The 55,734-nt window shown below is 56.3% G+C and carries 59 protein-coding genes (2 of these 59 only partly in view); 21 read left to right on the top strand and 38 right to left on the bottom strand.

Going from position 1 to position 55,734, the window contains the following annotated elements:
- From RTX96_RS03380 to RTX96_RS03340, 9 genes are all read right to left on the bottom strand, one after another.
- Positions 1-73, bottom strand: partial view of a glyoxylate/hydroxypyruvate reductase A gene (locus RTX96_RS03380; protein ID WP_312670134.1) — the start only. The gene continues 857 nt to the left of window position 1, outside the view; 73 of the gene's 930 nt are visible here — the first part of the coding sequence; its start codon is at positions 71-73; its stop codon lies off the left edge, out of view.
- The gene (locus RTX96_RS03375; protein ID WP_103821025.1) at positions 70-519 is read right to left on the bottom strand and encodes a type II 3-dehydroquinate dehydratase; all 450 of its coding nucleotides are present in this window, start codon (positions 517-519) and stop codon (positions 70-72) included. Before RTX96_RS03375 ends, RTX96_RS03380 begins: the two co-directional genes overlap by 4 nt.
- A 12-nt stretch (positions 520-531) precedes the next feature.
- Complete coding sequence (locus RTX96_RS03370) at positions 532-1,146, bottom strand: glutathione S-transferase N-terminal domain-containing protein (RefSeq protein ID WP_312670133.1); 615 nt, start codon at positions 1,144-1,146, stop codon at positions 532-534.
- Positions 1,143-2,141 carry an NAD(P)H-quinone oxidoreductase gene (locus tag RTX96_RS03365; RefSeq protein ID WP_312670132.1) on the bottom strand — a complete coding sequence of 333 codons (999 nt, stop codon included), beginning with the start codon at positions 2,139-2,141 and terminating at the stop codon, positions 1,143-1,145. Before RTX96_RS03365 ends, RTX96_RS03370 begins: the two co-directional genes overlap by 4 nt.
- On the bottom strand, positions 2,138-3,286 hold the full coding sequence (locus RTX96_RS03360; RefSeq protein ID WP_312670131.1) for an ABC transporter ATP-binding protein: 1,149 nt from the start codon (positions 3,284-3,286) through the stop codon (positions 2,138-2,140). Before RTX96_RS03360 ends, RTX96_RS03365 begins: the two co-directional genes overlap by 4 nt.
- Before the next feature lie 123 nt (positions 3,287-3,409).
- Positions 3,410-4,567: an acetylornithine deacetylase gene (argE, locus tag RTX96_RS03355; RefSeq protein WP_312670130.1), complete on the bottom strand. Its 1,158-nt coding sequence runs from the start codon at positions 4,565-4,567 to the stop codon at positions 3,410-3,412.
- Positions 4,568-4,581: 14 nt separating this feature from the next.
- Positions 4,582-5,256, bottom strand: a complete 675-nt coding sequence (locus tag RTX96_RS03350) for a DUF1028 domain-containing protein (protein WP_312670129.1) — start codon at positions 5,254-5,256, stop codon at positions 4,582-4,584.
- 3 nt (positions 5,257-5,259) lie between these two features.
- Positions 5,260-5,694: a RidA family protein gene (locus RTX96_RS03345; protein WP_103821020.1), complete on the bottom strand. Its 435-nt coding sequence runs from the start codon at positions 5,692-5,694 to the stop codon at positions 5,260-5,262.
- 156 nt (positions 5,695-5,850) lie between these two features.
- Positions 5,851-6,402 (bottom strand): ester cyclase, encoded by a 552-nt coding sequence (locus RTX96_RS03340; protein WP_312670128.1) that lies wholly within the window; start codon positions 6,400-6,402, stop codon positions 5,851-5,853.
- Here RTX96_RS03340 and RTX96_RS03335 point away from each other — a divergent pair.
- On the top strand, positions 6,391-7,302 hold the full coding sequence (locus RTX96_RS03335; protein WP_312670127.1) for a LysR family transcriptional regulator: 912 nt from the start codon (positions 6,391-6,393) through the stop codon (positions 7,300-7,302). The two genes, RTX96_RS03340 and RTX96_RS03335, sit on opposite strands and share 12 nt — an antisense overlap.
- A 61-nt stretch (positions 7,303-7,363) precedes the next feature.
- Positions 7,364-9,907, top strand: coding sequence for an excinuclease ABC subunit UvrA (locus RTX96_RS03330; RefSeq protein WP_312670126.1), 2,544 nt, complete (start codon positions 7,364-7,366; stop codon positions 9,905-9,907).
- A 63-nt stretch (positions 9,908-9,970) separates the two neighbouring features.
- On the opposite strand, the gene RTX96_RS03325 is transcribed toward RTX96_RS03330, so the two are convergent.
- Genes RTX96_RS03325 through RTX96_RS03315 form a run of 3 tightly spaced genes read right to left on the bottom strand, consistent with a single transcriptional unit; the run spans position 9,971 to position 12,698 of the window.
- Entirely contained in the window at positions 9,971-10,966 is a 996-nt protein-coding gene (locus RTX96_RS03325) for a DUF2891 domain-containing protein (protein WP_312670125.1), read from the bottom strand.
- A 26-nt stretch (positions 10,967-10,992) separates the two neighbouring features.
- A complete protein-coding gene (locus RTX96_RS03320) occupies positions 10,993-11,979 on the bottom strand; it encodes a DUF979 domain-containing protein (RefSeq protein WP_312267901.1) in 987 nt (328 codons plus the stop codon).
- On the bottom strand, positions 11,976-12,698 hold the full coding sequence (locus tag RTX96_RS03315; protein ID WP_103821016.1) for a DUF969 domain-containing protein: 723 nt from the start codon (positions 12,696-12,698) through the stop codon (positions 11,976-11,978). Before RTX96_RS03315 ends, RTX96_RS03320 begins: the two co-directional genes overlap by 4 nt.
- 247 nt (positions 12,699-12,945) lie before the next feature.
- Here RTX96_RS03315 and RTX96_RS03310 point away from each other — a divergent pair, with 247 nt between their 5' ends.
- Together RTX96_RS03310 and RTX96_RS03305 are read left to right on the top strand one after the other, a co-directional pair.
- Complete coding sequence (locus RTX96_RS03310; RefSeq protein WP_312670124.1) at positions 12,946-13,491, top strand: winged helix DNA-binding protein; 546 nt, start codon at positions 12,946-12,948, stop codon at positions 13,489-13,491.
- 12 nt (positions 13,492-13,503) lie between these two features.
- Positions 13,504-14,025 (top strand): GNAT family N-acetyltransferase, encoded by a 522-nt coding sequence (locus RTX96_RS03305; protein ID WP_312670123.1) that lies wholly within the window; start codon positions 13,504-13,506, stop codon positions 14,023-14,025.
- Here RTX96_RS03305 and RTX96_RS03300 read toward each other — a convergent pair.
- Positions 14,022-14,417, bottom strand: a complete 396-nt coding sequence (locus RTX96_RS03300) for a DUF4440 domain-containing protein (RefSeq protein ID WP_312670122.1) — start codon at positions 14,415-14,417, stop codon at positions 14,022-14,024. The two genes, RTX96_RS03305 and RTX96_RS03300, sit on opposite strands and share 4 nt — an antisense overlap.
- Positions 14,414-15,793 (bottom strand): MFS transporter, encoded by a 1,380-nt coding sequence (locus tag RTX96_RS03295; protein ID WP_312670121.1) that lies wholly within the window; start codon positions 15,791-15,793, stop codon positions 14,414-14,416. The genes RTX96_RS03300 and RTX96_RS03295 overlap by 4 nt, the downstream gene beginning before the upstream one ends.
- Before the next feature lie 140 nt (positions 15,794-15,933).
- Between RTX96_RS03295 and RTX96_RS03290 the strand changes: the two genes are divergently transcribed.
- Positions 15,934-16,839, top strand: a complete 906-nt coding sequence (locus RTX96_RS03290) for a LysR family transcriptional regulator (protein ID WP_312670120.1) — start codon at positions 15,934-15,936, stop codon at positions 16,837-16,839.
- Between the two features lie 15 nt (positions 16,840-16,854).
- Here RTX96_RS03290 and RTX96_RS03285 read toward each other — a convergent pair whose 3' ends face one another.
- Entirely contained in the window at positions 16,855-17,925 is a 1,071-nt protein-coding gene (locus RTX96_RS03285; RefSeq protein ID WP_312670119.1) for an aldo/keto reductase, read from the bottom strand.
- 154 nt (positions 17,926-18,079) lie between these two features.
- Between RTX96_RS03285 and RTX96_RS03280 the strand changes: the two genes are divergently transcribed.
- Positions 18,080-18,964 carry an AraC family transcriptional regulator gene (locus RTX96_RS03280; protein WP_312670118.1) on the top strand — a complete coding sequence of 295 codons (885 nt, stop codon included), beginning with the start codon at positions 18,080-18,082 and terminating at the stop codon, positions 18,962-18,964.
- A 38-nt stretch (positions 18,965-19,002) separates the two neighbouring features.
- On the opposite strand, the gene RTX96_RS03275 is transcribed toward RTX96_RS03280, so the two are convergent.
- Both RTX96_RS03275 and RTX96_RS03270 read right to left on the bottom strand, forming a co-directional pair.
- Entirely contained in the window at positions 19,003-19,302 is a 300-nt protein-coding gene (locus tag RTX96_RS03275; protein WP_103821008.1) for a hypothetical protein, read from the bottom strand.
- 67 nt (positions 19,303-19,369) lie between these two features.
- Complete coding sequence (locus RTX96_RS03270) at positions 19,370-20,125, bottom strand: DeoR/GlpR family DNA-binding transcription regulator (protein WP_103821007.1); 756 nt, start codon at positions 20,123-20,125, stop codon at positions 19,370-19,372.
- An 82-nt stretch (positions 20,126-20,207) separates the two neighbouring features.
- On the opposite strand from RTX96_RS03270, the gene RTX96_RS03265 reads away from it, so the two are divergent.
- The gene (locus RTX96_RS03265; protein ID WP_312670117.1) at positions 20,208-20,792 is read left to right on the top strand and encodes a GDP-mannose pyrophosphatase; all 585 of its coding nucleotides are present in this window, start codon (positions 20,208-20,210) and stop codon (positions 20,790-20,792) included.
- An 8-nt stretch (positions 20,793-20,800) separates the two neighbouring features.
- On the opposite strand, the gene RTX96_RS03260 is transcribed toward RTX96_RS03265, so the two are convergent.
- Positions 20,801-21,259, bottom strand: coding sequence for a GNAT family N-acetyltransferase (locus RTX96_RS03260; protein ID WP_103821005.1), 459 nt, complete (start codon positions 21,257-21,259; stop codon positions 20,801-20,803).
- Positions 21,260-21,405: 146 nt separating this feature from the next.
- Here RTX96_RS03260 and RTX96_RS03255 point away from each other — a divergent pair, with 146 nt between their 5' ends.
- Positions 21,406-22,020, top strand: a complete 615-nt coding sequence (locus RTX96_RS03255; protein WP_312670116.1) for a GNAT family N-acetyltransferase — start codon at positions 21,406-21,408, stop codon at positions 22,018-22,020.
- 6 nt (positions 22,021-22,026) lie between these two features.
- Here the strand turns inward: RTX96_RS03255 and RTX96_RS03250 are convergent, their stop codons facing one another.
- Positions 22,027-22,458 carry a PACE efflux transporter gene (locus tag RTX96_RS03250; RefSeq protein ID WP_312670115.1) on the bottom strand — a complete coding sequence of 144 codons (432 nt, stop codon included), beginning with the start codon at positions 22,456-22,458 and terminating at the stop codon, positions 22,027-22,029.
- Between the two features lie 113 nt (positions 22,459-22,571).
- On the opposite strand from RTX96_RS03250, the gene RTX96_RS03245 reads away from it, so the two are divergent.
- The gene (locus RTX96_RS03245; RefSeq protein ID WP_181016646.1) at positions 22,572-23,102 is read left to right on the top strand and encodes a TetR/AcrR family transcriptional regulator; all 531 of its coding nucleotides are present in this window, start codon (positions 22,572-22,574) and stop codon (positions 23,100-23,102) included.
- 42 nt (positions 23,103-23,144) lie between these two features.
- Here the strand turns inward: RTX96_RS03245 and RTX96_RS03240 are convergent, their stop codons facing one another.
- Positions 23,145-23,555 carry an ASCH domain-containing protein gene (locus RTX96_RS03240; protein WP_312670114.1) on the bottom strand — a complete coding sequence of 137 codons (411 nt, stop codon included), beginning with the start codon at positions 23,553-23,555 and terminating at the stop codon, positions 23,145-23,147.
- Positions 23,556-23,635: 80 nt separating this feature from the next.
- On the opposite strand from RTX96_RS03240, the gene RTX96_RS03235 reads away from it, so the two are divergent.
- Positions 23,636-24,154 (top strand): phosphoribosyltransferase family protein, encoded by a 519-nt coding sequence (locus tag RTX96_RS03235; RefSeq protein ID WP_312670113.1) that lies wholly within the window; start codon positions 23,636-23,638, stop codon positions 24,152-24,154.
- Here the strand turns inward: RTX96_RS03235 and RTX96_RS03230 are convergent, their stop codons facing one another.
- The gene (locus RTX96_RS03230; protein WP_103820997.1) at positions 24,155-25,714 is read right to left on the bottom strand and encodes a sensor domain-containing diguanylate cyclase; all 1,560 of its coding nucleotides are present in this window, start codon (positions 25,712-25,714) and stop codon (positions 24,155-24,157) included.
- Between the two features lie 254 nt (positions 25,715-25,968).
- On the opposite strand from RTX96_RS03230, the gene RTX96_RS03225 reads away from it, so the two are divergent.
- Positions 25,969-27,537, top strand: a complete 1,569-nt coding sequence (locus RTX96_RS03225; RefSeq protein ID WP_312670112.1) for a methyl-accepting chemotaxis protein — start codon at positions 25,969-25,971, stop codon at positions 27,535-27,537.
- A 233-nt stretch (positions 27,538-27,770) separates the two neighbouring features.
- Here the strand turns inward: RTX96_RS03225 and RTX96_RS03220 are convergent, their stop codons facing one another.
- The 8 genes from RTX96_RS03220 to sad all read right to left on the bottom strand — a co-directional run bounded on the left by RTX96_RS03220 (position 27,771) and on the right by sad (position 38,383).
- Entirely contained in the window at positions 27,771-28,685 is a 915-nt protein-coding gene (locus RTX96_RS03220; RefSeq protein WP_103820995.1) for a bestrophin family protein, read from the bottom strand.
- Positions 28,686-28,959: 274 nt separating this feature from the next.
- Positions 28,960-30,411 carry a tagaturonate reductase gene (locus RTX96_RS03215; protein WP_312670111.1) on the bottom strand — a complete coding sequence of 484 codons (1,452 nt, stop codon included), beginning with the start codon at positions 30,409-30,411 and terminating at the stop codon, positions 28,960-28,962.
- Positions 30,412-30,586: 175 nt separating this feature from the next.
- Positions 30,587-31,561, bottom strand: coding sequence for a diguanylate cyclase (locus RTX96_RS03210; RefSeq protein ID WP_103820993.1), 975 nt, complete (start codon positions 31,559-31,561; stop codon positions 30,587-30,589).
- A 54-nt stretch (positions 31,562-31,615) separates the two neighbouring features.
- On the bottom strand, positions 31,616-32,608 hold the full coding sequence (locus tag RTX96_RS03205) for a diguanylate cyclase (RefSeq protein WP_312670351.1): 993 nt from the start codon (positions 32,606-32,608) through the stop codon (positions 31,616-31,618).
- 183 nt (positions 32,609-32,791) lie between these two features.
- The gene (locus RTX96_RS03200) at positions 32,792-34,243 is read right to left on the bottom strand and encodes a diguanylate cyclase domain-containing protein (protein ID WP_312670110.1); all 1,452 of its coding nucleotides are present in this window, start codon (positions 34,241-34,243) and stop codon (positions 32,792-32,794) included.
- A 43-nt stretch (positions 34,244-34,286) separates the two neighbouring features.
- Positions 34,287-35,213, bottom strand: coding sequence for a glutaminase B (glsB, locus tag RTX96_RS03195; RefSeq protein WP_312670109.1), 927 nt, complete (start codon positions 35,211-35,213; stop codon positions 34,287-34,289).
- 63 nt (positions 35,214-35,276) lie between these two features.
- Complete coding sequence (locus RTX96_RS03190; protein ID WP_312670108.1) at positions 35,277-36,866, bottom strand: methyl-accepting chemotaxis protein; 1,590 nt, start codon at positions 36,864-36,866, stop codon at positions 35,277-35,279.
- A 128-nt stretch (positions 36,867-36,994) separates the two neighbouring features.
- The gene (gene sad / locus RTX96_RS03185) at positions 36,995-38,383 is read right to left on the bottom strand and encodes a succinate-semialdehyde dehydrogenase (RefSeq protein ID WP_312670107.1); all 1,389 of its coding nucleotides are present in this window, start codon (positions 38,381-38,383) and stop codon (positions 36,995-36,997) included.
- A gap of 104 nt (positions 38,384-38,487) precedes the next feature.
- Between sad and ptrR the strand changes: the two genes are divergently transcribed.
- Positions 38,488-39,357, top strand: a complete 870-nt coding sequence (gene ptrR, locus RTX96_RS03180) for a putrescine utilization regulator PtrR (RefSeq protein WP_312670106.1) — start codon at positions 38,488-38,490, stop codon at positions 39,355-39,357.
- An 89-nt stretch (positions 39,358-39,446) separates the two neighbouring features.
- A complete protein-coding gene (locus RTX96_RS03175; RefSeq protein ID WP_312670105.1) occupies positions 39,447-40,391 on the top strand; it encodes an L-lactate dehydrogenase in 945 nt (314 codons plus the stop codon).
- A gap of 9 nt (positions 40,392-40,400) precedes the next feature.
- Here the strand turns inward: RTX96_RS03175 and RTX96_RS03170 are convergent, their stop codons facing one another.
- Positions 40,401-41,768 (bottom strand): PTS transporter subunit EIIC, encoded by a 1,368-nt coding sequence (locus tag RTX96_RS03170; RefSeq protein WP_312670104.1) that lies wholly within the window; start codon positions 41,766-41,768, stop codon positions 40,401-40,403.
- Between the two features lie 271 nt (positions 41,769-42,039).
- On the opposite strand from RTX96_RS03170, the gene RTX96_RS03165 reads away from it, so the two are divergent.
- Positions 42,040-43,239 carry an enolase C-terminal domain-like protein gene (locus tag RTX96_RS03165; RefSeq protein ID WP_312670103.1) on the top strand — a complete coding sequence of 400 codons (1,200 nt, stop codon included), beginning with the start codon at positions 42,040-42,042 and terminating at the stop codon, positions 43,237-43,239.
- Here the strand turns inward: RTX96_RS03165 and RTX96_RS03160 are convergent.
- A complete protein-coding gene (locus RTX96_RS03160; RefSeq protein ID WP_312670102.1) occupies positions 43,236-43,949 on the bottom strand; it encodes a GntR family transcriptional regulator in 714 nt (237 codons plus the stop codon). The two genes, RTX96_RS03165 and RTX96_RS03160, sit on opposite strands and share 4 nt — an antisense overlap.
- Positions 43,950-44,089: 140 nt before the next feature.
- Between RTX96_RS03160 and RTX96_RS03155 the strand changes: the two genes are divergently transcribed.
- Positions 44,090-45,298 (top strand): sugar transporter, encoded by a 1,209-nt coding sequence (locus RTX96_RS03155; protein WP_103820983.1) that lies wholly within the window; start codon positions 44,090-44,092, stop codon positions 45,296-45,298.
- A 92-nt stretch (positions 45,299-45,390) separates the two neighbouring features.
- Here RTX96_RS03155 and RTX96_RS03150 read toward each other — a convergent pair whose 3' ends face one another.
- Positions 45,391-46,062 (bottom strand): MarC family NAAT transporter, encoded by a 672-nt coding sequence (locus tag RTX96_RS03150; protein WP_103820982.1) that lies wholly within the window; start codon positions 46,060-46,062, stop codon positions 45,391-45,393.
- A gap of 241 nt (positions 46,063-46,303) precedes the next feature.
- On the opposite strand from RTX96_RS03150, the gene marR reads away from it, so the two are divergent.
- The 3 genes from marR to marB are packed head-to-tail and all read left to right on the top strand — an operon-like array spanning position 46,304 to position 47,373.
- The gene (marR, locus tag RTX96_RS03145) at positions 46,304-46,738 is read left to right on the top strand and encodes a multiple antibiotic resistance transcriptional regulator MarR (RefSeq protein WP_103820981.1); all 435 of its coding nucleotides are present in this window, start codon (positions 46,304-46,306) and stop codon (positions 46,736-46,738) included.
- A 17-nt stretch (positions 46,739-46,755) separates the two neighbouring features.
- Positions 46,756-47,130, top strand: a complete 375-nt coding sequence (gene marA, locus RTX96_RS03140; RefSeq protein ID WP_103821041.1) for an MDR efflux pump AcrAB transcriptional activator MarA — start codon at positions 46,756-46,758, stop codon at positions 47,128-47,130.
- Between the two features lie 39 nt (positions 47,131-47,169).
- Positions 47,170-47,373 (top strand): multiple antibiotic resistance protein MarB, encoded by a 204-nt coding sequence (marB, locus tag RTX96_RS03135; protein WP_103820980.1) that lies wholly within the window; start codon positions 47,170-47,172, stop codon positions 47,371-47,373.
- Positions 47,374-47,417: 44 nt separating this feature from the next.
- Here the strand turns inward: marB and eamA are convergent, their stop codons facing one another.
- Positions 47,418-48,314 carry an O-acetylserine/cysteine exporter gene (eamA, locus tag RTX96_RS03130; RefSeq protein ID WP_103820979.1) on the bottom strand — a complete coding sequence of 299 codons (897 nt, stop codon included), beginning with the start codon at positions 48,312-48,314 and terminating at the stop codon, positions 47,418-47,420.
- A 189-nt stretch (positions 48,315-48,503) separates the two neighbouring features.
- Here eamA and ydeE point away from each other — a divergent pair, with 189 nt between their 5' ends.
- Complete coding sequence (gene ydeE / locus RTX96_RS03125; RefSeq protein ID WP_103820978.1) at positions 48,504-49,700, top strand: efflux MFS transporter YdeE; 1,197 nt, start codon at positions 48,504-48,506, stop codon at positions 49,698-49,700.
- A 33-nt stretch (positions 49,701-49,733) separates the two neighbouring features.
- Here the strand turns inward: ydeE and RTX96_RS03120 are convergent, their stop codons facing one another.
- Positions 49,734-50,837 carry a cobalamin-independent methionine synthase II family protein gene (locus RTX96_RS03120; RefSeq protein ID WP_103820977.1) on the bottom strand — a complete coding sequence of 368 codons (1,104 nt, stop codon included), beginning with the start codon at positions 50,835-50,837 and terminating at the stop codon, positions 49,734-49,736.
- Positions 50,838-51,000: 163 nt separating this feature from the next.
- Positions 51,001-51,399, bottom strand: a complete 399-nt coding sequence (locus RTX96_RS03115) for a rhodanese-like domain-containing protein (protein ID WP_103820976.1) — start codon at positions 51,397-51,399, stop codon at positions 51,001-51,003.
- 79 nt (positions 51,400-51,478) lie between these two features.
- On the opposite strand from RTX96_RS03115, the gene ftrA reads away from it, so the two are divergent.
- Positions 51,479-52,465 carry a transcriptional regulator FtrA gene (gene ftrA / locus RTX96_RS03110; RefSeq protein ID WP_103820975.1) on the top strand — a complete coding sequence of 329 codons (987 nt, stop codon included), beginning with the start codon at positions 51,479-51,481 and terminating at the stop codon, positions 52,463-52,465.
- 143 nt (positions 52,466-52,608) lie between these two features.
- Here the strand turns inward: ftrA and RTX96_RS03105 are convergent, their stop codons facing one another.
- Both RTX96_RS03105 and RTX96_RS03100 read right to left on the bottom strand, forming a co-directional pair.
- Positions 52,609-52,965: a hypothetical protein gene (locus RTX96_RS03105; RefSeq protein ID WP_103820974.1), complete on the bottom strand. Its 357-nt coding sequence runs from the start codon at positions 52,963-52,965 to the stop codon at positions 52,609-52,611.
- Between the two features lie 195 nt (positions 52,966-53,160).
- Positions 53,161-53,337: a hypothetical protein gene (locus RTX96_RS03100; protein WP_165570675.1), complete on the bottom strand. Its 177-nt coding sequence runs from the start codon at positions 53,335-53,337 to the stop codon at positions 53,161-53,163.
- Between the two features lie 332 nt (positions 53,338-53,669).
- Here RTX96_RS03100 and RTX96_RS03095 point away from each other — a divergent pair, with 332 nt between their 5' ends.
- The gene (locus RTX96_RS03095) at positions 53,670-54,032 is read left to right on the top strand and encodes a hypothetical protein (protein WP_312670101.1); all 363 of its coding nucleotides are present in this window, start codon (positions 53,670-53,672) and stop codon (positions 54,030-54,032) included.
- Between the two features lie 62 nt (positions 54,033-54,094).
- Here the strand turns inward: RTX96_RS03095 and dcp are convergent, their stop codons facing one another.
- Positions 54,095-55,734, bottom strand: the 3' portion of a protein-coding gene (dcp, locus tag RTX96_RS03090) for a peptidyl-dipeptidase Dcp (RefSeq protein ID WP_312670100.1). Its footprint extends 406 nt past the window's final position; 1,640 of the gene's 2,046 nt are visible here — the last part of the coding sequence; its start codon lies off the right edge, out of view; the stop codon is at positions 54,095-54,097.

The raw sequence follows: 55,734 nt of genomic DNA, 5'->3' as shown, positions 1-55,734 counted from the left end.
GCAAATAGGGTGCAAGTAAAGCTGACCACTCGTCGAAGCTGTCGAATTCGCTGTAAAATACAAGGCTGCTCATGCGATGCGCGCCTCCATCAGGTTGACTACCGCATCAATCGCCAGTTCGTAACCCAACGCGCCAAGCCCGGCGATCACGCCGGTTGCCGCTTTCGATACCAGGGAGCGGTGACGGAACGGTTCGCGCTTCCAGATGTTGCTCATATGCGCTTCGACGATCGGGCCGTCAAACGTCAGCAGTGCATCAAGGATCGGCACGGACGTATAGGTCAACCCCGCCGCGTTGATAATCAATCCCGCCGCGTTCTGTCGCGCCTCCTGAATCCAGTCGACCAGCACGCCTTCATGGTTGCTCTGGCGAAAATGCACTATGACCCCGTGCGATTCGGCGCGACGCTGACAGCGCTCGCCAATGCTGACAAAACTTTCGCTGCCGTAGGTGCCGTTTTTATCCAGCCCATACAAATTGGCGTTCGGCCCGTTGAGAAAATAGATCTGCTGTGACATGCAAACTCCTGATTAAACGTACGGACGTGTAGCGACCATAGCCGGATGCGCATCGAAAACGGCGAACCATGCGGCAGTCAGTGGGTGACCGGCGCGCCAGTTAAGTTCGGCAAAGCGGAAGTCGAGATAACCCAGCGCACAACCGATGGCAATCAGCCCGATATCGTGGGGTTGTTCGCTAAAACCGCTGGCCTGACGTTCAATTTCCGCCAGTGCGGCGGCGACCTTTTTCAGTTGCGCGTCGGCCCAGCTCCGCCACTGTTTCTCAGGCGGGCGAGCGCTGAATTCATAGCGCGCCAGCAACGCCGCATCGATAATGCCATCGCCCAATGCCTGGTGCGCAAGGCTCCGCCAGCGCAGATCCCCCTCTTGCGGGAATAAACCGCCCTGCGCGCGCGCGTTGAGGTATTCACAAATGACCCGGCTGTCGTAGAGAGAGATCCCGCTTTCGGTACGTAGCGCCGGGACTTTCGCCAGCGGATTAAACGTGGCGATACGTTCGTCACGCTCAATGGGATGCGCAGCGGAATCCAGCCGTTGGATCTCCTCAGCAAGACCCAATACCGTCGCGCACACCATCACTTTACGGACGTAAGCGGACGTCGCGGCGAAATAGAGTTGCATCATGACGCCACCTCCAGCAGCACTTTGCCGATGTTGGCGTTGGCCTCCAGAATGCGATGCGCGTCTGCGGCCTGCGCTAACGGCACGGTGTGATAAACAACTGGCGCGATTTTGCCGGCGGCAATGAGCGGCAAGAGATGTTTGCTGATGCACTGCGCCAGCCGCGCTTTCTCAGCGGCGCTCTTTGGACGCAGCGTTGATGAGGTCAGGAGCAGCCCCTTACGCATCACCTGTTGCAGGTCGAGCTCAATCTTCGCGCCCTGCATAAACGACAGGCTGACATGGCGTCCGCCCGATGCTAACACGCTCAGGTTGCGCGCAACGTACTCGCCGCCAACGTTATCCAGCACCACATCCACGCCGCGCCCCTGGGTTTCCTCAAGGATTACCGCGACGAAATCTTCGCTATGTCGGTCAATGGCGCGCCAGACGCCGAGCTGTCGCAGCGCAGCTACCTTTTCAGCGCCGCCCGCCGTCGCCACAACCCGCGCCCCGCATGCCTGGGCGCACTGAATGGCGAACGTCCCCACCCCGCTGGCCGCGCCGTGGATCAGCACGGTTTCGCCTGGCTGCAAACGGCCCAGTTCAAACAGGTTATGCCATACGGTAAAGGCCGCTTCCGGCACGCCTGCCGCCTGGGCGAGCGGCAGGTTTTCCGGCACGGATAAACAGAGTTCGGCGCGCGCCACGCAATACCCGGCATAGCCCCCGCCGTTGAGCAGCGCCATGACCGGCGCGCCAGGCATGAGAGCGTCAACGCCCTCTCCCAGCGCCGCAACGGTGCCAGAGACTTCCAGCCCCAGCACATCGGTGACGCCCGGCGGCAACGGCATGCCGTTGCGCTGTAAGATATCGGGACGGTTCACGCCCGCACTGGCGACACGAATCAATACCTCGCCTGGGCCAGGCTGCGGCACGTTACGCTCTACCTGGGCTAACACCTCAGGGCCGCCCGGCTGGCGGGGGACGATCGCGTTCATCACTTCAGGTATCATCATCCCTGTTTCTCCGCGCTAAATGCGCATACGCCTTCATCATCAACGCTCACGCCCACCAGGCTGCCGACGGGCCAGCGCGTCAGTGAATTCAACCCGGACTGGCGTGCAAACAGCGAGGCGCTGCCAAGCGCCGGGACATCGAGATGCACATCCACATGATCGCCCTGAAAGACATGAGCGATCACCGTGGCGCTGAACAGCGAATGCGGACCAAGCGGTGCCAGCTGCAGGTTTTCCGGACGCACGTAGACATCAAGGCGTTCGCCCATCGTGGCGTGCACGCGTTCCGCTGGCAGGCGCAGCCTGTTGCCGCCCATCTCCAGCATCGCCATGCCGTCGCGACCGGCATAACGCCCCGGAAGAATATTTACATCGCCCACAAAACCGGCGACAAAGGGATCCTGCGGACGACGATAGATCTCATCCGGCGTGCCAATCTGGCGCACATGTCCTGCCGACATCACCACCACGCGGTCGCTCATGCTCAGCGCTTCCCCCTGATCGTGAGTCACAAACACCGTGGTGACGCCAAGTTTGCGTTGAATCGCCTTCAGTTCAACCTGCATCGACAGACGCAGGTTTTTATCCAGCGCCGAGAAAGGCTCATCCAGCAGCAGTACTTTGGGACGAATGACCAGCGCTCGCGCCAGCGCCACACGCTGCTGCTGCCCCCCTGAGAGCTCACGCGGCTTGCGATGGCCGTAACCAGACAGCTTCACCAGCGCCAGCGCCTGCTCAACGCGCTCTGCGATGTCGGCTTTTGGCACACCGCGCATACGCAGGCCGTAGCCGACATTTTTCTCCACCGTCATATGCGGAAACAGGGCGTAGTTCTGAAACACAATGCCGATCTCTCGCTGGTACGGCGGTATCTCGGTAACCAGATCGCCATCAATAAAGATTTCGCCGCCATCCGCCTCGGCGAAACCCGCCATCAGGTTCAGCAGCGTGGTTTTGCCGCAGCCGGAGGGACCGAGCAGCGTAATAAATTCCCCTTCTTCTATCGTCAGGGAAATTTTGTGTAGGGCGATGGCGTCACCAAAGCGTTTCAGTACGCCGTCAAGCTGTACGGCGACATTGGATTTGTTGGCGACGGGATGCAGCGTTTCGGGCTGCGGGAATGTGGTGACTTCTGCGCTTACCATGAACTCTCCAGAAACGGGCTATCAAATGCGTGTCACCAGCATACGGGTAAAGCGCGCATCACGCGGTTAGTGCTTCCTGAAGCTGGCGTTTGGAAAAGGTAAAGCAGAGAAAAGGTGACAGCGTCACCTTTTTTGACACATCCATGCGGCAAGACGACGCAGCATGGCATCGCAGGCGGCTAACTGTTCAACAGTGATAAACTCATCGGGCTTATGGCCCTGCGCCATACTGCCCGGCCCGCAGATCACGCTGGGGATGCCGGCCTGATGGAACAGTCCACCTTCCGTACCGAATGCCACGGTGCTGAAGGCGTCAGAACCGGTGAGATGAGCAACCAGCCGCGCGGCGGCGCTGTGCGCTGCAGTAGACAAACCGGGATAGCCGCTGATGGGATAAAAGCGGATGGCGGCGTCGGCATTGACAGCGTGCATATGCGGCAGCAGCTCCCGTTGCGCATAACCTTCCAGCTCCTGCACCACCTGCTGCGCGTCGTCCTGCGGCAACGTGCGCACTTCGAAGTCAAACGTACAGTCGGCAGGTACAATATTTAGCGCCCGGCCGCCCTGAATCACGCCGGTTTGCACCGTCGTAAACGGCGGATCGAAACGCGGATCCTGACGTTCCGGCGCGGCCAGCCGCTGGCCTATCACCGTAAGGCGGTGAATCAGCTTTGCCGCGTATTCAATGGCATTGACCCCCTGCGGCGCATAGGCCGAATGGCAGGCCGCGCCCTGCACTTCACAACGAACGCCAAGCTTGCCTTTGTGGCCGAGCACAGGCTGTAGTTCGGTGGGTTCGCCAATGAGGCAGATGTCGGGCTTGTCCGGGCGGCTCGCCAGCGCATCCAGCAAGGTGCGAACGCCCAGGCATCCCACCTCCTCATCATAGGAGATCGCCAGATGCAGCGGCTGCGCCAGCGGCTGTGCAAGAAAATGCGGCACCGCCGCCAGCATGCAGGCGACAAAGCCTTTCATGTCCGCCGTGCCGCGGCCGTATAGCTTGCCGTCTCGCTCTGTCAGCGCAAACGGCGGGACGCTCCAGCTCTGCCCATCCACCGGCACCACATCGCTGTGGCCGGAGAGCATCACGCCGCCGCTGCCTGCCGGGCCAAGCCGCGCATAGAGATTAGCTTTGCTGCGCTCGGCATTATGAATCAGCTCACAGTGGACGCCGAGATCGGTTAAATAGCGCCAGACAAAGTCGATCAGCGCCAGGTTGGATTCGCGGCTGGTGGTGTCAAACGCCACCAGCTGCTCCAGCAGTTTGCGACTGGTTATCATCGCCTCTCCTTGCGTTATTCGTCGCCCGGCACGCCGTAGCCAGGCGCGCTGCGGGGATCGAGCGCGCGCGTTATATAGTCCTGCATCTGCGGCTTGTACGCCTGCCAGAGCTGATTGAGCTCATCTATGGGATCGGCGTCCGTCCAGTCGACACGTAAATCGACAACCGGCCAGACAGGCGCATCCACAATCGACAGTGCCGCTGAATGCACAGGCCCTGCCTCTCCGCCAGCGTTCATGCCCGCCTGCATCGCGGCGATGAGCCTGTCGGCAAGATCGCCTGAGCGTTGTTCGAAGGCGTTGACCATCGCGATAATGACATCCGAACTCGCCAGCATATTGCCCGCCGCCACGCAGTTTTCGCCGCTCAGGGCGTTGTTAACGCCGAGCGTCTTATCGCCGCTGTAAAACGCGCTTTGTCCGTCGGCCGTCAGCACCGTAACCTGTCGATAGATGGCGTAGTCATCGGTGCCGAGCCCGGCTTTTAGCGCGGTGTCGACAGCATCGCCCTGCTCCAGCCGGTCAAGAATGCGCGGCCCGAGCGCCGGTAAGGTGATGTTTTGGGTTGAGACCGCGCCGACCTGGCTGCGCAGCCAGGGACAACGCGCGCCCACCGCGATGCTGGACGAGCTAATGGCGATGCCCATCTGGCCGGTTTGCGCGCAGCGGCCAATAATCGATAAGGTCATGGTTTATTCTCCTGCCTGCGGCTGCCAGTCGTCCGGGATCACGGCGATAACATCAATCTCCATCAGCCACTGCGGCTGACCCAGCCCAGAGATAACCAGCCCGGTTGAGATGGGAAATACGCCTTTCAGCCATTTGCCGACAACCTGATAGACCGGCTCGCGATAGCGAGGGTCGATGATATAGGTGGTCGTTTTAACGATGTGCGACAGATCGCTGCCCGCTTCTTCCAGCAGCTGTTTCACGTTTTTCATCGCCTGTTCGGCCTGCGCGGCCGGGTCGCCAAGCCCCACCAGATTCCCGTCGAAGTCGGTACCAATCTGACCGCGAACGTAAACGGTATTGCCAGCGCGAACGGCCTGGCAAAGATCGTTGTCCAGCGACTGGTTCGGGTAGGTCTCTTTCGTATTGAATTTGCGAATGCGGGTATGTGTGCTCATGTTTGCCTGCTGAGAAAAGGGATTCCCAGCAAGGTATACATTCTCGGGCGTCACAGACAAAACAGCATAATCCGAGGCGTTAGTTTAAAAAATCCGAGTTAACCGAATGAATTAAACTGCTTATCGGAGCCTGTGCTGAATGTCTGTGAAAAAGGTTCAGCTCTGTGATGGGAACTGGCCAAGCTGTAGGAACAGGCCAAACCAGTCCTCCATGTGCCAGGTGGTGGTGATTAGACCGTTGGCAACTGTGTGAAACTCATGCAGTCTGAAACTCACCTTTTTACCGGTAGGTGGGATGCCAAACAGCTCACCCAAATGGGTCCCGCCGATTTCGGCACGCACGGCAACCTTGCCCGGTTCCTGAACCGTGTCATGGATGGTGATGTGCACATCCGGAAAGGCGGCGACGACCATGTTGATGATGGTCTTTATCCCTGCCGGGCCGGGAGCCTGACCTGGCGCCAGCGGAATGTCATCCCACTCAGGGGCAAGGACGGCATCCACAAGATCGGGATCCTGTTCGCTGAATGCACGATACAATGTTTCTACAGCCGCAAGTTCGGTGCGTAATTGCTGGGTCAACTCTGCCGAGGGGATGTTCATGAGAAGCGTTACTCCGTAGTTAAGGAGGTGGCAGAATAAAACTTGCGTTACAATCAATCCAACAAATAACCGATATAACCCATTATTCGAAATATGGATTTTCATGGTATCGATCTAAACCTGTTAGTGGCGTTCAATGCGCTCATGAACGAACGCAATGTTACGCGCGCCGCAATCCAGACTGGTGTAAGCCAGCCAGCGATGAGCGCAGCCCTGTCCCGGCTACGTATCCTGCTGGGCGATCCCCTCTTTCAGCGCAGCAATGCAGGTTTAATTCCCACATCACGCGCGCGGGACCTGGCATCCCCCATTGCTGCTGCTCTGCAACAGATCGAGCAGGTAATGATTACCCAGCCTGGCTTTAAGCCTGAAACGGCACAGGTCACGTTTAAACTGGGCCTGCAAGATTATCCTACCGTGGTCCTGCTTCCGACGCTTATGCAAGCGCTGGCGCAGACCTGCCCCGGCGTCTCTTTGAATGTGGTTTCATTTAATGACCGCAATGCTGCTGTCGATCTGCTCGATGCCGGTGCGATCGATGTGGCCCTCGGCGTGCCGCCGACAAATAGGGATGCGCGTATTCTGACCCAGCCGCTGCTGCGTGATGAATTTGTTACCATCGTATCGCGTGAACATCGGGCTGCAAGGGAGCCGATGGATTTGAAAACCTATCTGGATCTGCAGCATGTGCTCGTATCACCGGAAGGACAGCTGCACGGCCTCGTCGATCAGACTCTCGCCCAACAGGGCAAGCAGCGTAAGCTTGCCTTAACCGTGCCACACATTTTTGCCGTACCTGCGATCATCGCGCGTACCGATATGGCCGCCACGATCCTCAAACGTGTGGCCCTCCATTCGCAGACCAGCTATCAGCTCATGCTGTTTTCGCCACCCCTGGCGCTGCCGGAAATCGTGTTTGACCTGATATGGCATAGACGCAGCAACAACTCTCCCGCTCAGGTATGGTTCAGAGAATTTATTGCAGCGCACGCAAGTACCTTGTAGCAAGTTGTTCGATGCCCTTTCCAAGTCTACCCTTGAAGTTCTTTTATTATCAGGGAAAACCATGTCATCAGAAAGATTTTTAAAAAGCCTACGCGCTCAGTCTCCGAATATCAGCTCTGGTGTAAGCGTACACGGGGCCAGAACGCATAACCTCAAGGACGTTTCTTTTACTTTTCCCCGTGATGCTATGGTGGTGTTTACCGGCATATCCGGCTCGGGTAAATCTTCCCTGGCATTTGACACGCTCTATGCCGAGGCGCAGCAACGCTTTATGGAATCCGTCGCACCGCACGCGCGACGTCTGATTGAGCAGGCATCTGCGCCAGACGTGGATGGTATAGACGGTCTGCCGCCTGCTGTTGCCCTGCAGCAGAGCCGGGCCGGTGCGCAGGAGCGCTCAACGGTCGGCAGCCTGACACGGATCTCTGTTACCCTAAGGCTGCTATTTTCCCGCGCCGGTAGCCATCCCGCTGACGTCCCGTTCCTTGCCGCTGAATCTTTCTCGCCCAATAACCCCCAGGGCGCCTGCCCGGCCTGCCAGGGTATGGGCAGGGTACATGAAGTGAAAGCCGACGCGCTTGTTCCAGACGATTCGCTGAGCATTCGCGAAGGGGCAATAGCCTCCTGGCCTGCAGGCTGGCAGGCAAAAAACCTGCGTTCCATTCTGGAAACGCTGGGCTACGACATTGATGCGCCCTGGAAAACGCTGGCTGAGAAAGATCGAGAGTGGATCATCTTCACCGACGAACAGCCCTCGGTACCCATCTTTTTAGGACTCAATGCGGAGCAGCGCCAGGAGGCCATCGCGGCAGGCACTGAGCCCGCCTATACCGGCACCTATACCAGCGTCAGAAGATACCTGCTGCAGAGCTACTCGGGCGGTAAGGAGTCGGTGAAAAAACGCCTCTCCCGCTTCATTACCGTGGCACCGTGCACTGAATGTCACGGCAAGCGACTTAACCGGAATGCCCTGGCCTACACCTTTGCGGGCTACGATATTGCAGAAATGGCCGATCTGACGATTACTCAGCTGAAGGCGCTGCTTTTACCCTTTGCCGATGGCCGTTCGCAACAGCTACCTGGCGAGGCCGCGCTACGCGAGGCCGTTATCAGGATGGCGACCGATATCTGTAGCCGCCTCGACCAGCTCGAAAAACTGGGTCTTGGACACCTCTCTCTCAGCCGCCGGACCACCATGCTCTCGTCCGGTGAGCTGCAGCGGATCCGTCTGGCCACGCAGCTTATTTCCCGGCTCTTTGGCGTGGTTTACGTGCTCGATGAGCCTGCGGCTGGCCTGCATCCGGAAGACGTACGCGCCCTGCTCCAGTCCCTGCGTTTGCTGCTTGAGGCGGGCAACTCGCTGATCATTGTCGAACACAATCTGGATGTTATCGCCGAAGCCGACTGGCTGACGGAAGTGGGCCCAGGCCCAGGACGTTTGGGCGGTGAGATCGTGTATAACGGCATCCCATCGGGTCTCAAACAGGTATCCAGTTCGCCTACCGCAGGCTACCTGTTCGACAGCCATCGTCCGGGCCTGCGTCGGCGTCGCCTTCCCGAACGCTGGCTGACGCTTGAGCAGATCATCTGCAATAACATTCACGGGCTGGATGTCCGCATCCCCCTGGAACGGATGACCGCCATCACCGGCGTGTCTGGCTCGGGTAAATCCACGCTTCTGGCCCGGGTGCTCCCCGCGCTGCTTCAACGACTCGACAAAACGCCGGAAGAGGAAGGTGCTGAGGAGGACGGCGTGGTTCCCGATGTACAGGGTAAAATCACGGCGGGCGGGACGTCTCTTAATCGTCTGGTTCGTATCGATCAACGGCCCATCGGGCGGACGCCGCGATCCAACCTGGCGACCTATACCGGCTTTTTCGACACCGTACGCAAGCTCTTTGCTGAAACGGACGAGGCGAAAAAGCGCGGCTTTAACGCCAGCCGGTTTTCCTTCAACCTCCCCGCCGGGCGCTGCCCAGCCTGCGAGGGCCAGGGGCAGATCACCATAGAGCTGCTGTTCATGCCCGAGGCAAGCGCGCCGTGCTCCGCCTGCGGCGGGCGTCGCTACAATGATGAAACCCTTGAGGTGCGGTGGCATAACAGAACGATAGCGGACGTGCTGGATCTTACCGTCGACGAAGCCATTTCAGCGTTCAGGAACAATGACACTATCCAGCGTTCTCTCGCCGCGCTTGCCGCGCTCGGTCTCGGCTACCTGACGCTAGGCCAGCCAGCGACCGAACTGTCCGGCGGTGAATGTCAGCGCATTAAGCTTGCCTGGGAACTACAGCGGGTGCAGCGGGGTAAAACGCTCTATCTGCTGGACGAGCCCTCCACGGGGCTGCATCCGGCGGATATGGATAAGCTGATGCGGGTCCTTGACCGGCTGGTACAGCGCGGCGATACGGTGGTCATGGCGGAGCACGATATGCGCATCGCCGCCGAAGCCGACTGGATCCTCGATCTTGGACCTGGCTCTGGCGAAAACGGCGGACAACTCGTTGCGGCCGGTACGCCGGAAGAGGTAAGCCGCTCGCAGGACAGCCTCACCGCGCCCTATCTGTCAGCCAGGTTGAAAAAGAGGAGCAGCGATCCTGACGCATAGCGACGAACAGCGTTGTGAACGTGAGAGTCAGGGGAGTGCCACATGGCACTCTCCCTTTTTTGATTACTCCAGCGCCAGCAGTGCGAAACTGGCCAGCCAGTGTCCGCCGCTGTAGTGGCTTCCCACTACATGCTCTACGCTGGCCGCAAGATGACGCTCCACCGCCTCGCTCAGCGCCTGCTGCCCCGCGTGCTGTGTCGGCAACGCTTGCGCAATATGCTTCATGCACCAGGCGCGGCTGAGGTTTAAACCATCCAGGTGGGCAATTTTGGGATCGGTACGATCGCTCACTTCTGCCGGGTTCATCAGCGCCCACACCGCGCCCACGTCAGGAAGAAACGCATCGAACCAGGCCGGAAAACGATCCGTCACCTTGCTCATTAGCAGTGCTTCCGTAAGCGCCCCGGAGATATACTCGTCCCCGCCTGGCTCATAGTGAGCCGGATAGCGCGTGTCAGCGAGATAGAAGCGGTTCGCCGCCGTCACAATCGATTGCTCAAGCGCGTCATCCTGCACGGCGCGAGCATAGTCCAGACCCAGCGCCAACGCAAAGGCGGTGTTGTAATGGGTACCCACCCGGATCGGGTAGGTTAACTTACTGAGATAATCCATCAGCCGGCCGCGAATATCCTGCGTTAATGGCTGAAGGGTCTGATACCAGCCCGCGGCCTGGGGTAACGCGGATTGCTTCAGCTCCTGAGCCAGCGCCAGCAACCAGCCGTATCCGTAAGGCCGCTCAAAAGAGGCCCGAAACGGCGCGTTGAAATAGGCCAACTCCTGCGCAACCTTCTCTTCCGTCATGTGCTCATCAAATAGCGCGACAATCTCATCCCGGCACGGCAGCTCAGGATAGTGGCGCACGCAACGCAGCAGCAGCCAGTAACCATGCACTGCCGAGTGCCAGTCGAAACAGCCGTAAAAAATAGGATGCAGTTCGCGGGGCGGCAGTACGTCACCATCGTCATTAAGCAGATGCATAATGTGGTTAGGGTATTCTTGACGCAAATAGGTCAATGGCATTCTGGCAAACGCATCAGCCTGATGTTGAGTGAGTTCCATAACAGCTCCTTAAGTCATTGCTACGCTTAGCGAAATACGAGGAAATACATTAAGAACACGTTAACAACCAGCAGGGTTAGCGCGGTCGGGATCTGGATTTTGATCACCTGGTACTTATCTTTAAGCTCTAACAGAGCCGCAGGAACGATATTGAAATTGGCGGCCATCGGCGTCATCAGGGTGCCGCAATAGCCCGCGTACATGCCAATTGCCAGCAGCGGAGCCGGGTTACCGTGGTGTACGTTGATCAGGAATGGCAAGGCGATACCTGCACTCAGCACCGGGAAAGCCGCAAAGGCGTTGCCCATGATCATGGTAAAGAGCGCCATACCTACGCAATAAATCACCACCAGCATGAAACGGTTATCCGGGTTCACAAACAGGCTAACCACCTTTTGCACCGATTCACCGGTATTCGCCACCACAAACACACCGCCCAGCATGGCAAGCATCTGTGGCAGGATCACTGCCCAGCCGATGGTATCAACAAGGCGACGAGACTGGCGGACCGCATGCAGCGGCGTCCCCTTTGTCAGCCACCAGCCCGTGAGGATCGCGGCAACGCACGCCACGCACAGGGCCGCGAGCGTGAGCTGTTTCTGGTCAAGCAGGTAGACCCCACCCACAGATACGCCTTTCAGGAACAAGGTGCCGATCACGGTAACCACCGGGATCATCAGCGCCGGAAGGAACAGCCAGTTTTTCAGTCGATTTGATGAGGCGACGCGCTCGGACTCGGTGGACATTTTATAATGGCCTTTACCCACCAGCCCGAACCCTGCCAGCAAGGCAATGAGGATGACGCAGCCACCAATGATCCGGTACGCCAGAGACTTGCCCAACTCCTGCACCATCAGATCGCCAAACAGGAAGATCCCGCCGAACAAAAACCAGAACAGCGCGGTGGTAAAGCGCTTAGGATTGGCGCGATCGCGCAGGGTCATCACCACCAGCAGCATCACAACGAAGCCAATCAGGTAGTACACGCGGTTAATAGTGATAAGCGTCATCATGGTGCGATCTCCTGTGTACCCTGCTCTGCTCGCCAGGCCATTACGTCGCGACGAATGCTCGCATCCAGGCGCAGCAGACGCGTCATATGAATAATCAATGCCGCGATGGCGGTTGGAATGGCCCACAGGCCGATATGCAGCGGTTCTATCCCCTCGATACCGCTCTCTTTCAGGAAGGCATCAATCAGCAGGACGGCGCCAAAGGCGATAAAGATATCCTCGCCAAAGAAGACCGCAATATTGTCGCACGCGGCGGCATGCGCTTTGATTTTGTCGCGGATATGTTGCGGCAGCTCGCCATATTCATTCAGTGCCGCCCCTTCGGCCATCGGCGCAAGCAGCGGACGTACCGTCTGGGCATGACCGCCAAGCGACATCAGCCCCAGCGCCGCCGTCCCTTCACGCGCCACAAAGTAGAGCATCAGAATACGTGCCGAGGTGGCACTGGCGATCTTAGCCACCCAGGCCTGGGCCCGCTCTTTGAGCCCGTAGTATTCCAGCAGGCCAATAACCGGCAGGATCAAGATAAAGGTTGCCAGCGATCGGCTATTAACGAACTTTTCGCCAAATGTCTCCAGCAACAGACCAAAGTCCATGCCCACCAGCAGACCCGTCGTCAGCCCGGCCACCACCACCACCAGCAGCGGGTTGAAGCGCAGTGCAAAGCCGATAACCACGATGGGTATCCCAATCAGCGGCAATAATGTCGAACCGTCCATAAACGTTTACCCTATCCAAAGTGAGTGTTGCGCGCCGAGGGCTATTTTTTTAATACTTCGTGTCAGGACGAAGCGTGATGCATTACGGCGAGCGATGTTGTGTTTTGCGCCTGGCTCCACAGAACCAGCACTAAAAAGCTATATCTGAACCACAAAAACATGTAAACAATTTATCAATAAAATGTTCTTATTTTATCGGTTCGAGTTTACATTTTTGGCTAAGAGTCACACTCCAGTAAGGAACGTCATGACCTTAAAAAAACGTGCTTCATCAAACCACGACGATATAACGGATGGCCGGATCGTCTCTTCCCGCCATCTGGTGTCTGAGCGCTGTGCAGAGTTATCGGAGCTGGAATACGCGCTGATCATGACCAGCAACGCGTTCAATAAATGGATGGTGCGCTGCATGACCGCCGCCGGTGAGCCTGATATGGGCGCCTTTGACGTCTCGCTTCTGCATCATGTGAACCATCGCAACCGTAAGAAAAAGCTGGCCGATATCTGTTTTGTTCTTAACGTCGAAGATACCCATGTGGTGACCTACGCGTTGAAAAAGCTGGTCAAAGCGAGCTACGTGACAAGTGAAAAAGTCGGTAAAGAGCTCTATTTCTCAACGACAGAGGACGGCAAAGCGCTATGCATGAAATACCGCGATGTGCGTGAAGCCTGCCTTATCAATATTCATGCAGAAAGCGGCATCTCGGGGGCGTCAATCGGTGAGACCGCGCAGCTGCTCCGCGCCATCTCTTCTCTGTATGACACAGCCGCCCGGGCGGCGGCATCACTGTGAGACAAAAAAATAATGATTGATTATAAACAGCTTAGCGCACTACAGGCCCAGCAGGTTTCAGCAGAGTTAGGGGATGTTCTTCAGGCCTGCGTAGCCGACGGCGCAAGCGTGGGTTTTACCGACCCGGCAGACCGCGCTGCAATAGACCGTTTCTGGCAGAGCCAGGTTGACAGCCTTGCCAGCCAGGAGTGCGACCTGCTGGTTGCGCGTGAGCACGACACTGTCGTCGCCACCGTGATGATCGACTACTGCGGTAAGCCTAATGGCCGCCATCGTGCCGAAATCTGTAAGCTGCTGGTGCACCCTGCCGCCCGGCAGCGGGGCATTGCCCGCCAGCTGATGAAGCTGGCTGAGCAACACGCATGGGATAAAGGCATTACCCTGCTGGTTCTGGATACGCGCAGCGGCGATGTGGCAAGCCAGCTGTATCTCTCCTTAGGCTGGCAGGTTGCCGGTGAGATCCCCGCCTATGCAGAGTCCATTGAAGGACGCCTGGATGCCACAACCTATATGTATAAACTGAATCGTCATTAAGAGGTCGGAAGAAACGTTTCGTGAAGATGCCGCCAGCGGACCGTGCCATCCTGCTCGGATTCGAGTACCACGGTTGAGAAACGTAACGTCGCGCTTTGGCCGGGCAACTGCTGACGCTCCTCATAGGTTACGGTTGCGCCACCCGCACTCTCTGCAACCAGCTGCATATTCTCAATATCGATGTGCAGCCCCCTCTTCGCACCGCGCTGGGTACGAAAGAAAGAGGCGAGCGCGGTGAAATCAAGCATGGCTCCCCCGGGCGTAACCATTGAGTACGCCGGACTGAAACGCGCTAACAGCGTTTCGCCTACCTCGGTTGCAGCGGTTTCATTGCCCAGCCAGAGGCTAATCAGCTCATGGGCATCAATAACTTCTTGAAAATAGCGATTCATTTCTTCTCCTTATTGATCGTTAAGACAAGGCTGCGGTTCGGCAGCCGCAGGCAGTAGCGCACCGGAATAATCACGCTGCCTGCAGCCAATAAAAAACAGAGATGGAAAGCCTGGCTCGCTGGCAGTCCTGCGCTGAGCATGAGGTTCAACAGCAAACCCATCACGGCGACGCCTAAACAAAAACTCAGCTGGCGATTAATGTTCCAAAGCGCGCTGGCATCAGCTAATTCACGCTCCGCAATGCCAATAAATGCCGAGCTTTGCGCCGTACTGCTGCACAAGCTGCTGCCAAACCCCATTAAAAGGTAAGCCAGTACGGTAATGGTGATGTCTTCGACATGGCCAATAAGCGTCAGCAACGTAATGCCTACTCCCTGCCCGAGGCAGCCGATAATAAACAGCGGACGTGGGCCGACATAATTGAATATTTTCCCGGTGAGCGTGATAGCCACGCAGGAAGCCAGCGCCCAGGGGATCATCATTGACCCCACGAGCGTTGCACTCATACCCATTTGAGCCTGAAGATAGATCATGGCAATAAGACTTACGCCGGTAAATATGCCAGGAATAAAGTGATACACCAGCATTGCGGTTTGCAGCAGCGGCGCGTTCAGAAGTCGCAGGTTAAGCAACGGCGTCGCATTTCTTAGAGCGTGCCGGACGAAAAAAACCATCAGCAGAATGCCGATCGCCAGCAATAGCCCGCCTTGCCCGCTATGTCCCGCCTCTCCCAGATACGTTAGCCCCAGCAGAATCAACGTGAGCGCCGAACAGGCTATGGTTAGCCCCGATAGATCAAGGGGTTCTGGCGATGTCGTGCGCGCGTCTGGCTTAAGCCAGAGAGCAGAGAGGATCAGCGTTACGCCCGCGAGCGGCAAGCTTGCTAAAAAGACATAGCGCCAGCTGATGTTATCAACAATCAGCCCGCCAAGGGTGGGTGATAATGCCGGGGCCAGTAACGCCACCAGCATAATCGCTGAAGAGAGCCTGGCACGCTCGTGACTGCGATAGAGCGCATAGGTCATCGTCTGCCCAACGGGAATCAACAACCCTCCGCCTACCCCCTGTAGCCATCGCCAGGCGATAAGCTGAGATAGCGAAGGGGCAAGACCCGCGCCGGTGGTACCTGCCATAAAAACAATCAGAGATAGCATCAGCAGGCGCTTAGTGCCGATACGCTGGGATAACCAGCGGCTTAGCGGTATCACCAGGGTGAGGCCAAGGATATACCCGTTGCTCACCCAGGCTAACAGGCTCACAGAGGCAGCAAAGCGTCGGGCAATATCGGGATACGCTACGTTGGCGATAAACATGTTAACCAGATCGATAAAGAACCCCAGCAGATAGATAGTGGCTACGCGCATTCGATAGTTCATTAACACTCATTTTCTCTTAAAATTTATTTCTTAAACAACAGGGTACGCGCAGTATAGGCAGGGAATGAGGTGGGATAAACGCCACGCCAGGCGTTATACTGTCAAATTCATTTTGACAATAAATGGGCTGAGGAGCGCAAATGCTCAACATGCAGCGGCTTGAGATTTTTGTTGCGGTAGTGGAGGCCGGTAGCTTTACAGGCGCAGCGCAAACGCTGGGGCTGACCAAGGCAGTGGTCAGCTTTAACATCAAAAAGCTGGAAGAGAAGCTTGGCGTATCGTTACTCACCCGCAGTACCCGACAGGTTGCCGTCACCGATTCTGGAGAACGCTTCTATCATCGGTGCCAGCGGCTGCTGCAGGAGGCTGAAAGCGTGTTCAATGACGTGCGTAGCGATCATTCCGGCTTAGGCGGCTTGCTACGTATCACGACCACGCCGGAATACGGCGCACGTGTCGTTGTTCCCGCGCTTGCGGCTTTCTCAGTTGAACATCCCCAGCTGAGAATTCAGCATGTCTCCTCTTCGAAAAACGACGATCTGATTGCCGGGCGATTTGACGTTGCTATCCGGCTTGGTCAGCTCACGGACTCAAGCCATCATGCCAAATTAATCGATCGGTTCGAGATCCTCCCCGTCGCGTCACCTGCTTACCTGAAACGCTACGGAGGATCGCACTCCCTCACTCTGGAGCGGCTTGCCGAGGGGAGCTGGCTGGCCCACACCCGACTTGCTACCCCACTTAACTGGCAGATTCTGACTCCAGAGGGCGAAAGCGTACTCTTTCGGGCCCATCTCCCTCCGGTCATCATGGCAGACAGCGCGGCCTCACTTCTGGCGTTTGCCAGATGCGGGGCCGGAGTTGCGCTACTGCCGGGCTGGCTGGTGCAGGACGATGTGGATAATGGCCAGCTCGTCCATTTGCTTCCCGATCACCGCTTTCCTCGTCAGGGGATCTATGCGCTCTATCCCAATACGCGCCATGTTCCGGAAAAAGTGCGAATGTTCATCGACTTTCTACAAAACTGGGTGACACATGCCGAGTAAGCTTCGCCTTGGATCCTACTCACGCCCCCTGATGGCCGCCCCGCCAGTGATCAGCTGCTGCGCCATTGGTCGGGAGATAAAGCGCGCCGGGAAGATAGGATCAATGGCACTGGCTTCCTCCAGACGCTGGAGCTGCTCATCGGTGAGCACGATCTCAAGCGCAGCAAAATTGTCCTCGGCCTGCGCAACGGTACGAGCCCCTATAATGGTGGAGGCGACAGCAGAATTACGTAGCGTCCACGCCAGCGCAATGTGTGACGATGACGCCCCACTCTCATGGGCGATGCTGCTCACCACCTCCGCGATGGCCAGCGCACGCTCGTTAAGGTGGCCGGTCGAGGCGATGATCCCCTTACGCGTAGAGGCCACGTCGGCACCGTTCTCATCCGAGAGATCGGCCCGGCTGTATTTCCCGGTGAGGATCCCGCCGCCAAGGGGCGACCACGGCAGGACCCCGAGGCCCATCGCCTGCGCCATCGGGATCAGTTCGTGCTCTACCGTTCGCTCAACCAGACTATATTCAATCTGCAATGCGACAAACGGCGACCAGCTGCGCAGGTCAGCAAGCGTCTGCATCTGAGCAATACGCCATGCGGGTGTGTTACAGATCCCCAGGTAGAGAATTTTGCCATCGCGAACCAGATCGTCGAGCGCGCGCATCACCTCTTCCGGCGAGGTGGTGAAATCCCATGCGTGCAGATAGAGCAGATCGATGCGGTCCGTATCAAGCTGACGCAGGCTGGTCTCAACAGAACGTACCAGGTTGTAACGATGGTTTCCCCCAGCATTGGGGTTACCCGCCTCCCGGGACATGGTGAACTTGGTGGCCAGCACGATGCGGTCGCGCTTCGCCTTGATCATCCGTCCAAGGATCTTCTCTGCGCTGCCGTTGGTATAGTTGACCGAAGTGTCGATAAAGTTGCCGCCGCGTTCAACATAGGCATCAAAAATGCGTTGCGCCTCAGCGTCATCCGCGCCCCATCCCCAGTCAGAGCCAAAGGTCATGGTACCTAGCGAAAGCGGTGAAACACGTAATCCAGAACGGCCCAGCAGGCGATAGTGGTCAAGAGCAGATGATGTAGTCATGATGTCCGATCTCCTAAAAGTGTTGGTTCGGCTATCATGCTCTAACAGAACGCGCTTTACGGGATAGAGAGGACGTCCGCGATGATTGCACGATCGTCCAGCCCGGGCGAAGCTCTCTTTTCGGAAATCATGTTCAGGGATACTATGCCTGCCTATGAACAGACTTAATGCGCTCGTGGATATAATTGGACGCCATGCCCCGGAGGATGGGACATATTGCTGCGCCCTGCCTGGCGTGACGCTGATACGGGCGTCGTCGCCAACCATGCCGATGCCGGTGATCTATACTCCAACGCTCTGCCTTGTTGCGCAGGGTACCAAAGAGGCGCGCCTCGGGAAGACAGCATACTGTTATGATGCAGCGAACTACCTGATTGCCTCTGTTGAACTCCCTGTCATGGGGTCGGTTATTGAGGCCACGGCGGAACGGCCCTACCTCTGCCTGCAGCTTGATTTCGATATGACCGAGCTGTCAGAGTTGGCCATTCGCTATCCCTCCCCATTAACCGATACGCAGGCCTCCCCCTCAGGGATTATGTTAAATAAGAACACCCCAGAACTGCTCGACGCAGCAGTACGCCTTGCCAGCCTGCTGGACACGCCGCAGGATATTGGCGCTCTTGCTCCGCTAATTCTTCGCGAAATTCTTTATCGCCTGCTCACGGGGCCGCAAGGCGATATCATTCGGCATATGGCCCAGGCCGAGAGCCGGCTTAATCAGATTGCCCGATCTATTATCTGGATCAGAACCCACTTTCGGGAAGCGTGCCGGATTGAACAGGCGGCCAGCGTTGCCGGGATGAGCCGCTCGGCGTTTCATCACCATTTCAAAGCCATTACGACCATGAGCCCTATTGCGTTCCGCACCCATCTGCGTATGCAGGAGGCACGCAGGCTGATGGTGAGCGATGCGATTGACGCCGCCAGCGCGGGGTTTCATGTCGGGTATGAGAGTCCGTCTCAATTCAGCCGTGACTATGTGCGCATCTTCGGGATCTCCCCTGCCAGACACGCCAGCCAGTTACGTAAGCTGTCCTGAAAAAAATCACGCCGGGGATCATCCCGGCGCTGTGGTAATTAACTGCGGGGGGTGTTGTGCCAGTGTTGCTCGCAGCGCTCTTTAGCCTCATTAACCAGGTCGCGCAGGTCCGGGAGCGGATCGCCAGAGCCATAGTCCAGCGTATTCGTTGCCTCTTCCTGCTCCTCTTTCGCGGCGAAGCTCAACGTATCATCCAGCTTTTGCCAGCTGCCGTCCCGCTGTTGGTATATCAACGCATAGGTGGGCGTCTTTTCGTCATCGCCATAGATCTCATATTTTTGCGTTGGTGCATCTTCGGGGCCAAACTGCAGCGTATCGATCAGGGTTGAATCAGCCATCGTTTTCTCCTCTTCGTTAAGGAGTAAGGTTAGCTTATAAATGGCGAGGCTGCGGGAACGGCACGACTCAGGCTTTCACCACGGATACGCCCTGCTCTTCTACCGCCCGGATCCACGCTTCGTCGGTCCCTTCCTCTACTACCAGCGTGTTGATAAGCGACAGGCTGCCGATGACAAAGGGCGATGCGGTGTTAATTTTCTCCGGCGACGCCAGCACGACCGTCTCAGCGGCTCTGCCGGAAAATGCACGTTTGATGCAGGCTTCTTCATAGTCGCCTGTCGTTAAACCCGCCTCTGGATGGATACCGGTCACACCCATAAAGAACAGATCGGCATGAATATTTCCGATACTCTCTATCGCCGTAGCGCCAACGGCGACAATAGAGTGCTTATAAAGGCGACCACCGATTAAGATCACCTCTATCGTCGGATGGTCGACCAGGCCAAGGGCTATGCTCGGGCTGTGCGTGACAACGGTAATGCATAGATCTGCAGGCAGCCGCGTAATTAGCTCCGACGTCGTCGTTCCACCATCGATAATCACCACCTGCCCTGAGGAGATCAGCTCGACGCCTTTTCGGGCAACGCGCTGTTTGGCATCCATTTTTAGTGATTTTCGCTCGGAAAAGGTAGCGGTGGCCGATGACGACGGCAGCGCGCCGCCGTGCACTCGTTGCAGGTGCCCTTCTGCCGCCAGCTCGCGTAGGTCACGGCGAATGGTATCTTCCGAGACCTCAAACCAGGCGCTTAAATCCTTTGACAGAACCTGGCCCTCGGCGGCTAGCTTTTCACATATCAGCTGTTTGCGGTGACTGGTAAGCATCGTTTCCTCATCTGCACGATTTATCTTGTAACTGCACGAATATGCTGTTTAAGATGGCTACTCTACCTATTGGGGTCCTATCATGCCATCAAAACATGCAGAAGTACGTATCATCAATGAGCACACGCTTTCTGACGACTGGTACACGTTAAAAAAATATACCTTTGATTTGCAGCGCCAGAATGGCGAGTGGCAGCAGCAAACTCGAGAAGTGTATGACCGGGGCAACGGCGCCACTATCCTGCTTTATAACCGTCAACGACGAACCGTGATCCTGACGCGTCAGTTCCGTTTTCCCGTCTATGTGAACGGGCACGACGGCATGCTGATCGAAACGGCCGCAGGCCTGCTGGATAAAATGGATCCGGAAAGCCGCATTAAAGCCGAGGCGGAAGAAGAGACAGGGTTTAGCGTTTCGCACGTTGAGAAGGTGTTCGAAGCCTATATGAGTCCTGGCTCGGTGACAGAGAAACTCTATTTCTATATCGCTGAGTACCAGCCCGGGGATCGAATCAGCGCTGGTGGCGGTATCGAAGCTGAAGGCGAGGATATTGAGGTACTGGAGATCACGCTGGATGAGGCATTAGCCGCTATTGCAAGCGGCCTTATTGTTGATGGTAAAACCATTATGCTGCTGTATCACGTTGCCCTGAAGGGCATTTTATAATGCTCGTCCTATAACAAAGACTTATACATAAATACGCTCAGGGGATCTTCTTTATACGGCGGGAACGGGTCGCACAGCTGATATCCGCAGCGTTGATAAAGCGTGATAGCTGGCTGCTGACGGATGCCCGTTTCAAGCCGAAGGACCCGGCAGGCGGATTGAACCGCAAGCTGCTCCAGACGGGAGACGATCCGCTCGCCTATTTTGTTGCCACGGTATTGCGGGCGAATATAGACGCGCTTGATCTCCGCGGCGCTATCCCCCTGAAGAAAAATGGCTCCGCAGCCGATCGCTTCACCTTTATCGTCACGCACAACAATGCAACGAATATCCTCTTCTTCAACCGTGGAAAAATCGAGGCAGTGGTTACTCTCGGCGGGATAAAGCGTGCTCTGAAATGCGTCCAGCTCGCCGACTAATATAGCTAATTCCTCTGAATCCTTTTTAATTTCCACTACATCAAACATTTTTCTTATGTCCCTCTTTTTCTTTACGGTTCATAAACTTATATCACTCTTCTTTCTTAAAAATAAAGCGAATAATCACTTTGAAAGTGACACGCTGGTCTGGGATGATGTCGTTGACAATTATTCAAATACGCTCAGGAGAAAGGATGAAAAACAGCGCGCAAACTGTCCCCGCCGGATACTCGGACGTTGCCCCCGGCAGCATCGCCTCGGTCGTTACCTGCCTTGAAATGCATGCGAAGCCAACTGAGGCCCCGCTTCCTCTACCGGAGGGGTTTTCGTTACGGCCATTTAGCGAGCGCGATCCTGACCTTTACCGGACACTATTCCGCAAGGTGGGCGCCAACTGGCTCTGGTTTTCACGTCTCGTCATGAGTGATGAAACGCTCATTAGCGTGCTGCAAAGTCCTGACCGGGAGATCTATTGTGTCCACTATAACGGCCAGGACGTTGGGCTGGTGGAGCTGGACTTCAGCGAACCCGGTGAGGCCGAGCTGGCTTTTCTTGGCTTAACGCAGGACGTCACCGGTAAGGGCATAGGCCGGGCGGTGATGAGCGCGGCCACAGAGCTGGCATGGGCTAAGCCTGTCCAGCGCTTCTGGGTACATACCTGTACTTTCGATCACCCTTCCGCGCTTGGGTTCTACATCCGCTCTGGCTTTAAACCCTATGCACGGCGGGTAGAGGTGCAGGCCGATCCGCGCCTAAGCGGTCATCTGCCGCTGGACGCCGCGCCGCATGTGCCACTCCTTCCCGCCTGATGGCGTTTAGGTGGCGGGTATCGGTTCGCGCACAAAGACGCGGTCGAAAAGCCAGGTAAAGACAAAGGCATAAACAAAGAAGAAGGTCAGCAGGCCAACTTCCATCATAAAGGCTTTCACGAGGCCGACGTTATAGAACCACATAAAGAACGGCACGATCAGAATAATAAACATCGCTTCGAACAGCGTGGTATGCACGATCCTGATGAGAAGCGTTCGTTTCTGGATGTTGTTCTTCCTTTCCCAGCGCTCAAACAGGGTGTTGTAGATGTAGTTCCAGACGACGGCCACAACCGAGGTGGTGACGGCCACCGGCAGAGAGCTTGCCACGTCACCGTCGCTCATGCCTGACAGGAGCAGCGAGGAGAAAAAGATGGCGATCAGCTCAAAAAGAGCGACATAGGTGAGCCGGCGGGGAACCTGTTTGAGATAGAACATAGTAAACCTCATGTGCGATGATATGGCTGAAATTGCGTTGATTTCAGACTTGTGATTAACTGGCTGGCAAATTAACATACGACCGTATTTAAATCAATGTTGAGGAGATGCACGTGGCACGACCAAAAACCATAGACCGGGAAAGCCTGCTGGATGCAGCGGAGAACGTGCTGGGCCGCGAGGGGGCAGCCGCCCTGTCGTTTGGCGCAATTGCGACGGAATCGGGCATCTCGAAGGCCAGCGTGCAGTCGGTTTTTGGCACGCGGGAAAAGGTGCTGGATGCCCTGCTCGATCGCTGGCTTAATAAAGAGCAGGAGCGCTACCGCGCACTGCTTCCTGCCAACGCCGATGCCAAAGCACGACTGCTGACCCACATTAGCGCGACACAGGATGAGACTTCGGAAGCCGGGATTAGAACCTTAACCCTGCTGGCTGCCCAGGCCGGGACGCAAAGCGACAGCATGATCGGCTGGTATAGAGAGCGGTTCGGCGACCTGACCGCAAATGATGAAGGATCCAGAAAGCGCAGAATTGCCTATCTGGCTACCGAGGGCGCATTCCTGATGCGGAACATGGTCGGTTTTGAAAGCGGATCGGCATTCTGGGATGAGGTATTTAACGACCTGAAGGCGTTTGCTAAATAACATGCCGGGCGGCGCTACGCGTGCCCAGCCGACAAAATGTGCCTACACAACCTCAACCACTTCAAACTCTTCGGCGACCAGCTCCATCTCTTCTGAGAAGCTTCCTGCCTGCGTGAAGAAGCGCTGATGCTCCATGCGCCAGTACGTCAGGCTCAGATCGCCTTCCCCCTCTTTATGCGCAAAAGCTTCATCGACGTCGCAGAACCTGACCAGGCGCAGCGACGTAATGCGAATGACGCACACCGGATCCTGCTGGCCGTTAAGAATAATATGGTAGCTGCCTACCGTCGGTGACGCGCTGTCCGCCTGGTATGACGCTAACGAGCCGCACGACGCCGTCTTTTTTCCCTTCACAACCAGGTCGGCCAGCACGTTTGCCAGCTCGGCACTGTCGCCAATGGCCCACGCCGGTGCATTAGGATATTTTACCTGTAAACTTTCGACTGAAGTCACACTTTGTCCTTAATTATTAATTAGATAGTTTGAACTCTGCGATAAAGTGTATCAATAACATACAAGACGGAGGAAGCACAATGGATAACCGTTACATAGGTGAGCTTATACTTGATGAAGCCGCCATCGCCGCAGGCGTAGAGCGCGTCGCGGCGTTGCTTAACGAGCGCTATCAGGATGCCGTGGTGATTACCGTGGTGCCGGGCGGCATGCTGTTTACTGCCGATCTGGTCAGAAAGCTGGCATTTACGGTGGCGATGGATACGATATCCTGCCCGCATACTCCCGGCGATCGCAGCAATCAGTCAGCCATTGTTTTTCACCACAATATCGATATTAACGGTAGAGATGTAATTGTTGTCGATGATGCGATTGAATCCGGCGGCACGATGAAGCGGCTGGTGGCGTATCTCAGCACAACCTATGCACCGAAATCGTTAGCCATTGCCACGCTGTTCGTTAAGCCCGGCAGAATCGCTATTCCCTTTAAGCAGTTTTATGCCTATGAGATGGAGAGTGACGATCTGCTTATTGGCTATGGCCTGCCGTGGGAGAACAGATTCCGCAATATCCCGTTTATCTCAAAACTAAAGCGTTAACTATTTTTGAATATCAGAAATAACGGCGCGGTCGCGCCCGGCCATTTTCGCACTATAGAGTGCGGCATCGGAGCCCTCCTTCAGCATGCGCGCATCATCGTCGCTGCCGCGAGGGATCAGGCTGTAGCAACCCGCACTGAGCGTCACCACTTTTGTTCCGGTCAGTGATTCGCTATGCGGCAGCTGGATGGCGCGTACGGCGGCGACCGCACGCTGAGCGATATTAAACGCCGCGTCGCGGTCGGTATCGGGAAGAATAATTGCGAACTCCTCTCCGCCGTAGCGGGCGATAAGGTCGGACTGCCGCAGGTTGAGCTTCTGTAACGCCTCACCGACGTGACGAAGGCAGTTATCCCCTGCCACGTGACCGTAGGCATCGTTGTAACGCTTGAAGTAGTCAATGTCCAACATAATAAGCGACACGGGCCTGCCGGTCAGCGAGGCCGTTTTCAGCGCCTGAGAGAGGAAAAGATCGAACTGCCGCCGGTTTGCCAGCCCCGTCAGGCCATCAGCGAGCGCCATCGTCTGTAGCGTATGGTTAATACTGGTTAACTCATCCCGCAGCATGGTTAATTCAGTTTGATCCCTGACGTTTACCCTCACCACCCGAAAAATGAGCGCGCCCATTATTAGGGTGCCTAACAGCAGCATGGCGTTGAGAACGATATCCGGCAGGCTCTCACGCAGCCAGTTATGCCACAAGGCAGGTTTGTCATACCCCGCAGCCACCACCAGCGGGTAGCGCTCAAGACGAGCAAAACCAAATATGCGCTCGACGCGATCGATACCCGATTTCCAGGTCGCATTGCCACGATCCTGGCGGATCAGCTCCTGGGTAAATAGCGGGCTGCGTGAGAGGTTACGGTTGATAACATCATCATTAAACGGGCGCGCATAGAGGACCGTCGCATCGGTGCTCAAAATCGCCAGCAGATCGCGGCTGCCCAGCTCAAAGTAGTTATAGAAGTGGCGGAAATAGTCAATCTTCACCGTCGCCAGTGCTACGCCATCGAAGCCGCCGGCGGCATCATTCAGGCGCAGCGAGACGGGAATAATCAGGTCGCCGGTAGAACGGCTGCGGATCACATGCCCAATATGGACGCTGCCGTGGCCGTTTTTACGGTGGTAAACGAAGTATTCCCGATCAACATTATTCGCGATGGCAGGCTGACGGCCAAACGACGTAGATTTCATATTACCCTGTGCGTCGTAGACAAACAGGCCATGCAGCTGCGGCAGGCGCTCTTTGATCTCTGTAAGGTACAGGTTGAATTTGGTCTCATCGATGGCCGATACGCCCTCCTGCGGCACGTTCCGGCGGATATCTCGTAGCGCCAGTTCAGACTGCAGAAAGGTATCTTCTGCCTGGCGAGCCTGGGAAACGGACAGGTTGATGGCGTTGCGCTCGCTCTCTTCAACGGTGCGCTCCCAGGATCGATTTAGCGTCCAGGCGCTGGTGGCCACGCCCGCAATGAGCAGACCCGCCATAAAGAGGGAGATACTGCGTCCAAGAGAGGAGTTTAACGCCAGCGCGTTGGATATACGTTTCCCGACTTTCATTGTCACCCCTCCCAGATTCCTTTCCTTCAGTAAAGCACACAATGCAGTAGTCAATGAGCAGATTAAGACGGATGCCCTATTGCAAATTGTTTACGCCAATTCAACACCGCATTCATAACAATGCAAAACAAAATTAAAAAAGTATTTCAAAAAATGGAAAACATCCATTTATGTGATATCGATCAACTATTTAGATCAATACTTTTTCGATATCTGCCGTTATTAGTCATACCTTTCTCTTCTAAGTCTTCACTATGAAAAAATTTGCGCAGTCTACGGTTTTAACCAAACTCTTAACCGGTTTCTCTATTCTCATCGCCATGATGCTGCTGCTGGGCGTGGTAGCTATCTATCAGCTCAATGCCAGCAACCAGCACATCGATAAATATCGGGAAAATCGTCTTCCCGGCGTGCGCTACTCGCTGGAGATGCGCGGCGTTCTTTCCGAGATGCGCTTGCAGCAGATTCAGTACATTAACTCGCCGACCATGCCGGAGCGTGAAAAGCACCGTCTGGAGCTGTTGCAAAATCAGGATATTTTCCTTAATGCGCAGAAGCACTACGCCGCCATTGCCGGTGACCTGCCAGCAGATATGCGGGCGCTGTTTGGTCAGGTGGTTGAGAACTTTACCCACTTTGTCGACGTCAACGGCAAACTGGTTGAGGCAGTGAACGACGAGCGGCTCGACGAGGCTGCTCAAATCAGCGGCGCCGTCTCTGCGAAATATCGCACGCAGCTGATGAAGGATCTCGCTACGCTGGTGGATATGGAGGTCGCTATCGGTAACACAGCCGGGGAAGCCTCCGCTCAGGGATATCAGCGCGCACTGTATCTGCTCTCGGGTCTGCTGCTGCTGGCCCTGATAGCGACCGGGATCATCGCGCTGCTTATTTCACGTAATCTCTCCCGTCAGCTGGGGGGCGAGCCAGCCTATGCGGTGGATATTATGCAGCAGATTGCCGCCGGGAAGCTCAATACGGACATTACGCTTAACGCCAACGACCATAACAGCCTGCTGGCCACCATCAAGTTTATGAATGGCAGGCTGGCGGAAATTATCAACGGCATTATTCATGGCAGCGAGTCTATCTCGCTGGCAGCCAGCGAAATTGCGATGGGCAACAGCGACCTCTCTCAGCGAACCGAAGAGCAGGCAGCTTCGCTGGTGCAGACCTCGGCCAACATGCAGCAGATCACTGAGAACGTGAAGAGCAACGCTGAGAATGCGCACAAGGCCAGCGAGCTGGCGCGCCAGACCTCACAAACCGCGGTCAAAGGCGGTAAAGAGGTACAGGATATGCTTATGCGCATGCATGAGATCGCCGACAGTTCGCAAAAAATTGTCGATATCATTTCGGTCATTGAAGGTATCGCCTTCCAGACCAATATCCTGGCGCTGAACGCGGCGGTGGAAGCAGCCCGTGCCGGAGAACAGGGCAAAGGCTTCGCCGTCGTGGCGGGTGAAGTACGTAACCTGGCACAGAAAAGCGCCGATGCGGCGAAAGAGATTAAAACGCTGATTGACGGCACGGTGAATAAAATCACCGAAGGTTCCCGCTATGCCGATACCGCCAGCCGGGCGATGGAGGAGATTGTGAACTCGGTAAATAAGGTAACCGGCATCGTGGCGGAGATCTCCACCGCATCCAACGAGCAGCACCAGGGCATCCGGGAGATCGGCGTCGCCATTGAGCAGATGGACCAGGTTACTCAGCAGAACGCGGCGCTGGTAGAACAGGCCGCGGTTGCGGCGAACTCGATGACCGAGCAGAGTGAGCACCTGCGCGAATCGGTCAGTTTCTTTCAGCTACGGTTGAGTTAACGGCGGTAAAGCGCGAACCCTCAGGGGCGATAGTGCCCCTGAGAACGCTCTGGTTTGCGACAGGCAGTAGTTACAAATAGTGGTTACGGAATCTCGCTCACAAACGAGAGATCGTAGGCGGTTGCAAACAGCGCAACGCAGGCAATCAGCACAACAACCATCTGAATTACTCTTTCCATCGGGTTTCCCTCCTGGCGGTTTAACCAACCTGTAACGGGCGCATCCGGCTTTCGTTACGTAAGCTGGTAATACTTATCAGGCAGTATCTTCGCGGGCACAACGTTTTCATCATTCATCTGCAGCAGATCGATCTCAAGCGCGTTGCAGATGGCATCCAGCGGTAAATCGTTATCTTCCACGCCAAACGGATCTTCCAGCTCTTCGGCTAAGGTATCGAGAGCTATAAAAGTATAGGAGATAAGTACTGAGACGAAAGGCGTCATGTAATGCAAATCTACAACTAGCGCAAAGGGCAGCATAATACAGAACATGTATACCGTGCGGTGCAAAATGAGTGAATAGGCAAAAGGCACCGGCGTAAAGGCGATACGTTCGCAGCCGGAGAGTACCGCCGAGATATCATTTAGCCGGTTGTTCATGCTGTGGTAGAGAATGTCTGACAGCCCGTTAGGGCCACGCTGGGCCGCCAGCCACTCGCCCATCATTAATAGAAGCTGGTTAGCTGGCGAATGCGCTTTCATCACCCGCGCCAGTTCGCTGGGTGAGAGGTAGTTACCCAGCGTCCCCTCCAGCGGTTTACGCCGCAGGGTCAGACGCAGGCAGTGCGCGAAGGCAATCAGCAGCAGCACGAAATGGTGCCGCCCTTCCCCCGCTGGCAGCGTGGTTTTGACCTCACGCAGCAGCGAGCGGGAAGCAATCATCAGCTGCCCCCAGAGCACCCGCGCTTCGGTATAGCGGCTGTAGCAGGCGTTATTACGAAAGCCGAGGAAGATAGCCACGGCGATACCGAGGATGCTAAACGGCGCCACGGTGAGCTTAAAGCCCAGCGAGCTATACCAGGGCAGCATCAGGATCACTGCGACCGACAGAATAAAGTTAAGCAGCAGACGGGAGTAGATCTTGGGCAGCACCGAGCCATGCCAGACGAAGATACGCGCAAGCCAGTGCTGATGAGGACGAACAATCATGGTTATATTCAGACATAGAGAGAAGTCGCGATTATTAAACGTGATCGCCCTCACGGTTGCAAGTTTGCTGCAAAAATGTAGTGGAAATTCTTTGCTGCTTGACGAGTTGGGCGCAGGAGCCGATGTGTTATAATTTCGTATTATATATGTATGTTGTAACTATTGATGGCGTAAATTAATGCCGGGCGGCGCGATGCTTGCCCGGCCTACGGTCTAATGCGATCTGTAGGCCGGGCAAGCGCAGCGCCGCCCAGCGTTTACACAGAGAGACGAGTTAGCAGAGCGGCTTCACGGCCTCGCGCATGCCACGCAGCAGAATAGCATCCAGATCCAGCGAGACCTGCTCTACCAGACCGCTAACCTGGGTCAAATCCTGCTCCCAGTGATCGCTTACAGAGAGCACGGCTTTTACCAGCTCGCTGGTGCTAATCTGGCGATCGCCATGCTGGCGCCACAGCTGCTGGAAGCGTTCGATCCAGTGGGCGTCATCCTGTACCGGGACGCTCTCGCCGTTACGTTCGCCACGATAGAACGCGATCAGGGCGGCAAGCGCGAAAGTCAGGCGCGCTGGCAGCTTGCCGGTCGCCTTCTGCCCTGCCAGCAGCTGCGGCAGGATACGCGTGCGGAACTTGGTCATGCCGTTCAGCGCGATGGAGAGCAGCTGATGCTTGATATAGGGGTTGCGGAAACGCCCCGTGACGGCGCTGGCAAAGGACTCCAGCTCGTCGCGCGGCAGATCCAATACCGGAATGATCTCTTCGTAGATCGCTTTCTCAACAAATGCGCAGATTTCGCTGTCGTTCATCGCCTCGCCAACGGTGTCCAGACCCGCCTGGAAGGCCACCGGGACTAACGCGGTGTGCGCCCCGTTGAGGATCGCCACCTTACGCTCTTTGTACGGCTTGATGTCATCAACAATCAGCACGTTCAGCGGATATTTATCGAGGCGCAGTTCGGAGGCCAGCGATTTGGGCCCCTGGATAACAAACAGGTAGAAGTGCTCTGCGGTATCGAGGAAGCCGTCGTGGTAGCCCAGCTCGGCTTCGATTTTTGCCACCTCATCACGCGGGTAACCGGTTACGATACGATCAACCAGGGTTGAGCAGAAGGCATTGGCTTCGTTCAGCCACTGAATGAAGGCCGCCGGCAGCGCCCACTCGGTGGCGTAGCGCAGCACCAGCTCGCGCAGCGCGTCGCCGTTGTAGTCAATCAGCTCGCACGGAATGATGATCCAGCCTTTATCCGCCGCGCCGTTGAAGTGGGTAAAGCGTTCAAACAGCAGACGCGTCAGCTTCGCCGGATAGCTAACGGCAGGCGCGTCTTCAAATTTATCACCCGCGTGGTAGCTGATGCCCGCTTCGGTAGTGTTCGAGAATACAAAGCGGATCTCAGGGTTCTGCGCCAGCTTGAGGAACTCATCGTAGTGGTCATAGACGCTGATTTCACGATTCACCGAACGGATCAGACGCGCATCGCTCACCGCTTCGCCCTGCTCGTTCAGGCCGCGAATGATGGTCGTGTAAAGGCCATCCTGGGTGCTCAGCGACGGCGGGAAATCACTCTTAATCGGGCGGACGATAACCACACCGGCGTTGAGATCGGTATGCTCGTTGAGCAGATCGATCTGCCAGTCGACAAATGCGCGCAGGAAGTTCCCTTCGCCAAACTGAATGATACGTTCCGGATAGGTGGCTCCGGGAAAATCGCGACGGTTTATCGTGTTCACAATGGGTTCCTTTTTGATTAGTCATACAACCTGGGAAGATTGGTCCAATAACTTACCAGACTTTACGACCATGAAACCCTGTTTTGATCAAAATGGGACGCCCTATTCGCTTCAATTATTAAAACGAATATAAAATTGTGGACGTCGTCACATTTCGATGGCGTGGTGCGGCAGATTACTCGCGCTTTTTCTGCTCGTTTTTCACTTTCATGGCATACATCTTTTCATCGGCGGAGGTGATCCAGCTGGTCATGTCAGGATTGCCATCATGGTCGTATTCGCTTACTCCCCAGGAGAAGTTAAGTCGCCACGGTTTCTCCGTAGTTTGGTTAAATACCTCAGCCTGCTCAACCAGGTGCTGCATCGCGACCCACGCCCCCTGCTCATCGGTATCCGAGAAGATAATGGCGAACTCATCGCCGCCGTAACGCACCAGCAGGTCGGCTTCACGAAAGCTGTCGCGCAGCAGGTTGGCCATTGCCCGCAGGGCGTTGTCGCCCTCTTCATGGCCAAAGGTATCATTGATATATTTAAACTTATCGAGATCCAGCCAGGCGAGGGTCAGTGGCTCCGCGCGGCGGCGAGCGCTGGTGATTGCATATTTACCGAGGTTATAGAAGCCGCGACGGTTGAACAGGCCGGTAAGCTCGTCGGTGGTGGCAGCGCTAATGGCGGCAAACTCATCCTCTACGATGGCGGCAAAATCCTTCAGCACCGCGACGTCGTCCGCGGTAAACTCGCGCGGCTCAGGGGCAATAAGACAAAAGGATCCCACTATCAACCCGTCCGGCAACTGCAGCGGATAGCCGGCATAAAAGCGAATATGCGGCGGACCGACCACCAGCGGGTTATCAAAAAAGCGTTCGTCCTGCTGGGCGTCCTGGACTATCAGAGGCTGGGTACTCAGGATGGCATGGCCGCAAAAGGAGATGTCACGCAGTACCTGTCCGTTAGCAATACCGTCGCAGGACTTAAAGTGCAGCATAGTGCTATCAACGAGACTAATCAGCGCAATGGGGAGATCAAACATCCGTTTTGCCAGCCGCGTGAGCCTGTCAAAACGTTCATGCGTACCGGAGTCCAACAGCCCGGACTCATGAAGCGATGCCAGACGCTGTTGCTCGTTTTCAGGAAGTTGAGGAGTCTTCATAACGGGCCTTTTTCACTAATCAAAACCTAAGCTTAGCGCATTTAGCCCGTTTGGTCAGTGGGCATAGATCCGGTTCTTACCCGTGCGTTTGGCTCGATAAAGAGCATCGTCAGCCGCTTTTAACCAGTCGGTGACGGTCTCCATGTCCTGTGTGGCATTGGCAATGCCGATGCTGAGCGTACAGCGGAACGAGGCGTCCTGAGCCACCATCATCACGGCGGTAGCATCCATTATACGTTTCGCGACAATGAATGCCTCTTCAGGTGAGGTATTCGGCAGAAGGATCACAAACTCATCACCCCCCAGCCGCGCTGGCGTGTCGGTTTTACGGCTGGCGACATGCAAAATTTTAGAAACCGTCACCAGCAGCGTATCCCCCACCTTGTGGCCAAACCTGTCGTTGACCTCTTTAAAGTTATCGATATCGATAAACATCAACGATGAACAGTGGATAGCGTCGCGCAGCTTCTCCAGCTCATTCTGAATGCGCTTCTCCAGCAGGCGGCGGTTGGCAATGTCGAGCAGCGGATCCATCATCGCGATGCGCTCCAGTTCGCGGCTTTTGTGCCTCAGCTTTTTGGCAATATTATCCGTCAGGATGCTTAGCGCCAGCACATAGATAGCGATAAGCGGCAACGTGGCAAGCAGCGTGCGTTGGGAGACAACGGGATCAAAAGCCATGCCCTGGGCCAGCCAGGCTGCGGCAAACACCGCCAGCATAGTCGCACCCGCTTTGCGCATAAGCGCAATACCGCCCGCCGCAAGACGATCGGCGAGAAGAATAGTCGCAATCACCACGGAGGGGAGCGGATTCACTGCCATCATGGCGATCCAAAATCCCCCCGCCGCCCCGTCAACGATCAGGTTATGGTGTTCACAGGTCAGCGGTTTTTGCGCCTGACGGGCTCGCAGAAAGGCAATGGTCGGCCAGACAAAGGCGTTAACAGCCAGCAGCGCGATGAGCCAGCGAGGCTGATGATGCTCCAGCAGCACAGAGAGGATTGGGAAAAAGCAGAGCAGCGTTCCCAGCATACGCATCAGATACATCCGTCTTACAAAACGCGTGCCGGTGATCTGTTCACTTCGTTTGAGCTTATTCGATCCAGTCATCGCGCAATTCTATCCGATACGTATACTCGGCTATAGTATTGGCGTTAAAAATGGGTAGCAAGCGATTTTATACGTTATTTCAATCAATTCCTTCTCATCTGAGATGCAGAAGTGACAGTGTCACATAGTCTGCTGCCCTGCATCGGGAGCTACTGCTTCAACAGGCCCCTGATACTCACGGGCACTGGAGCGATTACGCCCTGCCTTTTTCGACTGGTACAGATACTCATCCGCTTCAGCCAGCAGCTTGTTGAACCGCTCGGTTAACTCCCATGACTGGGCGGTGCCGCTGCTCAGACCAATGCTGACCGTCAGGAATAGCGTCTGCTGTCGCCAGTGGAAGGGAGTGGCTTCCACGGCGCGGCGTATGCTCTCTGCCAGCATAAATCCCTGGCGGGGATCCTGCGTCGTGGCGACAACGGCAAACTCCTCTCCTCCCATTCGCGCCACGATACCGCTATCGCCGACCACCTGCTGTATCTTCTGGGCCAACGCGGTCAGCACCCTGTCGCCACACTCGTGGCCAAAGCTGTCATTGATGGTCTTGAAATAGTCGATGTCCAGCAGCATGACCGTCAAATGTCGCGACTCGGTATTGCGTTCGCGGCCCAGCGCTTCATAGAGACCTGAGCGGGAGTAGACTCGGGTCAGAAAATCAAAATCAGCGCGCAGCGAAACCTGCTTCATCAGCGCATTAATGGCATTAACGCTGACGCAAACAATGATGGGACAGATGGCCATCGTGGCGATCCCCAATCTCGCCGAGAACATACGCGGCATCTGCAGGGGGCTGGCAACAAAGATATTGATGGTACCGTTGGCGACCAGAATGATTTCCAGCGCCCCGGTTAAAAAGGTCAACAGCGCGGTGGTTAGCAGCGAATAGCGAACCGCGCACCAGATCAGGGCCGGGAGTGGAAAGAGCAGGCTGCCCGCCCCGCCGATAACCACGGAGGCAGTCAGCGAGATCAGCAGGGCCGTCGTCGGCAGCAAGGGCTCAACACGAAGCGGCGTCACCCAGCGCGGCCACGTCAGGGTGAGTATACAGGGCAGGATCAGCACCCCGGTGGAGAACTGCTCGCTAAACCAGTCGGCAAAGAGCGGCCAGAAGGTCAGATTGTCAATGCCTACCGACGCAAACGCGCCGACCAGCGCACAGCCCAGCGCACCCAGCAGGCAGTAGTTGAATATTCGCAACGCATTAATCGGCAGAGAGCGTCTCTCTGGCCGTTGTTTATCCCGGACGATCAGCAGCGCGACGGTGAGGATAAACACCATGTTCGACAGGTTGATCACCAGCGAAGTCGCTCCCCATGTCGTCGTCAGCGCATCGTAAACCAGCATCGCTACATAGCAGAGGGCGTAGTTGTGCAGGCGGTTCAGCCACGTATAGCGCGCAAAAATACCGGCCATCACCGCGTTCAACGGCCAGAACAGGGAGAGCTCCTCTACCAGCCTGAGCATCGCGCCAATAAAGTAGAACAGCGTGGTCAGCAGAAATATCATGACCGCGTTACGCCACGGCCTCTCTTTATGGAACGGACGAAACGCGATGTTCAGTGGTGAAAGCATAGGATCCAGTCCCTGTAGATAAGGGTAACGACGCGGCAGGCCATCAGTAAACCGAACGTCCCAGCTGATGGCTGAGGGCTTCAAGCATAGCAATACCCGCCAGCGAGTTGCCTGCCTCATCAAGCTCCGGACTCCAGACGCAGATAGCCATCTCATGGGGCACGATCGCCACAATACCCCCTCCGACTCCGGACTTTGCCGGCAGGCCCACGCGCCAGGCAAACTCCCCCGCGCTCTGATACATGCCGCTGGTCGCCATCAGAGCATTAACCTGCCGCGACTGCAACGGAGAGATAACCGGTCGGGTCAGATGGGGCGCACGCCCCTCGTCCGCCAGAAAGAGGAACGTCTTAGCCAGCTCGACGCAGCTCATCTTGAGGGCGCAGTAGTGGAAATAGTTTTGCAGCACCGTCGCCACGTCGTTGTGGAAATTACCAAAGGATTTCATCAGCCAGGCGATGGCCGCGTTACGCGCCGAGTGGTCGAACTCAGACCGCGCCACGTTGCTGTCGTAGGTGATATCGCTGACGTCGCTGAGCTGGCGCACCACCTCCAGCATCCGCTGGCGCGGGGCGCTGAGACGGCTTTGCAGCATATCGCACACCACCAGCGCCCCGGCGTTGATGAAGGGATTTCGCGGCTTGCCCTGCTCAATTTCAAGCTGCAGCAGCGAATTAAAGGGGTGACCAGAGGGATCTTTGCCCACGCGCTGCCAAATCTCCTCCTCCTGGTAGTGATCCATCGCCACCACCAGGCTCAACACCTTCGAGATAGATTGAATAGAGAAACGCTCGTCGGCGTCACCGGCCTGAAAGTGGCGGCCATCAATGGTACTGACCGCGATCCCCAGCCTGTCCGCCTCCACCGATGCCAGCGCCGGAATGTAATCGGCTACTTTACCCCGACCTATAAGAGGCCGCACCTGAGTCAGAATAGACTCCAGCATGTCATTATCCATGACCGTCGCCACACTACACTCCTTGCTCACAGGCTTTAAAGGGGCTGCGAGTATATCAGAGCCGAGCGGCGAGCGTCATGCCGGAAGTCGAAAACGCGTGACCGCCTGCATAAGCTGTCGGGAGTCATCGTGCAGCTGCTGCGACGCCTCGGCGGCGGTGCTGACCAGCTCGCCTGTACGCCGGGCGACCTGATTAAGCCCCTGAAGCTGACGCGTCATTTGGTGGATGTTCTCGCCCTGGTTCAGCGTCGCCTGAGAGATATCATTGAGCAGACCGCTAAGATGCCCTACCAGCCCCGTGACCTGCTGAAGGTTATTCTCCAGCCGGTTCACCGCCTGCGAGCCCGCCTCTATCCCCTGCAGCGAATGCTGGATCAGGGTCTGAATCGTCTGCGTCGAGTGGCTGCTTTTACGTGCCAGCAGCCCCACCTCTTTCGCCACCACCGCAAAGCCGCGACCATGATTGCCGGCGTGGGCAGCCTCGATGGCCGCATTGAGGGCCAGGATATTGGTCTGGAACGCCACGTTATCGATCAGGGCTACGATGCCGCGCATCTCATCCGAGCGGGCCACAATCGCCTGCATAGATTCATTGACGGTGTCCATCATCCTGTCCCCCCCGGCGGCAGCCTGGCGGGCCTCGTCTGCGCGCTGGCTGGCAAGTTTCGCATAGCCGGTGTTGCCCTCAACGTGAGACTCCAGCTCGGCAATGTTGGCCGTCACCTCGTCCAGCTCTTTGGCCTGGCGAGCAGACTGCTGATAGAGCTTCTGGTTACCCTGCGCCAGGCTCTCGATGTTGTTTACCATCGAGGCGGTGGCGTCGCTGACCTGGGTCACCAGCTGCTGGAGCCCCCGCTGCATGGCCTCAATGCTGACGCTGAGCTGGCCGATCTCCCGGTTGAAACAGGTCACCGGCGGCGGTGACACTGAGAGATCCCCTGCTGCAAGAAGATTGATATGGGTAATCAGCCGCTTGAGCGGGGCGATCACCCAGCGCGACATGCCAAACCAGACGGCAATGGCAATCACCAGCAGCAGCGCCGGTCCCAAAATAAACAGATATTGCAGATTGGCTAGCCGGGACATCAGCGTCTGCCTGCCCTTCTCTGCACGCGCATCGCTGGCCGTGCGGAAGCGGGCAAAGTTATCGTTGAAGTCGGCCTGGAAAGCCTGGGCCGGGACGGCAAAAAAGGCGTCGATGGACTGCGTGCGGGTCAAGGCATCCGCCTGCTCCTTGATAGCGCCGTAGAAGAGCTGGTAGCTGTTTATCAGCCCCTCGTCCTGGGGTGGATTAAGCGCCCGCCACGCCTGCCAGCTCTTTTGCGACGTCGCCAGTGCCTGCTGGGCCTCGTCCATCAGGCTATGCCAGCTGCCCTCGGAGCCGGTGGCCTGATCCTGCATAAAATAGACCCCTGCGCGGTTAAGCAGATCGCTTGCCGCCAGCAGCGCCACGCGTGCTTCATCAACCTTTGACTGTTGAAGAAGCGCCTGCTGATTGAGCCGCTCATGATGCTGGGCGTCGTGGAGGGAACGAGAGAGGAGTAGAGACGAGGAGATCTGAAGCGCGGAGAACAAGCCGATAATGCACAATATCCCTGCCAGCAGGCCAAACTGCCGTGGCCTTGCCCGGTGGAATAGAGAGGGAAAAATTTTAGTTAAATTCATGATATTCTTCTGTAACTCTTCTGCTGTAACCACACACTGCGCGTGAGTCTACGAAAGAAAAATGACAGAACCATGACAGCGCGGCACCGCTGAATTAACACCGGTGCCGCGCAGATTAACAATACCTGTTACAGACGATCTTTCCACACCGTCTGCACGTTACAGAACTCATGCAGGCCGAAATGCGACAGCTCGCGACCAAAGCCGCTCTTCTTCACGCCGCCGAAGGCTACCCGGGCATCGCTGGCGCTATAGCCGTTGATAAACACGCCGCCGCACTCCAGACGCGCCGCCAGGGCGTTTGCCCGGGCCTCATCAGCGCTGAAAATCGTCGCCGAGAGGCCAAAGTCGCTGTCGTTAGCCAGGGCTAAAGCGTGTTCGGCATCCCTGGCAACGATAATCGCCGCTACTGGGCCAAACAGCTCCTGACGGAACGCGGTCATCTCCGCGGTGACGCCGGTCAACACCGTTGCCGGGTAGTAATTCCCCTTCCCGCTAATTTTCTCTCCGCCAAGGCGCAGCGTCGCCCCTTCGTTCAGGGTTGCTTCAACCTGGGCATGCAGTTCATCGCGCAGATCGTAACGCGCCATTGGCCCAAGGTAATTCTCCTCTGCGTCCGGCGCGCCCAGCTTCAGCGCCGCCGCGGCGGCAATAAACTTCTCGGTAAAGGCGTCCGCCACCCCTGCCTCAACGATAAAACGTTTCGCTGCGGCGCAGACCTGTCCGGTATTCTGATAACGTCCGGCAACCGCCGCTTTAACGGCCAGATCGAGCGAAGCGTCGTTCAGCACGATGAAGGGATCGGATCCCCCCAGCTCCAGCACGCATTTCTTCAATGCCGCCCCCGCCTGGGCACCGATGGCCGCCCCGGCACGTACGCTGCCGGTGACGGTTACGGCGGCAATGCGCGGATCGTTAATCGCCTGGCTTACGCCCTCGTTGGTGGCGTTCACCCAGCCAAAGACGCCCGCCGGTAAGCCTGCCTCGCTGAAGATATCACCCAGCAGCTCGGCGCAGCCCAGCACGTTGGGGGCATGCTTCAGCAGATAGCTGTTGCCCGCCAGCAGGATCGGCACCGCACCGCGCAGCACCTGCCAGACCGGGAAATTCCACGGCATCACCGCCAGGATCGCCCCCAGCGGACGGTACTCAATGACCGCCTGGTTATTCTCGACCTGAGTCGGCTCGCTCGCCAGCATCGCCGGGCCATGTTCGGCATACCAGTCGCAGAGGTTGGCAGACTTTGCCACCTCAGCCCGGGCCTGCAGGATAGGTTTACCCATCTCGGCGCTAATCAGCTGGGCCATCTTCTCACCGTGCTGACGCAGAACGGCACCGACGTTACGCAGCGCCTGGGCACGCTGCGCTACGCTCTGCTCCCGCCACTGGCGGAAACCCTGCTGCGCGGCGGCCAAAGAGGATTCGACCTCTGCCGGCGTTGCCCACGGCCGGGCCGCAAGCTGCTCACCCTTCGCCGGGTTAATGGATAGGGCATGTGTTTTTGAGGAAATAGACATTATTTATCTCTCTTATAAACAGGGAACTTGCATTATCCTGGCCGACTCTGCTATTTCTGAAAACTGAATAATATTAACCTATCCTTTCACGAATTGAGAATGGCATGGATTTAACTCAGCTTGAGATGTTTAACGCTGTCGCGCAGACCGGCAGCATTACCCAGGCCGCACAGCGGGTGCATCGGGTTCCATCAAACCTGACAACGCGTATTCGCCAGCTGGAGGCGGATCTGGGGGTGGATCTCTTTATCCGCGAAAATCAGCGGCTGCGTCTCTCTCCCGCCGGGCATAGCTTTTTACGTTACAGCCAGCAGATCCTTGATCTGGTGGAAGAGGCGCGCAACGTGGTCGCTGGCGACGAACCGCAGGGGCTTTTTGCCCTTGGCTCGCTGGAGAGCACCGCCGCCGTGCGTATTCCGGCTACCCTGGCCGACTTTAATCAGCGCTATCCACGTATTCAGTTTGATCTCGCTACCGGCCCGTCCGGCACCATGATCGACGGCGTGGTCGAGGGACGGCTCAGCGCGGCATTTGTTGATGGGCCGCTGATGCACCCGGGTCTGGAGGGGATCCCGGTCTACCGGGAGGAGATGATGATCGTTGCGCCGGGGGGACACGCCGCCATCGACGACGCGAGGCGGGTCAACGGCGCAAGCATCTACGCTTTTCGTGCAAACTGCTCCTATCGCCGCCACTTTGAGAGCTGGTTTAAGGCGGCGGGCGCTATGCCAGGCAAAATTCACGAGATGGAGTCCTACCACGGGATGCTGGCCTGCGTAATAGCCGGGGCCGGACTGGCGCTGATGCCGCGCAGCATGCTGGAGAGCATGCCTGGACATCATCAGGTTTCGGCCTGGCCGCTGGCGGAGGAGTGGCGCTGGCTGACCACCTGGCTGGTATGGCGCAGAGACGCAAAGAGCCGTCCGCTGGAGGCGTTTATTACCCTGCTGCAAGAGCGGCCGCAGACGCCATAGGATAATAGTATAGATGTTTCAAGATATTGCGCTGATGCGCGGCAAGGGATATTTTGAAGCGGTCGCCATTAACGGTTAACGGAAAAAGAATGAATACCAAAGCCCGTAAGGTCATGATTATTGGTACCGGCAACGTCGGTGCATCGGCAGCCTATGCCCTGCTGAATCAGAACATCGCTGAAGAGCTGATTCTGGTCGATCTCAACCGCGATTGCGTCGAGGGGCATGCCCAGGATCTGGCAGACGCAGCGGCCTATATGCCGGGGATGATGGCTATCTCTACCCGTGACGTCAGCGAGTGCGCGGATGTCGATATCGCGGTGATCACCGTCTCCGGCGGGCCGCTGCAGCCCGGCCAGACTCGGCTGGATGAGCTGACCAATACCGCCAAAATCGTCAAGAAAATTGTCCCGCAGATGATGGCTAGCGGCTTCAACGGCATCTTTCTGATCGCCACCAATCCGTGTGACATTATCACCTGGCAGGTGTGGAAGCTCTCTGGCCTGCCGCGTAACCAGGTCATCGGCACCGGCGTCTGGCTGGATACCACCCGTCTGCGCCGCTCCCTCGCCCAGTCGTTGGATATTGGTGCCCAGAGCATCGATGCCTTTATCCTCGGCGAACATGGCGATACCCAGTTCCCGGTTTGGTCACACTCCTCGGTCTACGGTTCACCCATCGCCGAAGTCTATCGGCGCAAGACCGGTCAGCCGCTGGATCGTGAACGTCTGGCGGAGCAGGTTCGCCGTCAGGGTTTTGATATCTACGCCCGGAAAGGCTGCACCGAATACGGCATTGCCGGGACCATCGCCGAGATCTGCCGCAATATTTTTACCGGCAGCCATCGGGCGTTAGCCATCTCCTGCGTGCTGGACGGTGAGTATGGCGCGAAGAATATCGCCATCGGCGTGCCGGCGGTGCTGGCCCAGAATGGCGTCCAGCAGATCATCGAACTGCAGCTGGCGGAGGATGAGCAGGCGAAGTTCCAGCACTCGGCAAGCGTTATTGCCGCAAACATCGCCCGCCTGCCCTGATAGTAAGCGCTAATGTGCGGCACCACGCCGCACTAACAGCAGCGTCAAGCTAAACGACATCACCAGCGAGATCAGCACGCCAGAGATGGCATAGGGGAACCACGGGCCGATATAGGCTGGCAGGCTGAAGATACTGGAAAGAATGTAGCCAAACAGCCGCACGCCAAAGAAAGCGATAAACGCCGACGCCACGCTGCTGGCAATCGTCGCGGCAACAAATGCCCGCTTCTCTTTGGTCAACACGCCAAACAGCGCCGGTTCGGTGATGCCCAGCAGCGCAGAGATGGCCGCTGACAGCGTCACGGTGCGATCGTCACGATGACGGTTCTGGAACCAGATGGCAAAGGTCGCACCAGCTATGGCCATGTTTGCCATGCACATCATCGGCATTAGCATGTCGTAGCCGTGTTCGCTGAAGTTTTGCAGGGCAATGGGCGTCATCGCATGATGCATGCCGGTGAGGATTGCCACCGGACGGATCGCGCCAACAATCAACCCCGCCAGCACCGATGAGGTATTAAACAGGCCTTGAATACACCACGCCAGGCCTTTACCCAGCCAGATACCCACCGGACCTATCACCACTAACGCCACCAGCGCGGTGATAAACAGCGTCAAGGTTGGCGTAAATACGGTTCTCAGCACCTGCGGCATGATGCGATCCACCGCGCGATGGATATAGCTCAGCGCCAGCACCGAGAAGATGACGGGGATCACGCTGGAGGCGTAGTTGAATATCGATACCGGCAGCACCCCGGCAAACCAGTAGGCCTGCACCGCGCCCGGCGCCCCGCTCGACAGTTGCTTAGCAGCATCAATCAAGGAGGGATACATTAAGCAGGCAACCACTGCCGCTGCCAGATATTCGTTAGTTTTAAACATCTTCGCGGCGGATACCGCGAGGAAAAACGGCAGGAACCAGAAGACGCCGCTGGCAATCATATCGATGACCATTACAGTGTCACTTTTTGCCGAGAGCAGATTCATGGCAATAAAACCGGCCAGCAAGCCTTTGATCATCCCCGCACCCGCGATAGCGGGCACGATGGGACCAAACACGCCGGACACCGTATCCATAAACAGCGAAACCAGCCCCCTCTTCGCTTTAGCAGGTGCCGCACCGGCTGGCTCAGCGGCCACGTCGCCGCCGATCTGTTGATACCAGTGATTCACCTGTGGGCCGATAATCACCTGGTACTGCTCGCTTTGCAGCTGTGCGCCCAATACCCCTGGTAGCTGGGTGACGGCCTGTTGGTTGATCTTCGCCTCATCCACCAGATCGAAGCGCAGACGCGTCATGCAGTGCCAGACCTTATTGATATTTTCTCGTCCGCCAACGCCCTGAATCAGCGCATTGATGATGGCTGGATTACTCATTTTCTGGCTCCTTATCTGCCTTGATGACGGCATGTTCAATGCTGAGGAAGTCTACGGGATGGCCGTGCATAAAAACAGACCAATGAAAAGTGACAATGCTCACATAACCTGTATAGAAAGGCGTTCATGAGAGAATTAACAGCAAATTGGTCTGGTTTTTTCGTCATTCAAAGCTTCAGCGCAGACCAAAATAAAGTGCTGGCAATTGATAAAAAAGAGCAGGAATAATAGTCCCCGCAATCTGCTTTTCAGTCAGCCGTCAGGAGCGACCATGACACCTACTTTAATCACCAACGTCGAATGTTTTATCACTCGTCCGGATCGTCACAATCTGGTGCTGGTCAAAGTCACTACCGATAAAGATATCGTCGGTTATGGCTGCGCCACGTTTCAACAGCGGCCGCTGGCGGTGAAAACAATGGTGGATGACTATCTAAAACCGCTGTTGATTGGGCGTGATGGCAACCACATTGAAGATCTGTGGCAGATGATGCAGGTGAACGCCTACTGGCGGAACGGTCCGGTAATGAATAACGCCATCGCCGGCGTGGATATGGCGCTGTGGGATATCAAAGGCCAGCTGGCGGGAATGCCGCTCTATCAGCTGTTCGGGGGTAAATCCAGGGACGCGATTGCGGTCTACAGTCACGCTGCCGGTGAGAGTATGGATGAACTCTATCCGCAGGTGGATGCCCTGCTCGAGCAGGGTTATCGCTATATTCGCTGCCAGCTCGGTTTTTACGGCGGTACGCCGCAGAATCTGCACGCTACCCGCGAACCGACACTGGGCGCCTACTACGATCAAGATGAGTACATGGCGAATACTGTCGCCATGTTTAAAGCGCTACGCGAGAAGTACGGTCAGCGTTTTCATATTCTGCATGACGTCCATGAGCGACTCTTTCCGCAGCAGGCTATTCAGCTGGCGAAGGCGCTGGAGCCTTATCAACCCTGGTTTTTGGAAGACATCGTATCGCCACAGCAGAGCGGTTGGCTAGCGCAGATCCGTGCCCACAGCAGCGTGCCGCTGGCGCTGGGCGAGCTGTTTAACAATCCGGCCGAGTGGCACGATGTGATCGTCAATCGCCAGATCGATTTTATCCGCTGCCATGTGTCACAAATTGGTGGCATTACGCCAGCGCTCAAGCTGGCGGTGCTTTGTCAGGCATTTGGCGTGCGTCTGGCATGGCACGGGCCGCCAGATATGACCCCTGTCGGCGTGGCGGTGAATACCCATCTTAATATTCACCTGCACAACGCGGCGATTCAGGAGTTTATCCCCGTGCAGGCGAATACCCTGGCGGTATTCCCCAATGCGCCGCAGGCGGAGGGCGGGTATATGTATCCGCTCGATCGTCCGGGCATTGGTATGCAGGTGGATGAAGCGGCGATGGCAACTTTCCCGGTGGTTTATCGCCCGCATGAATGGACGCAAAGCCGCCTGCCGAACGGCGCCATACACACGCCTTAACTGCCGCTGCGAAAGCGCAGGTTGTCGGCATTAAACGGCGTGACATAGGTACATTCATAATGGATGTCGATCACTTCACTTAATATCCAGACTTCGCTGCCCGCAAGAATGCCGCGATTAGTAATTTTCATGGCGGGGGTGCCGCGTTTGCAGCCGAGCAGCGCGGCCTGGGTTTTGTCCACCGCCACCGCCTGATAGTGAGTGAGAAAGTGGGACAGCGTGAGGCCTTTGCCGATCGCATAGCGTTGCAATGAGCTTTCAATCACCTGTGGATTAAGATCGGGAAAATGCGCCAGCGGCAGGCTGGAAGTTTCAATCTGCGTGCAGCGATCGTCCACATAGCGTAGGCGACAGAAGTACCACAGCCAATCATTTTCCCCGATGCCAAATACCTGCTGCTCCTCCTTGCCGGGCAGCCGTTTATGCAGGCTGAGCAGGCGATAGCGCATTTGGTCAAAGCGTTTTTCGGTAATAGAGTTGTAAACCAGCGGATTGCTGCGCGCATTCTCGCTAACGTAAATGCCCGAGCCCTGCACGATGCGAATTATGCCGATGCTGACCAGCTTTTTTAAGGCTTCCCGCACGGTGTAGCGCGAAACGCCGTACTCTTCGGCAAGTTCGCGCTCGGCGGGTAATTTATGCAACGGCTCGCTGGCAGTCTGGAAGATCTTGCTGAGCAGATCCTGAGTAATAAATTCCCGTTTTTTCATGGCTTCCATCAACGTTAGGGAAAAGAGCGTTTTTATTACGGGTTTAAAATGAGATCTAAATCACAAAATGGCTGTATTTTCGCCAATGAAAGTTTTAAGATCGCCATATCTTTTCCCCTCATCAACACTACTATAACCTTATGACAACGAACACTGTTTCACGCAAGGTTGCGTGGCTGCGCGTCGTGACGTTGGCCATTGCGGCTTTCATCTTCAATACCACTGAATTTGTTCCCGTCGGACTGCTCTCCGACATCGCCGACAGCTTCGGGATGCAGACCCCGGAAGTGGGCATTATGCTCACTATCTATGCTTGGGTAGTAGCGCTGCTGTCGCTGCCGTTTATGCTGCTCACCAGCCAGGTAGAGCGGCGCAAGCTGTTGATTGTGCTGTTTGTGCTGTTCATTGCCAGCCACGTGCTCTCTTTCCTCGCGTGGAACTTCACCGTGCTGGTGATAAGCCGGATCGGTATTGCTTTTGCCCATGCTATCTTCTGGTCGATCACCGCCTCGCTCGCCATTCGCGTGGCCCCGCCGGGCAAGCGTGCCCAGGCGCTTAGCCTGCTGGCTACCGGTACGGCGCTGGCGATGGTGTTGGGGCTGCCGATAGGCCGCATCGTCGGGCAATACTTTGGCTGGCGCACTACCTTCTTTATCATCGGGCTTGGCGCGCTGATCACCCTGCTCTGCCTGGCGAAGCTGCTGCCGAAACTGCCGAGTGAACACTCCGGCTCGCTGAAAAGCCTGCCGCTGCTGGTTCGCCGTCCGGCCCTGATGAGTATCTACCTGCTGACGGTCGTCGTCGTGACCGCGCACTACACCGCCTATAGCTACATCGAGCCGTTTGTGCAGCACGTGGCGGGACTGAGCGCCAGCTTCGCTACCGTCCTGCTGCTGATTCTGGGTGGCGCAGGGATCATCGGCAGTATCCTGTTTGGCAAGCTAGGCAACCAGCATGCCTCGGGGCTGGTGAGCGGCGCGATTGCCATTCTCACGATCTCACTGGTGCTGATGCTGCCCGCCTCGCACAGCACAACCTACCTCGCCGTGCTCGGGGTGTTCTGGGGCATCGCGATTATGATTATCGGCCTTGGTATGCAGGTGAAGGTTCTGTCGCTGGCGCCGGACGCCACCGACGTGGCGATGTCGCTCTTCTCAGGCATCTTTAACCTTGGCATCGGCGCGGGCGCGCTGGTGGGCAACCAGGTAAGCTTGCACTGGTCGATGGCTAACGTGGGTTACGTGGGCGCTGTCCCCGCGCTGGCGGCGCTGGTGTGGTCGGTGGTGATCTTCCGCCGCTGGCCCACGGTGCTGGAAGAGCACCCTGCGCTTGAAGAGCAGACCCAATAGCGTTTATGCCGGGTGGCGCTGCGCTGACCCGGCCTACGATGGGCACGGTGTGGATTTGTAGGCCCGCGTAAGCGCAGCGCCACCGGGCGTTACTATGAGAGTGGGTAGTTGGAGATAATCTCCAGCACCCCGTTAATGATAAACTGCACCCCCATGCACACCAGCAGAAAGCCCATCAGCCTTGATATGGCTTCAATACCGCTTTTTCCCACCAGCCGCATCACCGCCCCCGAACTGCGCAGGCAGCCCCAGAGGATCACCGCCACAATCAGGAAAATCAGCGGCGGCGCAACCAGGATCACCCAGTCCGGAAAGGTAGAGCTGTGACGCAGCGTGGAGGCCGAGCTGATAATCATCGCGATGGTTCCCGGCCCGGCGGTGCTGGGCATCGCCAGCGGAACGAAAGCAATATTAGCGTCTGGTTCCTCGATCAGTTCGGCCGTTTTGCTGCGGGCCTCTGGTGACTCATGCACTTTTTGTTGGGGGAAAAGCATCCGAAAACCGATAAAGGCGACGATCAGCCCGCCCGCAATACGCAGTCCCGGAATAGAGATGCCAAAGGTATTCATCACTACCTGCCCGGCATACCAGGCAACCATCATGATGGCAAATACGTAGACCGACGCCATCAGCGACTGACGATCGCGTTCGGCTTTGTTCATATTGCCCGCAAGCCCTAGAAACAGCGCCACGGTCGTTAACGGGTTCGCCAGAGGCAGCAGCACCACCAACCCCAATCCAATTGCTCTGAACAGATCCTGCATTAGCCGTACTCCTTAAGGCGGGATAGTTGCGCCTATTATATGCACAAAAGCCCTTCATGCGCAGTGGGAAATGCGGTAACCCAATGTATAACTGAGAGTTATTCATTATCGGTTTATTGCCAAAAAATCTATACATGAAACGTTTTAGCAAATTGTGGCATACGTTAATGCATTCAGTTGACTTATAGTTGCCCCGGCAATAATATCTGCCGTGACTAATCTACTTGCCGGGGCAACCATCGTGAAAAGCACCAGTGACCTGTTCAATGAAATTATCCCACTGGGCCGCTTGATCCATATGGTCAACCAGAAAAAAGATCGCTTATTAAACGATTACCTTTCGCCGCTGGATATAACGGCGACGCAGTTTAAGGTGCTCTGCTCTATCCGCTGTGCCAGCTGCATTACGCCGGTAGAGCTGAAAAAAGTGCTGTCTGTCGATCTCGGGGCGCTAACCCGAATGTTGGATCGACTGGTCTGCAAAGGCTGGATTGAACGCCAGCCTAATCCGCATGACAAGCGCGGCGTGCTGATCCAGCTCACCGCCGACGGCGCAGCGCTTTGTGAGCAAGGCCATAAATTAGTGGGGCAAGACCTGCATCAGGAACTAACAAAAAACTTAACGGCAGATGAAGTGGCAACCCTTGAGTACTTACTCAAGAAAATACTGCCGTAAACAGAAGAGGTATAATGATGTCCAGACGCAATAATGACGCCATTACTATTCATAGCATATTGGACTGGATCGAGGATAACCTGGAGTCACCGCTGTCGCTGGAGAAGGTCTCTGAGCGTTCAGGTTATTCAAAATGGCACCTGCAACGGATGTTTAAGAAAGAGACCGGGCACTCGTTAGGTCACTATATCCGCAGCCGCAAGCTTACTGAAATCGCACAGAAGCTTAAGCAGAGCAACGAGCCGATTCTCTATCTGGCAGAACGCTACGGCTTTGAGTCTCAGCAGACGTTGACCCGAACCTTTAAAAACTATTTCGACGTGCCGCCGCATAAGTATCGCATTACTAATATGCACGGTGAAGCCCGTTATCTGCTGCCGCTAAACCATTAAAACTGTTAATCGCCTGTATTTAGACGTATCGAGGAAATCATGAAGTTTACCGTCTCCGCCGCCCTTACTCTGCTGGTGCTGTTTTCTGGCAACAGCTTTGCGGAGCAGTCGCGCCCGAGTGAACAAAATCAGCGCGACGCGATGATTATGCCTTCCGCCCATGATCGGTCACCTTTTGACTTTAATCATATGGATTCAGGAAGTGATAAATCCGACGAGTTAGGCGTGCCCTACTACAACTGAGCACGGCTAATACGTTCTTGCCCCGCCCCGTGCGGGGCTTTTTTTTAACGCGCCGTGACCGACCGACGCAAACGAAAGCCAAAGATGTTGATGTAGAGGCCTGCCATGATCAGCGCAGCGCCCAACAGCTGTAGGCCGTTCAACGTCTCTCCCAGCAGTAACGCGGCGCTGGCCATTCCTACCACCGGCACCAGCAGCGAGAGCGGCGCAACGCGCCAGGTTTCGTACCGCCCGAGCAGCGTTCCCCAGATCCCATAGCCAATGATGGTGGCGACAAACGCCAGATAGACCAGTGACAGCACGGTAGTGATATCAATCTGCACCAGGCTTTGCAGCATCAGCGCGGGGCCATCAAAGATTAGCGAGGCGACCATAAAAGGGACTACCGGGATCAGCGCACTCCAGACTACCAGCGACATGACCCCCGGGCGCGATGGGTGCTGCATAATCTTTTTATTGAAAATATTGCCGCAGGCCCAGCTAAACGCGGCCGCCAGGGTGAGCATAAAGCCCAGTACGGTGACGTCCTGACCGTTAAGGCTAGACTCCGCCAGCACCAGAACACCAAAGACGGCCAGGGTAATTCCTAGCACCTGCTTTAGCTGAAGCCGCTCGCCGAAAGCTACCGCGCCGAGGACGATGGTAAAGAAAGCCTGCGCCTGCAACACCAGCGATGCTAGCCCGGCGGGCATGCCAAACTTGATGGCGCTAAACAGAAAGGCAAATTGACCAAAGCTGATAGTCAGGCCATAGCCCAGCAGCAGGCGCAGCGGCACCTTTGGCCGGGCGACAAACAGCAGCGCCGGGAAGGCCACCAGCACGAAGCGCAGACCTGCCAACATTAGGGGGGGCATATTATGCAGCCCGACCTTAATGACGACAAAATTAAGCCCCCAAACAACTACCACCAGTAACGCCAGCAGTCCGTCTTTCCGCGTCATACCTGCCTCTAAAGTTTAAATATTTGTAAAAATCTTACGTTATCTTAAAAATCTGTCGAGAGACAGATCACAATATTCGGTAGGTCAGCCTGTGCGGTGTCTCAGATCTGGTCGCTATACAGTGCGCTTTTGGCATGTTATTGCTGATAGCGAAAGCAAAAATAAAAACTACGCACTGTCGGATACAACATGATCACAACTCAGCAACGCTCCATTATCGCACTACTCGCTTCATCACTGCTGTTAACCATCGGGCGCGGCGCTACGCTGCCCTTTATGACGATTTACCTCAATAGCCAGTATGGCATGGCCGTAGATCAGGTTGGTTTCGCCATGACCGTGGCAATGACCGTCGGCGTCTTCTTTAGCCTCGGCTTCGGCATTCTCGCTGATAAATTTGATAAAAAGCGCTACATGCTGATCGCTATCACCACGTTTGTACTGAGCTTTATCGGCATTCCTCTTAGCCATAATGCGGTGCTGGTTGTGGTCTTCTTCTCGGTAATTAACTGCGCTTACTCGGTCTTCGCCACCGTTGTGAAAGCTTACTTCTCCGATACGCTGCCACCCGCGGCGAAATCAAAAGTGTTCTCGCTAAACTATTCATTTCTGAATATTGGCTGGACGGTCGGCCCACCGCTGGGCACGCTGCTGGTGATGCAGAGCAGCCAACTGCCTTTCTGGCTGGCGGCGGGCTGTGCCGCCTTCCCGCTGGTGTTTATTCAGATCTGGGTACAGCGCGTCAGGGTGAAGAGCGAGGAGGAGATCATCCAGCCCTGGTCGCCATCGGTTCTGCTTCACGATAAAGCGCTGCTATGGTTTACCCTCTCCGGCCTGCTGGCCTCATTCGTCAGTGGCTCCTTTGCCTCCTGCATTTCACAGTATGTTATGGCCGTAGCCGATAACGCCTTTGCGCAGAAGGTGGTAGCGCTGGTGCTGCCGGTCAATGCTGTTATCGTCGTCATGTTCCAGTATGTTATTGGCCGCTATCTGCAGGCCAGCAATATTCGTCCGATGATGGCCATCGGTACGCTCTGCTTCGTGATCGGGCTGCTCGGCTTTATGATCTCCGGTAGCCAGCTCTGGCTATGGGGCGTCTCCGCCGCCGTATTTACGGTTGGGGAGATTGTCTATGCGCCAGGGGAATACATGCTGATCGACCATATTGCCCCGCCGGGGATGAAAGCCAGCTACTTCTCAGCCCAGGCTCTCGGCTGGCTCGGCGCGGCGATGAATCCACTTGCCACCGGCATCATTCTGACTACCCTGCCAGGCTGGACGCTGTTTGCTATCCTGGCGGCAATCATCGTTCTGGCCTGGCTGATGATGCTGCGTGGGATGCAGGTCAGACCCTGGGATAGCGGTCTCCGTACGGCAAAAGCATAAAAAAAGGGGCAGGGATCCTGCCCCTTTTAACGCTTACCAGACCTGGTCCGCGATGGTGGTGACCAGGCGGACCTTGTCCCACTGCTGGGCCTCGGTCAGGCTGTTGCCCTCCTCCGTAGAGGCAAAACCGCACTGCGGGCTGAGGCAGATCTGATTGATATCCACATACTGGGCCGCTTCCTGAATGCGCGCCTTGATCCCTTCCGGGTTCTCCAGCTCACCGTTTTTAGTGGTAATCAGGCCCAGCACGACCTGCTGCTTGCCCGGACGGATAAAGCGCAGCGGTGCGAAGTCGCCGGAGCGGTCGTTGTCATATTCAAGGAAGAAGGCATCGACGTTAACCTGGCCGAAGAGCACTTCTGCTACCGGCTCGTAGCCGCCTTCAGAGATCCAGGTTGAACGGAAGTTGCCGCGGCAGACATGCAGGCCAATAGTTAAATCCTCCGGCTTGCCCTCCAGCGCCTTGTTCAGAACCCGGGCGTAGATGCGTGCCAGCTCGTCAGGATCTTCTCCGCGCTCGCGAACCTGGCGGCGCTGCTCGTCAGAGCAGAGGTAGGCCCAGACCGTATCGTCAAGCTGCAGATAACGGCAGCCAGCTGCATAGAAGGCGTGGATAGCGTCGTGCCACGTCGTCGCCAGATCGTCAAAATAGGCATCCAGATCCGGATAGACCGTACTGTCGATATCTTTCCGGCCTCCGCGGAAGTGCAGCACGCTCGGGCTAGGGATGGTCATCTTAGGCTGAGCGCTGCCGCTGATGCTCTGCAGGAAGCGGAAATCTTCCAGCATCGGATGATCGCCGAAGCCCAGCTTGCCGGTCACGCGTACGCCGTGAGCTTTGGTCTGGACACCGTTGAACTGAATGCCCGCGTCGGAATCGTAACGCTCTACGCCCTGCAGGCCATCAAAGAAATCAAAGTGCCACCAGGCGCGACGGAACTCCCCGTCGGTGACGACGTGCAGGCCGCAGGCGCACTGCTGCTCTACCACGTTGCGGATCGCGCTGTCTTCAACCGCACGCAGCTGGCCCGCATCGATTTCACCCGCGGCAAACTGAATGCGTGCCTGCTTAATGGCATCAGGACGCAGGAAACTGCCGACGACATCGGCGCGGAACGGGGAGTGGTGACGCTGCATGGTGATCTCCTTGCCGTCGGGTAATCATAACCCGACGTGATAGTTCATGATTTAAACGATTTAGCCTTCTGGACGGCTATATGTCTAAAAATATGTCACACTCCGCGCCTTGATGCAACCGAGAATAATTCACCAGACGTGAAAAATGCTCATGTTGCTAACGTTAATCACCGCTGGCGAATGAATATCCCTCATCTTCCCAGCCGGTGATGCCACCGATCATGATCTTTACCGGCAGGCCCAGACGCGCCAGCTTCAGGGCGGCGCGATCGGCACCGTTGCAGTGCGGCCCGGCGCAATAGACGACAAACAGTGTCCCGGCAGGCCACTCACGCATTTTCTCCTCGCTCATCTGGCTATGCGGGAGGTGCACCGCGCCAGGCAGATGGCGTTTAGCAAAGGCTTCAGCACTGCCAACCACGTGCAGCAGAGCAAAATCCTGCTGTTGGTGAGTGAGCGCATGATGGACGTCGGCGCAGTCGGTTTCAACGCTCAGGCGCTGTAGAAAATGGTGAACGGCTTGCTCAGCGGGGGCGGCGGGAAATTCGCTTACGTAGCTCATGGTACTTTCTCCTTGATTGTGTTAACGATTGTGTTAACACTACGCTATCGTAAACTTCATCGGCCCACCGCCCACCGCTATGCCAGAAAACGCCAGGATAATGACAACCTTACCTTCATCCCGACCGCTGGTGGTCGCCGTCGCCTATGACGGCCTCTGCACGTTTGAGTTTGGCATTGCCGTCGAGATCTTTGGCCTGCCGCGACCTGAGCTGGGCGAGAACTGGTATCGTTTTGCCGTGGCATCGGTAGATGAGGGCGAACTGCGCGCTACGGGAGGCATTCGGCTGGTAGCCGACGGCGGATTAGCGCTGCTGGCGCAGGCCGACACCATTATTATTCCCGGCTGGCGCGGCGCGGATAATCCGGTACCGGAGGCATTGTGTCAGGCGCTGCGCGAGGCTAATGACCGCGGCTGTCGGATCATGTCCATCTGTTCCGGCGTTTTCGTGCTGGCGGCGGCCGGACTGCTTAACGGAAAGCGGGCCACTACCCACTGGCGCTATACGCCGCTGCTGCGGGAGCGCTATCCCACTATCGAGGTGCTTGACGATGCGCTCTACTATCATGAAGGTAGCGTACTTACCTCGGCGGGAAGCGCAGCAGGAATCGATCTCTGTCTGCATCTGGTTCGCCTCGACTTCGGTACCGACGTCGCCAATAACGTTGCTCGTCGACTGGTCGTGCAGCCCCATCGCGACGGCTCGCAAAGTCAGCAGATCGCCCGGCCGGTCGCCAGATCGCGTGAGAGCCAGCGGCTCGGGCAGGTGTTTGATTATCTTCACAGTCAGCTTGCCGCCACGCACTCGGTGGCATCGCTGGCGAAGCTTGCAGGCATGAGTCCAAGGACCTTTTTGCGTCGTTTCGATGAGGCGACGGGGACCACTCCGGCGCGCTGGATCTTACAGGAACGTCTGACCCGTGCCCGAACGCTGCTGGCGAACGCCGATCTCAGTATGGAGGAGGTGGCTGCGCAGGCGGGCTTTGCTACGGCCGCGTCGTTGCGCCACCATTTTCGCCAGCGCTTTGCCGTGTCGCCCCGCGACTACCGTAAACATCAGGCATAAAAAAACCGCCAGTGATACTGGCGGCAAATGCTTGCATGGATAGATCTATTTTGGTCTGTACGATATCCCGTGATTGATCAATCGGAATAGCGGATCTGCCTTATCATCGCATAGCATTTCTTAACAAAGGTTAAACGACGCGGTTAACCTTTCTGGATACCCGTATCGATTTTCAAATAACGCATCAACCCTGTGGTCGCGCTCTTTTTCGCTTCGTCGTTTACCGCTACCAGATAGTAGTCTGTGGCTACCGCGTAGGGTGCTTTATCCGCTGGGTAGACCGCATATTTTAATACCAGCTTGCCATCCCGGCGTTGACACTCCATATCCCAACGACCCTGTTCTGCTGGCGAGATACCGCATTTCCCTGGACCATAGCTGTTTGAGAGATAGGAGTCGACGCGAGATTCAGCCTTCGTAATGTAAGCGGGTTTATTGTTGTACATAAAACCGGTACATACCGCCCCAGCCACGATAAGAAGCGGTAACGATAACAGCATTTTTCTTTTCATTTTGACAACCTAATTTTCCTACAGAAACCACCACGAATAGTATTATTCCTAAAAAAAGAAAATGTAACTACCTTAATTAGCGGTTTAGGCCACATCTGATTCCATCAGGTCCAAAAATAGAGCGCCTTTATGACAGAAGGATGAAACCCAGGCCAGCAAAAAGCCGCCCGTGGGCGGCTCATCTTAGAGAGGCCTTGTGCGATCGGGATCGTCGATATCCGGATCATCAATATCTGGATCGTCAAAATCGGGATCGTCAGGGTCAATAGGGTCGATATCATCTGGCGGATAACGGTCGGGATCGTCCCGGTCCGGTCGGTCAGACGGTAACGGGTCAAGAATATCGGGGCGTTCGGACATAGGACCTCCAGCACGATAAACTGCAGTAAAGGATGTTAGCGAAACGCTACTTTTTATCCTGTCTTGGTTTTTTGTTATCAGATTTCTCAGACCCTGACCGCCTTTCGGAATTCTTTGGCTGGTCTTTTGAAACGTTCAGGCTAACGCTTTTCATGGGTAACTCCAGGTAGGATGACAGCTTTTGCTGCACCTGGAGTATAGGTAAGCTTCGCCGATCCCACCAGCGAGGCGGCAGAGAGCGGCCCTGCACGACAAGCCACTGTTGTCATTAGAATGGATCTCGCCAGACTGGTTGCATTACTATGCTATGCTTGCAAAAACAAGGAGGTGCCATGTTTTCCTTTCTCAACACGCTTAAGCGGCTAATAAGCAATCAGCAAGAGACGCCGACTGCTCAGCCGAAATATTCAAATGAACAGCTTTTGCAATGGGCCACTGGCTGTATGCTAGAGGGGCTTCCGGATAAATTCTATGAAGCCAGGGTTACGTGTCAATGCAGTGAGAATGATGAAGGCCACCAGACCGTAAATATCTCTCACGAATTTAAGCTTACTGAAGAGTCAGAGTACGCAAAATTTTCCCCGCCAGACGATCTCTATGCAACCAACTGCATTGAACAGATCCTCACGGGTAAAAAATGGCAATATGCCGCCATCATTTTCAACCCGCAAACTACAAGGTTTGAATGGAAATAAAACCATTTGGGGAAGAAAAAACCGGGCATCGCGCCCGGTTCTGTTTCCAGCCTGAGTAGACTCTACGCGCTCAACCCCCGATTCACCAGCATCGGCTCAATCTTCGGATCGTGCCCACGCCACGCGCGATAAAGTTCAGCTAAATCAGAACTATTCCCGCGTGACAAAATTGCCTCCCGGAACCGCTGGCCGTTCTCGCGGGTCAGTCCGCCCTGCTCCACAAACCACTGGTAGCCATCATCGGCCAGCATTTGCGTCCAGATGTAGGCATAGTAGCCAGCAGCGTAACCGCCACCGAAGATATGGGCGAAATAGCTGCTGCGATAGCGCGGCGGCACCGCGCTTAAACCGAGCTTTTCCCGCTCAAGCACCTCGGCTTCAAAGGCAGCGACATCGCTCACCGCGGTTTTTGATGCCAGACTGTGCCAGTTCATATCCAGGAGTGCAGCGCTTAATAGCTCCGTCATATCGTAACCTTTGTTGAACAGCGCAGCCCGATGCATCTTCTCCTGTAGCGCCTGCGGCATCGGCTCCCCGGTTTGATAGTGGCGGGCATAGCGGGCGAAGACGTCGGGGTGGCTGGCCCAGTGCTCATTGATCTGTGACGGGAACTCGACAAAATCACGCGGCGTATTGGTTCCGGAGAGCGTGGCGTAGCGCTGGCTGGCAAAAAGACCGTGCAGGGTGTGGCCAAACTCATGGAATAGCGTGATGACATCATCCCATGAAATCAGTGCCGGGCCGCCTGCGGTGGGCTTCTGATAGTTACAGACGTTGTAGATAACAGGCCGGGTCTCTTGCAGCGTGGATTGCTCAACAAAGTTCCCCATCCACGCCCCGCCGCTTTTGCTATCGCGGGCGTAGAAGTCGCCGTAGAAGAGCGCCATGCCGGTGCCATCAGCGTCAAAAATCTCCCAGACGCGCACGTCCGGATGATAGACCGGTAGATCAAACCGCTCGACGAAGCTGAGGCCAAACAGCTGGCTGGCACTCCAGAACACCCCTTCAACCAGCACGGTATTGAGCAAAAAGTAGGGTTTGATCTGGGCGTCATCAAGGGCAAACTTTTCCCGGCGTACCTGCTCGGCATACCACGCCCAGTCCCAGGCTTCGGCGTTAAATCCGCCCTGCTGCTCGTCGATCACCCGCTGAATATCCGCCAGCTCCTGCTCGGCACGGGCGCGCGCCGCCGGAACGATATTGCGCATGAACGTCAGCGCTGCGGCGGGGGTTTGCGCCATCTGGTCAGCGGTTTTCCATGCCGCATAGTCCGGGAACCCCAGCAGCGCGGCCTGTTCGGCGCGGATCTGGGCCAGACGCAGCACGATAGCACGAGTATCGTTTTGATCGCCCTTTTCCGTGCGCGACCAGCCGGCTTTGAAGAGCTGCTCCCGCGTCTGACGATCGCGCAGCGCCGCCAGCGCAGGCTGCTGGGTGGTATTCAGTAGCGGGATAAGCCAGCGGTCTGAGAGACCCCGCTCCTCTGCGGCGGCCCGTGCCTGGGCTTTATCCCCCTCGCTCAGGCCATCGAGCTGCTGTTCACTCTCTACGATCAGGCCACCCACTTTACCCGCCGCCAGCAGATGCTGGTTAAACTGGCTGGTGAGCGTCGCCGCTTCGGTATTAAGACTTTTTAGCGCCTGCTTCTCAGCGCTACCGAGGGTCGCCCCTGCCAGAATAAAGCGCTGATGAATAACATCCG

Source organism: Pseudescherichia sp., assembly GCF_032052675.1.
Classification (GTDB): Bacteria; Pseudomonadota; Gammaproteobacteria; order Enterobacterales; family Enterobacteriaceae; genus Pseudescherichia.
Note: the sequence above shows the minus strand (reverse complement) of the source record. Positions and strands in the feature narration are given on the sequence as shown.

Bases quoted from the DNA above. Each gene is read 5' to 3' on its own strand.
- RTX96_RS03375 (WP_103821025.1), bottom strand. From the start codon at position 519: ATGTCACAGCAGATCTATTTTCTCAACGGGCCGAACGCCAATTTGTAT.
- RTX96_RS03370 (WP_312670133.1), bottom strand. From the start codon at position 1,146: ATGATGCAACTCTATTTCGCCGCGACGTCCGCTTACGTCCGTAAAGTG.
- RTX96_RS03365 (WP_312670132.1), bottom strand. From the start codon at position 2,141: ATGATGATACCTGAAGTGATGAACGCGATCGTCCCCCGCCAGCCGGGC.
- RTX96_RS03360 (WP_312670131.1), bottom strand. From the start codon at position 3,286: ATGGTAAGCGCAGAAGTCACCACATTCCCGCAGCCCGAAACGCTGCAT.
- argE (WP_312670130.1), bottom strand. From the start codon at position 4,567: ATGATAACCAGTCGCAAACTGCTGGAGCAGCTGGTGGCGTTTGACACC.
- RTX96_RS03350 (WP_312670129.1), bottom strand. From the start codon at position 5,256: ATGACCTTATCGATTATTGGCCGCTGCGCGCAAACCGGCCAGATGGGC.
- RTX96_RS03345 (WP_103821020.1), bottom strand. From the start codon at position 5,694: ATGAGCACACATACCCGCATTCGCAAATTCAATACGAAAGAGACCTAC.
- RTX96_RS03335 (WP_312670127.1), top strand. From the start codon at position 6,391: ATGGATTTTCATGGTATCGATCTAAACCTGTTAGTGGCGTTCAATGCG.
- RTX96_RS03340 (WP_312670128.1), bottom strand. From the start codon at position 6,402: ATGAAAATCCATATTTCGAATAATGGGTTATATCGGTTATTTGTTGGA.
- RTX96_RS03330 (WP_312670126.1), top strand. From the start codon at position 7,364: ATGTCATCAGAAAGATTTTTAAAAAGCCTACGCGCTCAGTCTCCGAAT.
- RTX96_RS03325 (WP_312670125.1), bottom strand. From the start codon at position 10,966: ATGGAACTCACTCAACATCAGGCTGATGCGTTTGCCAGAATGCCATTG.
- RTX96_RS03320 (WP_312267901.1), bottom strand. From the start codon at position 11,979: ATGATGACGCTTATCACTATTAACCGCGTGTACTACCTGATTGGCTTC.
- RTX96_RS03315 (WP_103821016.1), bottom strand. From the start codon at position 12,698: ATGGACGGTTCGACATTATTGCCGCTGATTGGGATACCCATCGTGGTT.
- RTX96_RS03310 (WP_312670124.1), top strand. From the start codon at position 12,946: ATGACCTTAAAAAAACGTGCTTCATCAAACCACGACGATATAACGGAT.
- RTX96_RS03305 (WP_312670123.1), top strand. From the start codon at position 13,504: ATGATTGATTATAAACAGCTTAGCGCACTACAGGCCCAGCAGGTTTCA.
- RTX96_RS03300 (WP_312670122.1), bottom strand. From the start codon at position 14,417: ATGAATCGCTATTTTCAAGAAGTTATTGATGCCCATGAGCTGATTAGC.
- RTX96_RS03295 (WP_312670121.1), bottom strand. From the start codon at position 15,793: ATGAACTATCGAATGCGCGTAGCCACTATCTATCTGCTGGGGTTCTTT.
- RTX96_RS03290 (WP_312670120.1), top strand. From the start codon at position 15,934: ATGCTCAACATGCAGCGGCTTGAGATTTTTGTTGCGGTAGTGGAGGCC.
- RTX96_RS03285 (WP_312670119.1), bottom strand. From the start codon at position 17,925: ATGACTACATCATCTGCTCTTGACCACTATCGCCTGCTGGGCCGTTCT.
- RTX96_RS03280 (WP_312670118.1), top strand. From the start codon at position 18,080: ATGAACAGACTTAATGCGCTCGTGGATATAATTGGACGCCATGCCCCG.
- RTX96_RS03275 (WP_103821008.1), bottom strand. From the start codon at position 19,302: ATGGCTGATTCAACCCTGATCGATACGCTGCAGTTTGGCCCCGAAGAT.
- RTX96_RS03270 (WP_103821007.1), bottom strand. From the start codon at position 20,125: ATGCTTACCAGTCACCGCAAACAGCTGATATGTGAAAAGCTAGCCGCC.
- RTX96_RS03265 (WP_312670117.1), top strand. From the start codon at position 20,208: ATGCCATCAAAACATGCAGAAGTACGTATCATCAATGAGCACACGCTT.
- RTX96_RS03260 (WP_103821005.1), bottom strand. From the start codon at position 21,259: ATGTTTGATGTAGTGGAAATTAAAAAGGATTCAGAGGAATTAGCTATA.
- RTX96_RS03255 (WP_312670116.1), top strand. From the start codon at position 21,406: ATGAAAAACAGCGCGCAAACTGTCCCCGCCGGATACTCGGACGTTGCC.
- RTX96_RS03250 (WP_312670115.1), bottom strand. From the start codon at position 22,458: ATGTTCTATCTCAAACAGGTTCCCCGCCGGCTCACCTATGTCGCTCTT.
- RTX96_RS03235 (WP_312670113.1), top strand. From the start codon at position 23,636: ATGGATAACCGTTACATAGGTGAGCTTATACTTGATGAAGCCGCCATC.
- RTX96_RS03230 (WP_103820997.1), bottom strand. From the start codon at position 25,714: ATGAAAGTCGGGAAACGTATATCCAACGCGCTGGCGTTAAACTCCTCT.
- RTX96_RS03225 (WP_312670112.1), top strand. From the start codon at position 25,969: ATGAAAAAATTTGCGCAGTCTACGGTTTTAACCAAACTCTTAACCGGT.
- RTX96_RS03220 (WP_103820995.1), bottom strand. From the start codon at position 28,685: ATGATTGTTCGTCCTCATCAGCACTGGCTTGCGCGTATCTTCGTCTGG.
- RTX96_RS03210 (WP_103820993.1), bottom strand. From the start codon at position 31,561: ATGAAGACTCCTCAACTTCCTGAAAACGAGCAACAGCGTCTGGCATCG.
- RTX96_RS03205 (WP_312670351.1), bottom strand. From the start codon at position 32,608: ATGTATCTGATGCGTATGCTGGGAACGCTGCTCTGCTTTTTCCCAATC.
- RTX96_RS03200 (WP_312670110.1), bottom strand. From the start codon at position 34,243: ATGCTTTCACCACTGAACATCGCGTTTCGTCCGTTCCATAAAGAGAGG.
- RTX96_RS03190 (WP_312670108.1), bottom strand. From the start codon at position 36,866: ATGAATTTAACTAAAATTTTTCCCTCTCTATTCCACCGGGCAAGGCCA.
- sad (WP_312670107.1), bottom strand. From the start codon at position 38,383: ATGTCTATTTCCTCAAAAACACATGCCCTATCCATTAACCCGGCGAAG.
- ptrR (WP_312670106.1), top strand. From the start codon at position 38,488: ATGGATTTAACTCAGCTTGAGATGTTTAACGCTGTCGCGCAGACCGGC.
- RTX96_RS03175 (WP_312670105.1), top strand. From the start codon at position 39,447: ATGAATACCAAAGCCCGTAAGGTCATGATTATTGGTACCGGCAACGTC.
- RTX96_RS03170 (WP_312670104.1), bottom strand. From the start codon at position 41,768: ATGAGTAATCCAGCCATCATCAATGCGCTGATTCAGGGCGTTGGCGGA.
- RTX96_RS03165 (WP_312670103.1), top strand. From the start codon at position 42,040: ATGACACCTACTTTAATCACCAACGTCGAATGTTTTATCACTCGTCCG.
- RTX96_RS03160 (WP_312670102.1), bottom strand. From the start codon at position 43,949: ATGAAAAAACGGGAATTTATTACTCAGGATCTGCTCAGCAAGATCTTC.
- RTX96_RS03155 (WP_103820983.1), top strand. From the start codon at position 44,090: ATGACAACGAACACTGTTTCACGCAAGGTTGCGTGGCTGCGCGTCGTG.
- RTX96_RS03150 (WP_103820982.1), bottom strand. From the start codon at position 46,062: ATGCAGGATCTGTTCAGAGCAATTGGATTGGGGTTGGTGGTGCTGCTG.
- marA (WP_103821041.1), top strand. From the start codon at position 46,756: ATGTCCAGACGCAATAATGACGCCATTACTATTCATAGCATATTGGAC.
- marB (WP_103820980.1), top strand. From the start codon at position 47,170: ATGAAGTTTACCGTCTCCGCCGCCCTTACTCTGCTGGTGCTGTTTTCT.
- eamA (WP_103820979.1), bottom strand. From the start codon at position 48,314: ATGACGCGGAAAGACGGACTGCTGGCGTTACTGGTGGTAGTTGTTTGG.
- ydeE (WP_103820978.1), top strand. From the start codon at position 48,504: ATGATCACAACTCAGCAACGCTCCATTATCGCACTACTCGCTTCATCA.
- RTX96_RS03120 (WP_103820977.1), bottom strand. From the start codon at position 50,837: ATGCAGCGTCACCACTCCCCGTTCCGCGCCGATGTCGTCGGCAGTTTC.
- RTX96_RS03115 (WP_103820976.1), bottom strand. From the start codon at position 51,399: ATGAGCTACGTAAGCGAATTTCCCGCCGCCCCCGCTGAGCAAGCCGTT.
- ftrA (WP_103820975.1), top strand. From the start codon at position 51,479: ATGCCAGAAAACGCCAGGATAATGACAACCTTACCTTCATCCCGACCG.
- RTX96_RS03105 (WP_103820974.1), bottom strand. From the start codon at position 52,965: ATGCTGTTATCGTTACCGCTTCTTATCGTGGCTGGGGCGGTATGTACC.
- RTX96_RS03100 (WP_165570675.1), bottom strand. From the start codon at position 53,337: ATGTCCGAACGCCCCGATATTCTTGACCCGTTACCGTCTGACCGACCG.
- RTX96_RS03095 (WP_312670101.1), top strand. From the start codon at position 53,670: ATGTTTTCCTTTCTCAACACGCTTAAGCGGCTAATAAGCAATCAGCAA.